The 57,671-nt window shown below is 46.9% G+C and carries 57 protein-coding genes (2 of these 57 only partly in view); 51 read left to right on the top strand and 6 right to left on the bottom strand.

Annotated elements, in window-relative coordinates:
• The 40 genes from ACXAD4_RS14425 to ACXAD4_RS14230 form a co-directional block, all read left to right on the top strand.
• Window positions 1-750: the 3' portion of a sensor histidine kinase gene (locus ACXAD4_RS14425; protein WP_475242347.1), read on the top strand. Its footprint begins 414 nt before the window's first position; 750 of the gene's 1,164 nt are visible here — the last part of the coding sequence; the start codon falls outside the window, past its left edge; the stop codon is at window positions 748-750.
• Entirely contained in the window at window positions 747-2,177 is a 1,431-nt protein-coding gene (locus ACXAD4_RS14420) for a sigma-54-dependent transcriptional regulator (RefSeq protein ID WP_475242346.1), read from the top strand. The genes ACXAD4_RS14425 and ACXAD4_RS14420 overlap by 4 nt, the downstream gene beginning before the upstream one ends.
• A gap of 109 nt (window positions 2,178-2,286) precedes the next feature.
• Window positions 2,287-2,598 (top strand): flagellar hook-basal body complex protein FliE, encoded by a 312-nt coding sequence (gene fliE, locus ACXAD4_RS14415; RefSeq protein ID WP_475242345.1) that lies wholly within the window; start codon window positions 2,287-2,289, stop codon window positions 2,596-2,598.
• Window positions 2,599-2,612: 14 nt separating this feature from the next.
• Complete coding sequence (fliF, locus tag ACXAD4_RS14410) at window positions 2,613-4,364, top strand: flagellar basal-body MS-ring/collar protein FliF (protein WP_475242344.1); 1,752 nt, start codon at window positions 2,613-2,615, stop codon at window positions 4,362-4,364.
• Window positions 4,357-5,397: a flagellar motor switch protein FliG gene (gene fliG, locus ACXAD4_RS14405; RefSeq protein WP_475242343.1), complete on the top strand. Its 1,041-nt coding sequence runs from the start codon at window positions 4,357-4,359 to the stop codon at window positions 5,395-5,397. Before fliF ends, fliG begins: the two co-directional genes overlap by 8 nt.
• 71 nt (window positions 5,398-5,468) lie before the next feature.
• The gene (gene fliH / locus ACXAD4_RS14400) at window positions 5,469-6,314 is read left to right on the top strand and encodes a flagellar assembly protein FliH (RefSeq protein WP_475242341.1); all 846 of its coding nucleotides are present in this window, start codon (window positions 5,469-5,471) and stop codon (window positions 6,312-6,314) included.
• Window positions 6,314-7,636 carry a flagellar protein export ATPase FliI gene (fliI, locus tag ACXAD4_RS14395; RefSeq protein WP_475242340.1) on the top strand — a complete coding sequence of 441 codons (1,323 nt, stop codon included), beginning with the start codon at window positions 6,314-6,316 and terminating at the stop codon, window positions 7,634-7,636. The genes fliH and fliI overlap by 1 nt, the downstream gene beginning before the upstream one ends.
• Window positions 7,637-7,667: 31 nt before the next feature.
• Window positions 7,668-8,117 carry a flagellar export protein FliJ gene (gene fliJ / locus ACXAD4_RS14390; protein WP_317523945.1) on the top strand — a complete coding sequence of 150 codons (450 nt, stop codon included), beginning with the start codon at window positions 7,668-7,670 and terminating at the stop codon, window positions 8,115-8,117.
• Between the two features lie 72 nt (window positions 8,118-8,189).
• Window positions 8,190-9,851: a flagellar hook-length control protein FliK gene (locus tag ACXAD4_RS14385; protein WP_475242339.1), complete on the top strand. Its 1,662-nt coding sequence runs from the start codon at window positions 8,190-8,192 to the stop codon at window positions 9,849-9,851.
• Between the two features lie 72 nt (window positions 9,852-9,923).
• Window positions 9,924-10,421 carry a flagellar basal body-associated protein FliL gene (fliL, locus tag ACXAD4_RS14380; protein ID WP_475242338.1) on the top strand — a complete coding sequence of 166 codons (498 nt, stop codon included), beginning with the start codon at window positions 9,924-9,926 and terminating at the stop codon, window positions 10,419-10,421.
• Between the two features lie 7 nt (window positions 10,422-10,428).
• On the top strand, window positions 10,429-11,481 hold the full coding sequence (gene fliM, locus ACXAD4_RS14375) for a flagellar motor switch protein FliM (RefSeq protein WP_475242337.1): 1,053 nt from the start codon (window positions 10,429-10,431) through the stop codon (window positions 11,479-11,481).
• A 26-nt stretch (window positions 11,482-11,507) separates the two neighbouring features.
• Window positions 11,508-11,900 carry a flagellar motor switch protein FliN gene (fliN, locus tag ACXAD4_RS14370; RefSeq protein WP_107299325.1) on the top strand — a complete coding sequence of 131 codons (393 nt, stop codon included), beginning with the start codon at window positions 11,508-11,510 and terminating at the stop codon, window positions 11,898-11,900.
• Entirely contained in the window at window positions 11,900-12,238 is a 339-nt protein-coding gene (gene fliO / locus ACXAD4_RS14365; protein WP_317523942.1) for a flagellar biosynthetic protein FliO, read from the top strand. The genes fliN and fliO overlap by 1 nt, the downstream gene beginning before the upstream one ends.
• Window positions 12,225-13,079: a flagellar type III secretion system pore protein FliP gene (gene fliP / locus ACXAD4_RS14360; RefSeq protein WP_317523940.1), complete on the top strand. Its 855-nt coding sequence runs from the start codon at window positions 12,225-12,227 to the stop codon at window positions 13,077-13,079. Before fliO ends, fliP begins: the two co-directional genes overlap by 14 nt.
• On the top strand, window positions 13,076-13,345 hold the full coding sequence (gene fliQ / locus ACXAD4_RS14355) for a flagellar biosynthesis protein FliQ (protein WP_475242335.1): 270 nt from the start codon (window positions 13,076-13,078) through the stop codon (window positions 13,343-13,345). Before fliP ends, fliQ begins: the two co-directional genes overlap by 4 nt.
• Window positions 13,345-14,127, top strand: coding sequence for a flagellar biosynthetic protein FliR (gene fliR, locus ACXAD4_RS14350; RefSeq protein WP_475242334.1), 783 nt, complete (start codon window positions 13,345-13,347; stop codon window positions 14,125-14,127). Before fliQ ends, fliR begins: the two co-directional genes overlap by 1 nt.
• Window positions 14,128-14,136: 9 nt before the next feature.
• Window positions 14,137-15,267 (top strand): flagellar biosynthesis protein FlhB, encoded by a 1,131-nt coding sequence (gene flhB / locus ACXAD4_RS14345; protein ID WP_475242333.1) that lies wholly within the window; start codon window positions 14,137-14,139, stop codon window positions 15,265-15,267.
• Window positions 15,268-15,583: 316 nt separating this feature from the next.
• Entirely contained in the window at window positions 15,584-17,683 is a 2,100-nt protein-coding gene (gene flhA, locus ACXAD4_RS14340; protein WP_475242332.1) for a flagellar biosynthesis protein FlhA, read from the top strand.
• A gap of 81 nt (window positions 17,684-17,764) precedes the next feature.
• Window positions 17,765-19,480, top strand: a complete 1,716-nt coding sequence (gene flhF / locus ACXAD4_RS14335) for a flagellar biosynthesis protein FlhF (RefSeq protein WP_475242331.1) — start codon at window positions 17,765-17,767, stop codon at window positions 19,478-19,480.
• Window positions 19,473-20,363 (top strand): MinD/ParA family protein, encoded by an 891-nt coding sequence (locus ACXAD4_RS14330; protein ID WP_475242329.1) that lies wholly within the window; start codon window positions 19,473-19,475, stop codon window positions 20,361-20,363. The genes flhF and ACXAD4_RS14330 overlap by 8 nt, the downstream gene beginning before the upstream one ends.
• Entirely contained in the window at window positions 20,356-21,078 is a 723-nt protein-coding gene (locus tag ACXAD4_RS14325) for an RNA polymerase sigma factor FliA (RefSeq protein WP_475242328.1), read from the top strand. The genes ACXAD4_RS14330 and ACXAD4_RS14325 overlap by 8 nt, the downstream gene beginning before the upstream one ends.
• A gap of 53 nt (window positions 21,079-21,131) precedes the next feature.
• Window positions 21,132-21,503: a chemotaxis response regulator CheY gene (gene cheY / locus ACXAD4_RS14320; protein ID WP_039467413.1), complete on the top strand. Its 372-nt coding sequence runs from the start codon at window positions 21,132-21,134 to the stop codon at window positions 21,501-21,503.
• Between the two features lie 34 nt (window positions 21,504-21,537).
• Complete coding sequence (locus ACXAD4_RS14315) at window positions 21,538-22,257, top strand: protein phosphatase CheZ (RefSeq protein ID WP_475242327.1); 720 nt, start codon at window positions 21,538-21,540, stop codon at window positions 22,255-22,257.
• Window positions 22,258-22,266: 9 nt separating this feature from the next.
• Window positions 22,267-24,633 (top strand): chemotaxis protein CheA, encoded by a 2,367-nt coding sequence (locus ACXAD4_RS14310; RefSeq protein ID WP_475242325.1) that lies wholly within the window; start codon window positions 22,267-22,269, stop codon window positions 24,631-24,633.
• Window positions 24,634-24,782: 149 nt separating this feature from the next.
• Window positions 24,783-25,982: a protein-glutamate methylesterase/protein-glutamine glutaminase gene (locus ACXAD4_RS14305; RefSeq protein ID WP_475242324.1), complete on the top strand. Its 1,200-nt coding sequence runs from the start codon at window positions 24,783-24,785 to the stop codon at window positions 25,980-25,982.
• Window positions 25,983-25,992: 10 nt separating this feature from the next.
• Complete coding sequence (locus ACXAD4_RS14300; protein ID WP_475242323.1) at window positions 25,993-26,772, top strand: ParA family protein; 780 nt, start codon at window positions 25,993-25,995, stop codon at window positions 26,770-26,772.
• A complete protein-coding gene (locus ACXAD4_RS14295) occupies window positions 26,762-27,985 on the top strand; it encodes a chemotaxis protein CheW (RefSeq protein WP_475242321.1) in 1,224 nt (407 codons plus the stop codon). Before ACXAD4_RS14300 ends, ACXAD4_RS14295 begins: the two co-directional genes overlap by 11 nt.
• A 62-nt stretch (window positions 27,986-28,047) precedes the next feature.
• Entirely contained in the window at window positions 28,048-28,542 is a 495-nt protein-coding gene (locus ACXAD4_RS14290; protein WP_039467430.1) for a chemotaxis protein CheW, read from the top strand.
• Entirely contained in the window at window positions 28,542-28,970 is a 429-nt protein-coding gene (locus ACXAD4_RS14285) for a DUF2802 domain-containing protein (protein WP_317523925.1), read from the top strand. The genes ACXAD4_RS14290 and ACXAD4_RS14285 overlap by 1 nt, the downstream gene beginning before the upstream one ends.
• A 265-nt stretch (window positions 28,971-29,235) precedes the next feature.
• Window positions 29,236-29,646 (top strand): hypothetical protein, encoded by a 411-nt coding sequence (locus tag ACXAD4_RS14280; RefSeq protein WP_475242319.1) that lies wholly within the window; start codon window positions 29,236-29,238, stop codon window positions 29,644-29,646.
• 539 nt (window positions 29,647-30,185) lie between these two features.
• Window positions 30,186-30,836 carry a cytochrome c biogenesis heme-transporting ATPase CcmA gene (ccmA, locus tag ACXAD4_RS14275; protein ID WP_475242318.1) on the top strand — a complete coding sequence of 217 codons (651 nt, stop codon included), beginning with the start codon at window positions 30,186-30,188 and terminating at the stop codon, window positions 30,834-30,836.
• Window positions 30,837-30,842: 6 nt separating this feature from the next.
• On the top strand, window positions 30,843-31,508 hold the full coding sequence (ccmB, locus tag ACXAD4_RS14270) for a heme exporter protein CcmB (protein WP_475242316.1): 666 nt from the start codon (window positions 30,843-30,845) through the stop codon (window positions 31,506-31,508).
• 326 nt (window positions 31,509-31,834) lie between these two features.
• On the top strand, window positions 31,835-32,566 hold the full coding sequence (locus tag ACXAD4_RS14265; protein WP_107299345.1) for a heme ABC transporter permease: 732 nt from the start codon (window positions 31,835-31,837) through the stop codon (window positions 32,564-32,566).
• A gap of 7 nt (window positions 32,567-32,573) precedes the next feature.
• Entirely contained in the window at window positions 32,574-32,780 is a 207-nt protein-coding gene (ccmD, locus tag ACXAD4_RS14260) for a heme exporter protein CcmD (protein WP_475242314.1), read from the top strand.
• Complete coding sequence (gene ccmE, locus ACXAD4_RS14255; protein WP_475242313.1) at window positions 32,777-33,262, top strand: cytochrome c maturation protein CcmE; 486 nt, start codon at window positions 32,777-32,779, stop codon at window positions 33,260-33,262. Before ccmD ends, ccmE begins: the two co-directional genes overlap by 4 nt.
• Window positions 33,262-35,262: a heme lyase CcmF/NrfE family subunit gene (locus tag ACXAD4_RS14250; protein ID WP_475242312.1), complete on the top strand. Its 2,001-nt coding sequence runs from the start codon at window positions 33,262-33,264 to the stop codon at window positions 35,260-35,262. Before ccmE ends, ACXAD4_RS14250 begins: the two co-directional genes overlap by 1 nt.
• Window positions 35,262-35,816, top strand: a complete 555-nt coding sequence (locus ACXAD4_RS14245) for a DsbE family thiol:disulfide interchange protein (protein ID WP_107299349.1) — start codon at window positions 35,262-35,264, stop codon at window positions 35,814-35,816. Before ACXAD4_RS14250 ends, ACXAD4_RS14245 begins: the two co-directional genes overlap by 1 nt.
• A gap of 57 nt (window positions 35,817-35,873) precedes the next feature.
• Window positions 35,874-36,377, top strand: coding sequence for a cytochrome c-type biogenesis protein (locus ACXAD4_RS14240; protein WP_475242797.1), 504 nt, complete (start codon window positions 35,874-35,876; stop codon window positions 36,375-36,377).
• Window positions 36,377-37,588 (top strand): c-type cytochrome biogenesis protein CcmI, encoded by a 1,212-nt coding sequence (gene ccmI, locus ACXAD4_RS14235; RefSeq protein ID WP_475242311.1) that lies wholly within the window; start codon window positions 36,377-36,379, stop codon window positions 37,586-37,588. Before ACXAD4_RS14240 ends, ccmI begins: the two co-directional genes overlap by 1 nt.
• A 357-nt stretch (window positions 37,589-37,945) precedes the next feature.
• Complete coding sequence (locus ACXAD4_RS14230; RefSeq protein WP_475242309.1) at window positions 37,946-38,947, top strand: MlaA family lipoprotein; 1,002 nt, start codon at window positions 37,946-37,948, stop codon at window positions 38,945-38,947.
• Window positions 38,948-39,224: 277 nt separating this feature from the next.
• On the opposite strand, the gene ACXAD4_RS14225 is transcribed toward ACXAD4_RS14230, so the two are convergent.
• Window positions 39,225-41,120: a polysaccharide biosynthesis protein gene (locus ACXAD4_RS14225; RefSeq protein ID WP_475242307.1), complete on the bottom strand. Its 1,896-nt coding sequence runs from the start codon at window positions 41,118-41,120 to the stop codon at window positions 39,225-39,227.
• Between the two features lie 130 nt (window positions 41,121-41,250).
• Between ACXAD4_RS14225 and ACXAD4_RS14220 the strand changes: the two genes are divergently transcribed.
• Genes ACXAD4_RS14220 through ACXAD4_RS14205 form a run of 4 tightly spaced genes read left to right on the top strand, consistent with a single transcriptional unit; the run spans window position 41,251 to window position 43,614 of the window.
• On the top strand, window positions 41,251-42,189 hold the full coding sequence (locus ACXAD4_RS14220) for a UDP-glucose 4-epimerase family protein (protein ID WP_475242306.1): 939 nt from the start codon (window positions 41,251-41,253) through the stop codon (window positions 42,187-42,189).
• Window position 42,190: 1 nt separating this feature from the next.
• Window positions 42,191-42,763, top strand: a complete 573-nt coding sequence (locus tag ACXAD4_RS14215; RefSeq protein WP_475242304.1) for a sugar transferase — start codon at window positions 42,191-42,193, stop codon at window positions 42,761-42,763.
• A gap of 6 nt (window positions 42,764-42,769) precedes the next feature.
• Complete coding sequence (locus ACXAD4_RS14210) at window positions 42,770-43,339, top strand: elongation factor P hydroxylase (RefSeq protein ID WP_475242303.1); 570 nt, start codon at window positions 42,770-42,772, stop codon at window positions 43,337-43,339.
• A gap of 8 nt (window positions 43,340-43,347) precedes the next feature.
• On the top strand, window positions 43,348-43,614 hold the full coding sequence (locus tag ACXAD4_RS14205; protein WP_475242302.1) for a YfcL family protein: 267 nt from the start codon (window positions 43,348-43,350) through the stop codon (window positions 43,612-43,614).
• A gap of 67 nt (window positions 43,615-43,681) precedes the next feature.
• On the opposite strand, the gene ACXAD4_RS14200 is transcribed toward ACXAD4_RS14205, so the two are convergent.
• The 5 genes from ACXAD4_RS14200 to ACXAD4_RS14180 all read right to left on the bottom strand — a co-directional run bounded on the left by ACXAD4_RS14200 (window position 43,682) and on the right by ACXAD4_RS14180 (window position 48,940).
• Window positions 43,682-43,897, bottom strand: coding sequence for a hypothetical protein (locus tag ACXAD4_RS14200; protein WP_475242300.1), 216 nt, complete (start codon window positions 43,895-43,897; stop codon window positions 43,682-43,684).
• Window positions 43,898-44,652: 755 nt separating this feature from the next.
• Window positions 44,653-46,884 carry a YjbH domain-containing protein gene (locus tag ACXAD4_RS14195; RefSeq protein ID WP_475242299.1) on the bottom strand — a complete coding sequence of 744 codons (2,232 nt, stop codon included), beginning with the start codon at window positions 46,882-46,884 and terminating at the stop codon, window positions 44,653-44,655.
• The gene (locus ACXAD4_RS14190) at window positions 46,884-47,741 is read right to left on the bottom strand and encodes a capsule biosynthesis GfcC family protein (protein ID WP_475242297.1); all 858 of its coding nucleotides are present in this window, start codon (window positions 47,739-47,741) and stop codon (window positions 46,884-46,886) included. Before ACXAD4_RS14190 ends, ACXAD4_RS14195 begins: the two co-directional genes overlap by 1 nt.
• Window positions 47,742-47,751: 10 nt before the next feature.
• Window positions 47,752-48,489, bottom strand: coding sequence for a YjbF family lipoprotein (locus ACXAD4_RS14185; protein ID WP_475242295.1), 738 nt, complete (start codon window positions 48,487-48,489; stop codon window positions 47,752-47,754).
• 142 nt (window positions 48,490-48,631) lie between these two features.
• Complete coding sequence (locus ACXAD4_RS14180; RefSeq protein ID WP_475242293.1) at window positions 48,632-48,940, bottom strand: hypothetical protein; 309 nt, start codon at window positions 48,938-48,940, stop codon at window positions 48,632-48,634.
• A 766-nt stretch (window positions 48,941-49,706) separates the two neighbouring features.
• Here ACXAD4_RS14180 and ACXAD4_RS14175 point away from each other — a divergent pair.
• The 7 genes in view from ACXAD4_RS14175 to ACXAD4_RS14145 are tightly spaced (at most 60 nt apart) and all read left to right on the top strand, a layout consistent with a single transcriptional unit that may run on beyond the window.
• On the top strand, window positions 49,707-50,867 hold the full coding sequence (locus ACXAD4_RS14175) for a polysaccharide export protein (RefSeq protein WP_475242292.1): 1,161 nt from the start codon (window positions 49,707-49,709) through the stop codon (window positions 50,865-50,867).
• 49 nt (window positions 50,868-50,916) lie between these two features.
• Window positions 50,917-53,070, top strand: coding sequence for a polysaccharide biosynthesis tyrosine autokinase (locus tag ACXAD4_RS14170; RefSeq protein WP_475242291.1), 2,154 nt, complete (start codon window positions 50,917-50,919; stop codon window positions 53,068-53,070).
• Between the two features lie 60 nt (window positions 53,071-53,130).
• The gene (locus ACXAD4_RS14165; RefSeq protein ID WP_475242289.1) at window positions 53,131-54,354 is read left to right on the top strand and encodes a polysaccharide biosynthesis protein; all 1,224 of its coding nucleotides are present in this window, start codon (window positions 53,131-53,133) and stop codon (window positions 54,352-54,354) included.
• Window positions 54,347-55,561 (top strand): EpsG family protein, encoded by a 1,215-nt coding sequence (locus tag ACXAD4_RS14160; RefSeq protein WP_475242288.1) that lies wholly within the window; start codon window positions 54,347-54,349, stop codon window positions 55,559-55,561. Before ACXAD4_RS14165 ends, ACXAD4_RS14160 begins: the two co-directional genes overlap by 8 nt.
• 12 nt (window positions 55,562-55,573) lie before the next feature.
• A complete protein-coding gene (locus tag ACXAD4_RS14155; RefSeq protein ID WP_475242286.1) occupies window positions 55,574-56,530 on the top strand; it encodes a GT-D fold domain-containing protein in 957 nt (318 codons plus the stop codon).
• Between the two features lie 4 nt (window positions 56,531-56,534).
• Window positions 56,535-57,446: a hypothetical protein gene (locus tag ACXAD4_RS14150; protein WP_475242285.1), complete on the top strand. Its 912-nt coding sequence runs from the start codon at window positions 56,535-56,537 to the stop codon at window positions 57,444-57,446.
• Between the two features lie 11 nt (window positions 57,447-57,457).
• Window positions 57,458-57,671 carry the 5' end (the start) of a glycosyltransferase family 4 protein gene (locus ACXAD4_RS14145; protein ID WP_475242284.1) on the top strand. 905 nt of this gene lie beyond the right edge of the window, so the window shows 214 of its 1,119 coding nt (coding positions 1-214); it begins with the start codon at window positions 57,458-57,460; the stop codon falls past the right edge of the window.

Here is a 57,671-nt window from a genome sequence, read left to right as displayed (position 1 = left end):
GCTCACCAGGTAAGAACGCCGCTATCCAGTGCCATGCTGTATGCCTCAAACTTGGCTGCACCTAATTTGACGGCGCCGATGCGAGAGAGATTTCAGGGAAAGCTCGTTGATCGCCTGCATGACTTGGAAAAGCAGGTCAACGATATGCTGCTATTCGCCAAAGGCGGGGATAACAAGGTGGTAGAGTGCTTTACCCTCGAAACCTTGCTCAATGAGTTGGATAGCATGGTGGAAGCGCAGGTGATCAATAACAATGTCGATTTCAGTATCGACTGTGATGATGAGTCCCTGACTTTATTGGGTAATGCCAATGCACTGGCCAGTGCGATCAGTAATTTGATCACCAATGCCATCCAGATGGCAGGCAAGCAATGCCGGGTTGCGGTACAGGTTGTAGCCCAAGGAGGATGGATACATCTCGCCGTCTTGGATAACGGTCCGGGTATTGCGCCAGAGATGCAGAAGAAAATTTTAGAACCCTTTTTTACCACTCGCCAGCAGGGCACTGGCCTTGGACTGGCTGTGGTACAGATGGTGGCCAATGCGCACAAAGGCCGCTTGAGCTTGGAATCTGAGCTAGGCAAGGGAGCGTGCTTTACCTTGTCATTACCACAAGCCGATGAGCAGGACGCGAGTGAGCAAAGAAAGCAGATATCCAAAGCACCTTTAGATCAATCACAACAACTATCACAACAACAATTACAAGAACAAAACGGACAACACATTGATCCGACAGGAGTGACCCTATGAACCAAAGCCGAGTATTAGTTGTCGAGGATGATGAAGGCTTGCGAGAAGCCTTGGTAGACACATTGGCTTTGGCCGGTTACCACTCTCTGGAAGCTGACAGTGCCGAGCAGGCTTTGTTGGTGCTAAAAGCCAATTCCGTAGATATTGTTGTATCGGATGTGCAAATGGCGGGTATGGATGGCCTTGGCTTGCTCCGCAGCATTAAGCACAACTGGCCCAAATTACCTGTATTGCTGATGACCGCTTACGCCAATATTGAAGATGCCGTCTCGGCGATGAAAGAAGGCGCGATTGATTACATGGCTAAGCCGTTTGCCCCGGAAGTACTGCTCAATATGGTCAGTCGCTATGCACCGGTAAAAAGCGAAAGCGGGCAAACTATTGCGGCTGATGAAAAATCACTTAAGTTATTGGCACTGGCTGAAAAAGTCGCCAAAACCGATGCCAGCGTGATGGTACTTGGTCCGAGTGGTTCGGGTAAGGAAGTGATGTCACGGTACATTCATCAGAACTCTAACCGCAACGAAGGGCCATTTGTTGCCATTAACTGTGCGGCTATTCCGGATAACATGCTAGAAGCGACCTTGTTTGGTTATGAGAAAGGGGCGTTTACCGGAGCGATCCAGGCATGTCCGGGCAAGTTCGAGCAAGCTCAGGGCGGAACGATACTGCTTGATGAAATCAGCGAGATGGATCTTAACTTGCAGGCCAAGCTACTGCGGGTATTGCAAGAGCGGGAAGTTGAGCGTTTGGGCAGCCGCAAGAGCATCAAGCTGGATGTTCGCGTGCTGGCAACCAGTAACCGCGATCTCAAAGAATATGTCGCGCAGGGTAACTTTCGTGAGGATTTGTATTATCGCCTCAATGTTTTTCCATTGATGTGGCCGGCTTTATCTGATCGTCCGGGAGATATCGAGCCTCTAGCTCAATATCTGATGGAGCGACACTGTACCAAGCAAGGACAACCGGTGCCTGAATTTTCAATGGCAGCAGTTGCTAAGCTCAAGCAGTACAGCTGGCCGGGGAATGTGCGAGAGCTGGATAATGTTATCCAGCGGACATTGATTCTGTGTCAGGGGCAAACTGTTGCCGAGTCGGACATTCTGCTAGAAGGGCTTGATTGGTTACATGCTGATGGCTTGCAGACCCTGCTTGCGCCGATGGCACATTCTGGGTCAAATGATAATTCCGCGGTTGTACCTGATGTGGCGACAGAGCAGCAAAATGCCGAGAGACAAAATTCTGCGATGCCAGCAGATGGGTTAGGAAATGAGCTGCGGGAACAAGAGTTTTCGATTATTCTAGACACCATTCGTGCCTGTGATGGCAAACGCAAGGATGTTGCGGAAAAATTAGGGATCAGTCCAAGGACATTGCGTTATAAGTTGGCAAAAATGCGTGATGCTGGGATAGACATCCCAGTTTGATCACCGCATTGAAGGATGATTTCCTTCATACTTAACATAATCATATTAATAAAGAAATTAGGCTGACAACTAGTTGGATTGACAAGTTTCTGACGGGTAGGAGAGATAAATGAAAGTAAATGGACTTCAAGCCGAAATGCAGGCCATGCAATTGGAAGCCTCCAGCGCTTCTCGCCCGGCAACAGGACAACAGGTCAGCGCAGATTTCGGTGCCATGCTGGGTGATGCCATTAAAGGCGTTAATCAGCTCCAGTCACAATCCAGTGAGTTAGCCACTCGCTTCGACCAAGGGGATCGCAGCGTATCCCTGTCTGATGTCATGATCGCCCGCAACAAGTCGAGTGTTGCTTTCGAAGCGACGGTACAAGTGCGCAATAAAATGGTTGAAGCGTACAAAGAACTCATGAATATGCCGGTTTAATAGGAAAGTAGTGCGTGTCGGAACCATCAACTAACAATGAGCTCGCCGTTGCTGGCAATTCACCGTCAACAGCGGTAATGGCAGATAGCGAACTGGAGCTTCAGAACCCGGATGCAGGAGAAAAGAGTGCCTCGCGTGTTGATAGCATGCTGGGTAATCTTGATGTCCTGCGCCAGGTCGTTCTGGTTCTGTCGGTGGCTATCTGTGTCGCTTTGATTGTCCTTGTTGTCTCTTGGATTAAAGAGCCAGAAATGCGACCGCTGGGCACTTATGAAACCGCAGAGCTGATCCCCATCCTCGATCATTTCGATCAGAAGAAAATCAATTATACCCTTGATGGGAATACTATTCGGGTACCGGCGGATAACTTCTCTGCCATCAAGCTGGAGTTGACCCGTGCCGGATTGAACCAGACCGCGGCAGTAGGCGACGATATCCTGTTGCAGGATATGGGCTTTGGCGTGTCGCAGCGTCTTGAGCAAGAGCGCTTGAAGCTCAGCCGTGAACGTCAGTTAGCCCGTGCGATTGAGCAGATCCGACAGGTTCGCCAAGCACAGGTATTGCTGGCGATGCCAAAACAAAGTGTGTTTGTCCGCCATAACCAGGAAGCGTCCGCCACTGTCTTTTTGACTCTATCGACTGGTGGTTCATTGGGCCAGCAAGAAGTTGACTCTATCGTCGATATGGTGGCTACCGCGGTACCGGGACTTAAACCGACCCGTGTTACGGTAACGGATCAGCATGGCCGCTTGCTCAGTTCGGGCACGGCCGATCCTCAGGCAACCGCACGTCGTAAAGAATACGAGCTGGAACGCAAGCAAGAGCAAGCGCTTCGCGAGAAAATTGACGCCATCCTGATCCCTGTATTGGGGCTGGGTAACTATACCGCTCAGGTTGATGTCTCAATGGACTTCAGCGCCGTGGAAGAGACCCGCAAGCAATATGACCCGGCCTCCCAGTCAACCCGCAGTGAATATACGCTGGAAGACATCAACAACGGCAGCATGGTCGCAGGTATTCCGGGGGCGTTGAGTAATCAGCCGCCGGCAGACAGCGCGATTCCTCAGGAAGTCAAAGAATTACAATCTGGTGGCAGTGCAGGCAATAACTCGGTGCACCGAGAGGCGACCCGTAACTATGAGCTGGATACCACCATCAGGCACCGCCGCGCCCAAACTGGTACGGTTGATCGCCAGACGGTTTCCGTGGCTATTGATTACAAGCAGGTGGCGAATCCTGAAACCGGTGAAGTCACTCGTGTTGCCCTAAGTGAAGCTGAACTGGCTAAAATTGCCCGCTTGCTCAAAGGCGGCGTTGGCTTCTCTGAAATGCGCGGCGATATGCTGGAAGTGATTTCCGTGCCATTTGCTGTTCCTGAAGAGCAAATGATGGCAGATCTGCCTATTTGGGATCACCCGAATTTCAATACTTGGGTACGTTGGTTGGCTGCGGCATTGGTGATTATTGTCATTATGGTCGTTATGGTTCGTCCAGCGATGCGCAAGTTGCTGTATCCAAATCAGGCTGCAGATGGTACGCCATTGGATGAAAATGGTTTGCCGGTACCGGCTGGTGGTCAAGATTCCATTGATCTAATTGGTAGCGAGCTTGATGGCGTTGAAACGCTGGAGCTAAGCAGCAGCAACTTGGATCTACCAAACTTGCACAAAGATGAAGATCTACTGAAAGCGGTTCGTGCACTGGTTGCTAACGAGCCGGATCTTGCTGCGCAGGTTGTTAAGAGTTGGGTAACTGAAGATGGCTAATGAAGTAGCAACCACAGACAACAAGAAATTTGATATCACGACCCTGACTGGGGCAGACAAAGCTGCGATTTTGCTACTTAGCCTCAATGAGCAGGATGCGGCAAGTATCATTCGTCATCTTGAACCCAAGCAGGTTCAGCGTGTGGGTGGCGTGATGGCGCAAATGGCCGATCTGAACCAAGAAAAAGTATCAGCGGTTCATCGCCATTTTCTGGAAGATATCCAGAAATACACCAGCATCGGTATGGGCAGCGAAGACTTTGTTCGAAATACCCTGATTGCGGCTTTGGGTGAAGATAAGGCCAATAACCTGGTTGATCAGATCTTGATGGGCAGCGGCTCTCGTGGTCTTGATTCACTGAAATGGATGGATCCCCGTCAGGTGGCGAGCATTATTCTTAATGAACACCCGCAGATCCAAACCATTGTTTTGTCATACCTTGAGCCTGAGCAATCAGCAGAGATCCTGGCACAGTTCCCTGAACGGGTTCGCTTGGATCTGATGATGCGTATTGCCAACCTCGAGGAAGTCCAGCCGGCAGCCCTTCATGAGCTAAACGATATCATGGAGAAACAGTTTGCCGGTCAGGCCGGTGCACAGGCTGCGAAAATTGGTGGCCTGAAGGCAGCTGCCGAAATCATGAACTACCTCGACAACAATGTTGAGGGTGCGCTGATGGATCAAATTCGTGATAACGACGAAGACATGGCAACCCAGATTGAAGATCTGATGTTTGTCTTCGATAACCTGGCTGAAGTGGACGATCGCGGCATCCAGACCTTGCTGCGTGATGTACCGCAAGATCTGTTGCAGAAAGCCCTGAAAGGGGCTGATGATGTGTTGCGCGAGAAAATCTTGCGCAATATGTCCAAGCGTGCTGCCGAAATGCTGCAGGATGATCTTGAGGCTATGGGGCCAATCCGTGTGGCTGACGTGGAATCAGCCCAGAAAGAGATCCTATCGATTGCCCGTCGCTTGTCTGATGCGGGTGAGTTGATGTTGACCGGAGGCGGTGCGGATGAATTCCTGTAATCGTGCAAAGACATTTCGCATTGTAACGCCTACTAGCCTGGTAACGGCAAATAGTCAGGTAAAGGCTAATTATGTCTACTGATCGCCCAATGGATCGCCGCCGCGGCTTTTTGCGTGTGTCTGAACATCAGGCGCAAGAGCTTGAGCGCTGGGCTTATCCGGACTACTCCCCAGAGCATGAGAGTATAACAGAAAATGCCCTCAATTATGATCCTGAGTGGCAAGTCGAGCCACTCGACGAAGAGCCGGAATTACCACCGCTTACTGCCGCCGATCTTGATGATATCCGCCACTCTGCCTACGAAGAAGGGATTGCTGAAGGCCGTACTGCCGGTCACAGCGAAGGCTTCGAGCAAGGTATGCAGCAGGGTATGGAACAAGGTCTGCAGCAAGGGCTTGAACAAGGTTTGGCTCAAGGTTTGGAGCAGGGGCTGGAACAAGGAAAGGGGCAAATTGACGAGCAAGTCGGCCACCTCACGCAATTGATTGAAAAATTGGCCACACCGTTGCAGCAGGTCGATGACGCTGTTGAGCAGCAGTTGGTGTTTTTGGCCACGAGCTTGGCCCGAGAGTTGATCCAGGTTGAGCTCAAGACTAACCCTCAAGTGATTTTGCAAACGTTGCGAGAAGGTATCGCGGCGTTGCCGATGGCCGGACAGCAAACGACTATTCAGCTGCATCCGGAAGATTTAGATCTTATCAAGCAGGCTTACGGCGAAGAGAACTTGGCCGAACGCCGGTGGACTTTGCAGGCCGAGCCAGCCATGAATCGCGGTGATTTGTTCGTTGAATCAGGCAATTCGACTGTTGACTACCAGATGGAAACTCGCCTACGCCATTTGCTCGAGCAGTTTGTTGGCCTTAACAGCCAGTCTCAGCCTCAACCGTCATCTCAACAAGAGTCCGGAGAGGCGTAATGGCCAATCTGGCTCAACGTTTATCCCGTTACCAAACCTCTAATACTGCCTGCCGACCGGTGGCCTCTGGCCGTCTGGTGCGTGTGGTTGGGCTGACATTGGAAGCGATTGGTTGCCGTGCACCGGTTGGTAGCTTGTGCAAAGTCGAGACCCTAACGGGGGATATGGAAGCTGAAGTCGTTGGCTTCTCAGGAGAAACCCTATTTTTGATGCCCAGTGAACAATTGACCGGGGTAATGCCAGGAGCAAGAGTAACGCCCATTACCGAAGCTGGCGGGATCCCGGTTGGTATGGAGCTGCTTGGCCGCGTAATAGACGGTGTGGGTAACCCGCTTGATGGTCTCGGTGATATCTTCACTGCCGATCGAGCGGCGTTCAATGCCGAGCCGATCAATCCGCTAGCCAGAAAACCAATTAAAGAGCCGCTGGATGTGGGTTTGAAGGCAGTCAATGGGTTGTTGACTGTCGGTAAAGGACAGCGTATCGGCTTGTTTGCCGGCTCAGGTGTCGGTAAATCCGTGACCTTGGGTATGATGACGCGGGGCACGACGGCACAGGTTGTCGTGGTCGGGCTCATTGGTGAGCGTGGCCGAGAAGTGAAAGAATTCATTGATGAGATCCTTGGTAGCGAAGGACGCCAGCGTGCTGTGGTGGTTGCTGCGCCTGCAGATGCTTCACCTTTGATGCGCTTGAAAGGATGCCAAACCGCATTAACGATAGCGGAGTACTTCCGTGACCAAGGGCTGGATGTCTTGCTGTTAATGGACTCATTAACCCGCTTTGCCCAAGCACAGCGTGAAATCGCCCTGTCTGTTGGTGAGCCGCCAGCGACCAAAGGCTACCCGCCTTCGGTATTTGCTAAGTTACCCGCCTTGGTGGAACGTGCCGGTAATGGTGGTGAACATCAAGGCTCCATTACCGCCTTCTTTACCGTGCTGACGGAAGGGGATGATCTGCAAGATCCGATTGCCGATGCATCGAGGGCCATTTTGGATGGCCACATTGTCTTATCGCGAGAGCTGGCTGATGCCGGTCACTATCCAGCGATTGATGTCGAACGCTCGGTTAGCCGAGTGATGCCAGCCATTGTCAGCGAAGAGCATATGATGATGTCCAAAGCTGTTAGGCAGGTATTGTCTATTTGCCGCAAGAACCAGGATTTGGTGTCTATCGGCGCCTATAAGCCTGGTACCGATCAGGCCATCGATCAGTCGTTTGCCTTGAAACCACGACTCGATGGCTACATGCAGCAGTCGATGAAAGAAGCCGTCCCATACGAGATGTGTGTCAACATGCTGCGTGCTGTTCTTAGCGGGCAATAGCTAAGCGGATAATAATTTTCAGGAGTAAGTCATGGCAGCCGATAGTGCATTGGAGCTGATTTTGAATCAGACCGCTGACGCGGAGCATAAGGCGTCGCTGGCACTCAACCAAGCCCGTATTGAACGTGAAAACTATCTGCAGCAATTACAACAGATCGAGCAGTACCGCTTGGATTACTGTCGCCAGTTGTCTGAACGGGGTCAGCAAGGGCTAACAGCCAGTGCTTACAATCATCTGCAGAAGTTTTTGAATCAGCTTGATGAAACCTTGGTAAAGCAAAAGAGTGCGGGTGCGCATTTTGATCAGCAAGTTGAGCAATGCAGCCAGCATTGGCAGGAAATGCGAAAACAACGACGCTCGATTGAGTGGTTGATCGAGAAGAAGCAAACGGAGCGACAGCGCCTGCTGGATAAGCAAGAGCAGAAAATGATGGATGAGTTTGCCACGATGCAATATGCCCGTCGCCAAATGAGCCGCTAATAGAACGAAACCACTTGGCGTAATTTTTGCATTTCATTCGTTATAGGCCATAGTCAAAGCGCGATCATCATTATGTTTTTATCTCAATTTCTATCAGCGGATACTGCGTCGGCGTCGGCGTCGGCGTCTTCAGCGCCAGCGTCAAAGACATCATCTGTTGCTGAAAGTCAGGCGAAGGATGGCACGTCATCGGCTTCTTCCAAGGGATTTACCGACACGCTAAAAGATGCGTTTGAAACCGGTTCTACTGGTGCTTCGGACAACATTGAATCCACTCAGGAAGGGAAGAATAAGCTTGATGGAGAAACGAAAGACGGCTCTTCCAAGCTAACAGACTCAAAAGCTACCGATGAGCAGGCCGTCAATAAAGTTGCCCAGGGTACTGAAAATATTGAGCTACTTCAGGAAGGCAGTAGTGATGAGGTTACCCAGTCAACCACTTCTGAGAACAAAACAAAAGGTCAAACTGCTGAGGTTGATGCTACCGAGTCAGGTGATGATACGAATGTAAATGTTGTTGCCCAGCAAGCTGGCTCTGCTTTGGTTTCTCCTGATAATGCCAAGAGCTCGATGAGTGAGGGGGAAGAATTACTCCAGCGCCTATCGGCATCACATAATCAGCTCGCAGGTCATTCAGCTTCTGGGCCAGGAAAAGGAGTAGATGGCAAATTGTTGCCGCCTGATGCAATGGCTGCAGGTTCTGATACTAAAGCGCAGTTATCCGATCCCATAGCTAAAGAGGGAGTCGCAACCAAAGAAGGCGCTGCTGGCAAAGAAGCTCTTGGTAAAGAGCTTCAAGGTAAAGGCGGCTCAAGTAAAGATGCTTTGGCTAAAGAGCTATTGGCAAAAGAGCTTTTGGTTAAAGACCCGGCGGCAAAAGTTGACTCCCAGGGTAAAGTGGCATTAGCTGGCATGACGTTGTCAGGCGCAGATCTTGCCGAGCTGAAAAATGGCCAAGGGGCATCGCCGCTATCACAGGCTTTGTCCGCGGATGGTACGCTTTCGTCATCAGCCAAAAGTGATGTTGCCGCACTAATGGGACTATCCGTCTCCGCGAGTTCGCCAAAAGGTACATTGATGACCAAAGGCAGTGCTGGTGCACTTGCAGCGGCGTCTATGGCCGGTACAACGGACGGTGCAATGAGTTCGGGGGCCGATGATGGGCTAGGAACCGGCGTTGGAGAAGCGCAAGGGTTACATGCTGCTCATCGAACGGCTGCAGCTGGCATGATAGTCGGTGAAGGTGAAAAGCCGGCTAATGCCCAGCCTCCATTGCTTCTGACCAAAGAGCAGGCGGGCGACCAGCTTGCTGACAGGGTGCAGATGATGATGTCGAAGAACCTCAAGCATGTGGATATCCGCCTTGACCCGCCGGAGCTTGGTAAGCTGCAGATCAAATTGTCGATGAACAACGATCAGGCCTCGGTGCAAATTACCGTCGCCAACCAACAGTCAAGAGACTTGGTAGAACAGGCGATGCCACGTCTGCGCGAACTATTACACCTGCAGGGGCTACAGTTGGCCCAGAGCAGCGTGCAGCAAGATAGCAGCCGCCAGTTTGCGGGTGGTTCACAGCAGCAAATGAATGGTCAGGCGGGCTCTCAATCCCAGCATGGAGAGCAGGGCCGTGGTCAGGGAACATCCCATGAGCACGCAAATGGTACAGCGGCGCAATCACACTCGGCGGATTTGTGGATGACAGCACCAAAAGACGGTGTTGATTATTATGCCTAGCGGTTCAGTCTGTTAAACTGGCCAAGTATTTATGCACAAAAACAATAAAGAACGATAAAGGACGATTTGAATATGGCAGATGAAGCGCAACCCGGCGGTAAGAAAAAACTCATTATTATTGCCGTGCTGGCTGTTGTTCTGCTTGGTGGTGGTGGCGCAGCGGCATGGTTTTTCTTGAATGACTCATCGCCTGAACCAGAAATTGCGCAGTCTGGCGGTGCTGGCTCCCAAGCGGCACCGGCAGTTGTGGAATCGGCGTATTACGTTATTCTTCCTCAGCCATTTATTTTCAATGTGACGGGGGATGCCCGTGACCGGCTGGTACAGGTAAAAGTACAGTTGATGGTTCGGGGAGATAGCAATGAAGCGATCGCCCAACAGCATATTCCGCTGATAGAAAGTACACTGCTGCAGACCTTTGGTGCTGCAACGGTCGAGCAATTGAGAACCCCGACAGGGCGATTGGAGCTACGCGGCCAGTCGTTGGCGGCGGTCCAAGATGCGCTATTGAAGGTATCCGGTCGACAAGCGGTTGAACGGGTGCTGTTTACTGGTTTTGTAATGCAATAGGTTTTATGTGAGTGACTTATTAACCCAGGACGAAATTGATGCGCTACTTCATGGCGTTGATGATGTCGATGATGATGATGACGGTGGCCAGAGTGAAACGGGTGTCATTGCTTTTGATTTTTCATCACAAGACAGGATAGTCCGTGGGCGGATGCCCACACTGGAGCTGATTAACGAGCGCTTTGCCCGCCATATGCGGATCAGCTTGTTTAATATGTTGCGAAAAACCGCCGAGGTGTCCATCAATGGGGTACAGATGCTCAAGTTTGGTGAGTATCAGAATACCTTGTATGTCCCGACCAGTTTGAACATGGTGCGATTCCGTCCGCTCAAAGGCACGGCGCTGATCACCATGGAAGCAAGGTTGGTATTCATCTTGGTGGAGAACTTCTTCGGTGGTGATGGCCGTTTCCACGCCAAGATCGAAGGGCGTGAGTTCACCCCGACCGAGCGTCGCATTGTTCAGATGCTGCTCAAGCTGGTGTTTGAGGACTACCGTGAAGCCTGGTCTCCAGTGATGGGTGTTGAGTTTGAATACCTTGATTCGGAAGTGAACCCGACCATGGCCAATATCGTTAGCCCGACAGAAGTGATTGTGGTTAGCTCATTCCATATCGAGGTCGATGGCGGCGGTGGTGACTTCCATGTGGTGATGCCTTATTCCATGGTGGAGCCTATCCGTGAATTGCTTGATGCCGGTGTCCAGAGTGACAAGATGGATACCGATGTTCGCTGGAGCAAGGCCCTGCGCGATGAAATTATGGATGTTCCGGTAAACATGCGGGCGAAATTGCTTGATGTAGACCTGACTCTGCGTGATCTGATGGAGCTCCAACCGGGTGATGTGATCCCGATTGATATGCCTGAAGCGGCAACGGTGTTTGTTGAAGATCTGCCGACTTACCGCGCAAAAATGGGTAAGGCGGGAGAGAGCATCGCACTCAAGATCACTGAAAAATTAAAACGTCCGGATATGGTGAAGAGCGACTTGGCTTTTCTCGATCGCGATGAATTAGGCTCGGCACTGTTGAACCTCCACAGTGACGATACAGACAATTAAGGACGAGATCCGAATAGGTATAAAACATGTCTAATAATGACCAACAAATTGCCGACGATTGGGCGGCGGCACTTGCAGAGCAGGCCAGTGACGAAGGGGCGCAGCCAGCGCCGTTGGAAGAGCTGACCGATGAGTCGGCACCGATTGGTGATGATGAGCGCCGCAAGCTCGATACCATTCTTGATATCCCGGTAACGATTTCGATGGAAGTCGGCCGTACCCAGATCAGCATTCGCAACCTGCTGCAGCTTAACCAGGGCTCTGTGGTTGAGCTCGATCGCGTGGCTGGTGAATCACTGGATGTGATGGTCAACGGCACCCTGATTGCTCACGGTGAAGTCGTGGTGGTCAATGACAAATTCGGTATCCGTTTGACTGATGTGATCAGCCAGACTGAGCGCATCAAGAAGTTACGTTAATGATGGCGCCAGAACTAAACCTCGCCACCACCTTGGCCTCACTGCTTCTTGTTATTGCCGTGATTGTCTTGCTGGCATGGCTGATGAAAAGAATGAAGTTACCGGGCCTGCAAGGTGGCGACAGTGCGATTCGTATCTTGCGCCAGCTACCTGTCGGTCAGAGGGAGCGCATTGTGTTACTCCAGGTCGGCGAAGAGCAGATGTTGGTTGGGGTGACACAACACAATATTTCATTGCTCGGAAAACTCGATTCACCCATCGTTGCAGAGCAGGGCCAGGATGGCGGGGAGTTTGCCAGCCAGCTGGGTAGGCTGTTGAGAAAAGATGCTAAGAACTAATTTCATTGCCGCCTTATTGGCGGCTTTTTCGCTTTTGCTGGTTTTACCTGCAGCAGCTGAAACAGAAGATGGTAGCGCTGGTGCGATAGCTGCGCCGGGCGTGACGCTGAGCGAGATGCAAAACGAATCAGGCTCAACCCAGATGTCGCTGACCCAGGCTGGTGGCAGTGGAATTCCGGCTTTTTCGGTTACCGTCAATCCAGATGGCAGCGAGGACTATTCGGTCACTTTGCAGATCCTTGCCCTAATGACCGCATTGGGCTTCTTGCCTGCGATCGTTATCTTGATGACCTCCTTCACCCGTATCGTAGTGGTGATGTCGATATTGCGCCAGGCTATGGGCCTGCAACAGACACCGTCGAATCAGGTGATCATCGGTATTGCCATGTTCCTGACCTTTTTCGTGATGTCGCCGGTGCTCGACAAAATTAATACCGAGGCCGTCCAGCCTTACATCAACGAGCAAATGACCGCAGCACAAGCGTTGGAAGCGGCACAAGATCCACTTCGCCAGTTCATGCTCAAGCAAACAAGGGTCAAGGACTTGGAGACATTTGTTGAGATGTCAGGCTCAACAGCAACTGATCCGCAGGAAGTGCCGATGACGGTACTGATCCCGGCCTTTGTGACGTCCGAGTTGAAAACCGCCTTCCAGATAGGCTTTATGTTGTTCTTGCCGTTTTTGGTCATTGACCTGGTGGTGGCATCGGTGTTGATGGCGATGGGTATGATGATGCTATCGCCGATGATTGTGTCGCTGCCGTTCAAGTTGATGTTGTTTGTGTTGGTCGATGGTTGGAATTTGATCCTTTCGACCTTGGCGGGGAGTTTTGGTACGTGACGCCGGAGTTTTTTGTCGAAATCTTCCAAGATGCACTGTATATGGTACTGATCATGGTCAGTGCCATCGTTGTACCGGGCCTGCTGATCGGTCTGGTGGTAGCGGTTTTCCAGGCGGCAACCTCGATTAACGAACAGACCTTAAGCTTCTTGCCGAGGTTGATTGTCACCTTGCTGGCGCTGATGTTTTTCGGCCACATGATGACCCAGATGCTGATGGACTATTTCCACCAGATGATTGACTACATCCCTCGGTTGCTGCACTGATGAACTATCCAGCGCCTCTGTTGTTGGATTGGTTGGCAACGGTTTTCTGGCCGTTGACCCGCATTTCATCGATGTTGATGGTGATGACCTTTTTTGGTGCCCGTTATGTCGCGCCTAAAATCAGGCTCTATGTGTCACTGCTGTTCACTTTTGCCCTGTTACCCGTACTGCCGGTAGCCCCGGTCGATATCCCATTGCTGTCACTACAAGGCTTTATTACCACCGGCCAGCAGGTGGTGATTGGTGTCGCTATGGGAACGGTAACCACTTTTGTTACCCAGACGTTTATTTTATTGGGGCAAATCCTTGGTATGCAGTCGAGCTTGGGCTTTGCGTCCATGGTGGACCCATCCAATGGTCAAAACACGCCGGTGTTGGGCCAGTTCTATATGTTCCTGGTGGTAATGATTTTCCTCGCCAGCGATGGGCATTTGATGATGCTGAAACTAGTCGCGATGAGTTTTCATACTTTGCCGGTTGGTGAGTCGATGCTTGAGGCTAGCGATTACTATCAAATGGCACTGTGGTTTGGCCATATGTTCAAGTTTGCCTTGAGTATGGCGATTGCAGGTGTGGTTGCTTTGCTGGTAGTCAATATGTCATTTGGGGTGATGACCCGGGCAGCGCCTCAGCTTAATATTTTTGCGCTCGGCTTTTCTTTTGCTCTACTACTTGGCTTTGTGATCAGCTGGTTCTTGATTGGTGGGATCTTGCCGCATTACGAAGCAATTTGGCAGGTGGGTGTCGAGCAGGTGTGTAGTTTAATTCGGTTGGATTGCTAAGGATTATCTATGGCAGAGTCTGACGGACAAGAAAGAACCGAAGAGGCCACGCCCCGAAGGCGGGAGCAGGCCCGCGAAAAAGGACAGGTTCCCCGATCGAGGGAGCTGGCATCGATTGCTGTACTGGTCGCAGGGGCTGTCGGCTTCATGTGGTTTGGTGAAGCGATCGGCCGTGGCTTGGGCGAGGTGATGACTCGGCTGTTCAGCCTGACCCGTGAAGAAGTGTTTGACCTATCAAAGCTGTTTGCGTTGATTATGTCAGCGGTTGGTAACGTGTTGTTTCCACTGTTCACTTTTCTACTGTTTGTCTATGTTGCTGCCTTTATAGGGGCCACTGGCCTTGGTGGGATCCGCTTTTCGTCACAGGCTGCTGCACCAAAATTGTCCAAGATGAACCCGCTCAATGGTTTCAAGCGAATGGTGGGCAAGCAAAGCTTGGTAGAGTTGGTTAAATCCATCCTCAAGGTATTGCTGGTTGTCGGTGTAGCGTTTTTCTTGCTCAAGGCGAGTCTGACGGATTTTTACCAGCTCAGCCGCGAGATGTATCCGCAAAATATTGTCCATGCGCTGGATATCCTGCTCAACTTTATCTTGCTGATCAGTTGTTCTTTGCTGGTAGTGGTGGCGATCGATATCCCTTTTCAGATTTGGCAGCACAACGAACAGCTCAAGATGACCAAGCAGGAAGTGAAAGATGAATTCAAGGATTCGGAAGGTAAGCCTGAAGTGAAGGGGCGCATCCGGATGCTTCAGCGCGAGATGGCACAGCGCCGGATGATGGCGGATGTGCCGCAGGCCGATGTAGTGATCACCAACCCCGAGCACTTCTCGGTCGCGCTGCGCTACGATTCCAAAATAGATACGGCCCCGGTAGTTGTTGCTAAGGGGACGGATTTTCTGGCATTGAAAATTCGTGAAATTGCCAATGAACATGAGATAGAGATTGTCCCGGCGCCGCCACTGGCGAGGGCCTTGTATCATACAACAGAGCTCGAACAGCAGATCCCTGATGGGTTATTTGCTGCTGTGGCACAGGTGCTGGCTTATATCTATCAGCTCAAACAGTTCCAGAAAGGGCGGGGTCGCCGTCCGTCGTTATCGAAGGAAGCCTCTGATATTCCAAACGAGTTCCGCTACTAATCTCATTACCATAGACATATCCAGCGATTCATTTCGTTGGATATGATGACCTACCTCAAGCTTTTACAAAGCATGTCAAGAAAATGACACTTAAATAAGGCATGATAATTGCTTTATAATCGCTGTAAACTTGATTAATGATTGTTGTCGGTCGCTTTTTGTTTACCGGTGATAACGATACAATAACGGCAAAATAATGCCGAAAATCTTATAACACCCCTCGCAGATCCCACTCAATACAGTGTCGCATCCTGATGGTTAGCGTTCTATTGAAGGTGCCTTGGTTTAGCGGGAATGGAACCATTACAGACATTGCATGAAGCTTTCTTTACCTTTCGCCGATAAGTTTAATCCTGCCCGTTTGCAGTCGATGCCTGCAATAGGTGCGCCTGTAATGGTGCTGGCCACTTTGGCGATGGTGATCTTGCCAATGCCACCGTTGCTGTTGGACATGGCCTTCTCGTTCAATATTGCACTTGCACTGGTGGTGCTGCTGGTGACGGTATATACCCGTCGTCCGCTAGATTTTGCCGCTTTCCCGACGGTATTGCTGATCGCCACCTTGCTGCGATTGGCCCTAAATGTTGCCTCGACCCGTGTTGTTTTACTCTATGGTCATGAAGGCCCGGATGCTGCTGGTCAGGTGATTGATGCCTTTGGCTCGGTGGTGATTGGCGGTAACTATGCCGTTGGTCTGGTGGTGTTCCTGATCTTGATGATTATCAACTTCATGGTTGTAACTAAAGGTGCAGGGCGTATCTCCGAGGTAAGTGCCCGCTTTACCTTGGACGCCTTGCCAGGTAAGCAGATGGCGATTGATGCTGATTTGAATGCTGGTTTGATTGATCAGGATCAGGCCCGTACTCGCCGCTTTGAAGTGACCAAGGAAGCCGACTTTTACGGCTCGATGGATGGTGCATCCAAGTTTGTAAAAGGTGATGCCATCGCCGGTATTCTTATTCTTTGTATCAACATCATCGGTGGCTTGGTGATTGGCATGGGCCAGCACGGTCTAGGCTTTGGTGAAGCCATCGAAATCTACAGCCTGCTAACCATTGGTGATGGTTTGGTTGCCCAAATTCCTTCATTGTTGCTGTCTATCGGTGCCGCCATGATGGTGACGCGTCAAAATACTGACGAAGATATGGGCCAGCAGATGATATTCCAGATGTTCAACAACCCGCAGGCGTTGATCATCACTGGCGGTATTTTATTTGTGATGGGTATTGTGCCTGGTATGCCACACATCCCATTCCTGTTGCTGGCTCTGCTTATTGGTGCAGTGGCCTACTGGCGTATCAAGGCCCAGCGTGAAGCTGCAGAGGCGAAAGAGCAGGAAGCCTCGACGGATGTAGTGGTGCCGCAACTACCAAAAGAATTGTCTTGGGACGACGTTAAACCTATCGATGTCATCGGTTTGGAAGTGGGTTACCGCTTGATCCCTATGGTCGACAAAGACCAAGGTGGTGAACTGCTTGAGCGTGTGAAGGGCGTGCGGAAGAAATTGTCTCAGGACTTTGGCTTCCTGATCCCAGCGGTACATATCCGCGATAACCTCGAGCTACCGCCGAATACCTACCGCATCAGCTTGATGGGCGTCGCTTGCGGCGAGGCCAATATTCATCCTAACCGTGAGTTAGCAATAAACCCTGGCCAGGTCTTTGGTAATGTCGACGGTGAGCGTACGGTCGATCCTGCCTTTGGCCTTGAAGCGGTATGGATCAACGACTCCCAGCGAGAACATGCCCAAGCGCTTGGCTATACCGTAGTTGATTCAGCTACAGTACTGGCCACTCACCTGAGCCAAATTCTGACTAACCGTGCCGCCCAGTTGATCGGCTACGAGGAAGTTCAGAACCTCCTCGACTTGCTGGGCAAATCTGCCCCTCGTTTGGTTGAAGGCTTGGTGCCGGATCAGCTTACTCTTGGCGTTATCGTTAAGGTACTGCAGAACCTGCTTAACGAAGCCATTCCTATTCGGGATATTCGCACCATTGTTCAGACATTGGCGGAATATTCGACCAAGAGTCAAGATCCTGACATCCTGACAGCAGCTGTAAGGGTGAGCTTGAAACGACTAATTTGTCAGGAAATCAATGGTATAGAGCCTGAGTTGCCAGTAATTACCTTGGTGCCAGAACTGGAGCAGATCTTGCATCAAACTATGCAATCTTCCGGTGGTGAGTCGACCGGGATTGAGCCGGGTCTGGCTGAGCGCCTGCAGCGTTCATTGGTGGATGCCACTCAGCAGCAAGAGCTTAAGGGCGAGCCTGCTGTCTTGTTGACGTCGGGTGTATTGAGATTGACGCTCGCGAAATTTGTTAAGAACACCATTCCTTCATTACGCGTGTTGTCTTATCAGGAAGTCCCTGATGAGAAACAGATCCGTATTGTTAATGCAGTAGGAAATTCGTAATGGCGGTTACGGCGATGACGATGATGAAGGCAGTCTTTGGGCTGTCATCACCTCACGGCCTGATATAACGGGAAGGTCACATTGAAAATTAAACGTTTTTTTGCCAAGGACATGCGAGCTGCGCTGACCCAAGTTAAGGAAGAACTGGGTGCGGATGCGGTTATCATGTCGAATAAAAAAGTCACCGGTGGGGTGGAGATTGTTGCCGCGCTCGACAGCGAGGAGCCGCGTGCTCAATTGTCGCCTGCGGCGAGCAAGACACGCGAAGAGCTCGCCGGACAGTTTGACAGTGCTAAGCGGCAGCTGGCGGACGATAAAGTCCAGCTCCAATCTTCTTCAAGCCGTTTTGCCAAAGTGTTGAATAACTTCACCGGTCACCCTGACGATAGCGAAATGGGGGGAGGCCAAGGTAACGAAGCTGATTCACTGTCGGCTTTGTTGCAACGTCAATCGAAGCACTATGGTGACGAGCCGCGTTATAGCCGTCATGAAGAGTCTCAGCCGTCAAATAACCGTGCTGCCAATCATGCAACTACCCGGGGCTATGGTGACCGAAGCTCGCTGGGAGGCGGTCGTTCACAGGAACCACACCGTCGCCAGCAAGAGTCGTATTTCAATGATGCATCGCGCCAGCAAAGCGAACGTCAGCCAAATGGCCGCCAGCCTGGCAGACACCAACTCGATATTGGTGATTATCGTCGTCCATCAGTGCCTCAGGCTGAGCCTCTGCAAGTTTCCCGTTCTGCAGATGGCCGTCATGATTCTCACCGCTCTGAGTCACGGTTCGGTTTGCCTCAACAGCCTAAAAATCGCTTGGATCCAAGTCGCTACGACCCAAAGGCGCGCAGTCACAGTGCCGATGAAATTGACGCTATGCGCAATGAAATGGCCTCTATCCGCCGATTGCTTGAGCACCAAGTCTCTGGCTTGATGTGGCAGGAAATGGAACGCCGTGAACCGATGCGGGCGATGATGATCAAGCGATTGAAGAAAATGGGGTTGTCAGACGAGTTGGCCGATCAGCTCGCGTGCTATATCCCTGAAGATGTGCCGGCGAATGAAGCATGGCCGGCATTGCTCAATCTTCTTTCCGATCAAATTATTACGACCAAAGACAGTATTTTGGAAACCGGCGGCGTTGTTGCGTTGCTGGGGCCGACCGGTGTGGGTAAAACCACAACGATTGCAAAGCTGGCGGCACGAGCAGCCATGGAGTTTGGTCCGGACCAAATTGCCATGGTCACCACTGATACCTTCCGTATTGGTGCCCATGAGCAACTGGCCACTTATGGTCGAATTATGGGCTGTCCGGTAAGAGTGGCTAAAGATGCCGAGGAATTGGCCGATATATTACACCAGTTGCGTCATCGCCGTCTGATCCTGCTTGATACCGCGGGGATGGGACAGCGTGATATCAGGCTATCCGAGCAGCTCGATACCCTGATGCAAAACAGCGGCTCGCAAATCCGCAGTTACCTAGTGTTGCCATCTACCGCGCAGCGCCGGGTGTTGCATGAAACCATTGAGCACTTCCGCCGTATTCCGCTTTCGGGCTGTGTACTGACCAAGCTGGATGAGTCATTGAGCTTGGGTGAGGTGATCAGTGTGTCGATTCAGCACGCACTGCCGATTGCCTATCTGGCAGATGGCCAGCGGGTACCGGAAGACATTAAGGTCGCCACGGGTAACTACTTGGTTGCTCGGGCAAATGAATTACTTGAACAAGAGTTAAGTCAGCAAACCCACTTCTGGAGTAGCGAAAGCTCTGAGAGCCAGGGGGCAGACTTTTATGACTGAGAACGCCATGTACGATCAAGCTAGCGGTTTACGCCGTATGACACAGCTAACTTCAACCAAAGTGATTACCGTAACAGGCGGTAAGGGAGGGGTAGGTAAAACCAACGTCACCCTTAACATGGCGATTTCTATGGCCCGCCAGGGTAAACGGGTGATGGTACTGGATGCCGACCTCGGACTGGCGAATGTCGATGTTATGCTGGGCCTGCGAGCAGGGCGTAACTTGTCGCATGTATTGTCTGGTATGTGCGAGCTCAAAGACATTATCGTCGAAGGCCCGTACGGCGTGAAGATTGTGCCGGCCTCGTCGGGCACCCAGAATATGGCGGAGCTGACGACCGCTCAGCATATGGGGCTGATCAGGGCTTTCAGTACCCTCGAGGAAGATATTGATGTTCTGCTGGTCGACACGGCGGCAGGGATCTCGGATATGGTACTGAGCTTTTCTCGTGCCGCCCAAGATGTCGTTGTCGTGGTGTGTGACGAGCCAACGTCAATTACCGATGCCTACGCGCTGATCAAAATCCTCAGCCGGGAATATGATGTGCAGCGCTTCAAGATTGTCGCCAATATGGTACGTAGTTACCGCGAAGGGCGAGAGCTGTTCATCAAGCTTACCCGCGTGACCGAGCGCTTCCTTGATGCCAACCTTGAGCTAGTCGCTTGTATCCCGCTTGACGACCGCGTTCGCCAATCGGTGAAACGCCAGAAGCTAGTGGTCGAAGCCTTCCCGCGTAGCCCGGCTGCACTTGCCTTGGGAGCGCTGGCCAACAAAGCCGCAATGTGGCCGGTGCCGCAGAGCCCGGGTGGTCACTTGGAATTCTTCGTTGAAAGGTTGTTGGTGAACAACCGTCGTCCGCGGGAGGTGCCGGTCGGTGAATAAGGCATTAACCTATGGGCGCTACCAGCAAAGCCCACAGGCATTTATTGAACGGTACTCATCACTGGTAAAGCGTATTGCCCATCATCTTATGGGCCGCCTACCGCCGAGCGTGATGTTGGAAGATCTGATCCAGGCAGGCATGATCGGCCTGCTTGAGGCACAGCAGAATTACGATCCGACCAAAGGGGCGAGTTTCGAAACCTTTGCCGGTATCCGTATTCGTGGAGCCATGCTGGATGATATCCGCCGCGGGGATTGGGTTCCCCGCTCTGTTTACAAAAACAACCGACGTATTTCAGAGGCAATTTCTGCCCTTGAAGGTACCCTCGGCCGCGATCCGAACGATCAGGAAATTGCGGCATATCTCGAAATGACGTTAGAACAGTACCACCAGGCCTTAAATGATGTTAATTGTGGTCGTTTAGTGGGTATGGATGACCTAGGTGTCTCGGAAGATGCTGTCGCCAATGAAGAATCGGTTGAAGAAAATCTTCCCTTTCAGGGGGTTGTGGATGATAATTTTCGCAAATCCTTGGCTGAAGCGATAAAAACGCTGCCGGAAAGAGAAGCATTAGTTTTGTCCCTGTACTACGACGAGGAGCTAAACCTCAAAGAGATAGGGGCGGTTATCGGGGTGAGTGAATCCCGAGTTTGCCAGATTCACAGTCAGGCGATGCAACGTTTACGGTCCAAGTTGACTGCGTGGACTTCGTAATAATCACACTATAAGACACTGATAATTCAGTGGGGGCAACTTTGAATAAAAACATGAAAATCCTCATTGTTGATGACTTTTCAACAATGCGCCGAATCGTAAAGAATTTGCTGCGTGACCTGGGCTTCAACAATACCCAGGAGGCGGATGATGGATTGACTGCGCTACCTATGCTTAAAAAGGGCGGTTTTGATTTCGTCGTTACAGATTGGAACATGCCAGGCATGCAGGGGATTGATCTGCTTAAGCATATCCGTGCCGATGCCGAACTTAAGCACCTGCCAGTGCTGATGATTACTGCGGAAGCCAAGCGCGAGCAGATCATCGAAGCTGCCCAGGCCGGTGTTAATGGCTACATTGTGAAGCCATTTACTGCAGCAACGCTGAAAGAGAAACTTGATAAAATCTTCGAGCGTATGCAGTAAGACACTTATCGGGCATCAAAGGACAATAATAACAATGATTACACTCGAACAGGCAAAACAGCTTGTCAGTCTGCTTGAATCCGGCGATCAGGATGGAGCAAATACACTATTTACCCGACTGGTGTCAGATAGTCGTGATCCCGTCTATGAAGAAGTGGGCAAACTTACCCGCCAACTTCACGATTCGCTGGCCAATTTTCGCCTTGATCCCCGTATTACCGATTTAGCAAAAACGGAAATTCCTGATGCTCGCGACCGGTTGTCTTATGTCATAGACAAAACCGAATCCGCCGCCAATAAAACCATGGACGCTGTAGATAGTATCCAGCCGCTGGCAGAGCAACTCGGGGATACCTTACAGCAGGTTTATCCAAGATGGCAGCGTTTGATGGGGGGACAGATCGCACTTAATGAATTTAAGTCGCTCTGCCACGATATCAACGGGTTGCTCACTCAGGTCGAGAGTGATAGCAATGTACTGCGCACCCAGTTAACTGAAATTCTCATGGCTCAGGACTTCCAGGATCTGACCGGTCAGATTATCCGCCGGGTGATCGAACTGGTGCATGAGGTTGAAGACCAATTGGTGGAAATTCTCAAAGCGTTTGGCATGGAACAAGAAGACCGAACCGATGCGCTGCGTGAAGAGCGGACCCTTTCTCCGGAAGGACCGATCGTCAACAGCGACACGCGTGAGGATGTCATGTCCAATCAGGATGATGTCGACGACCTGCTGTCGAGCCTAGGATTTTAAGGGAACAATATGAGCTTTGATTTAGACGAAGATATCCTACAGGACTTTTTGATTGAAGCAGGAGAGATCCTCGAGCTGCTCTCCGAACAATTGGTTGAGTTGGAACGTAGTCCGGAAGACTCGGATCTGCTCAATGCGATTTTTCGTGGCTTTCACACCGTAAAAGGCGGGGCGGGTTTCCTTTCCCTGACAGAGCTGGTGGACGCGTGTCACGGCGCCGAGAATATCTTTGATTTGCTAAGAACCGGCAAACGTACGGTCACACCTGAACTGATGGATGTGATCCTAGAAGCGCTGGACACCATCAATGTCATGTTTGGCCAAGTGCAGGACCGTGAACCGGTTGAACCTGCTGAGCCTGCATTGCTTGAAGCGTTGCACCGTTTCAGCCAGCCGCCGACAGAGCAAGAGTTGGCAGCGGTAAATACGCCACCATTGAGCGATCCGGAAACCGTGGTTGAAGTCGCGATTGAAACTGCGATGGCCGCGCCGAGCATTGAGCCTGTTCCTGACTTTGGCAAACAGCCTGAGCCTGACATTAAGCCTGTTTTAGACACTTCGACTGACTCAGCCATTGCGGGTGATTCTGTTGACGATATTACCCAGGATGAATTTGACCGTCTGTTAGATGAGCTGCACGGTAAAGGGCGTGGACCTTCAGCGGAATCTGAACAAGAGTCTGCTTCCCTTTCCCCTGTTGCCGAGACCGATATCGTTAATCAAATTCAGTCTGAAAGCGGTGATATCACTGATGATGAGTTTGAGCGTCTGCTGGATGAGCTACACGGTGCGGGCAAAGGCCCGGGTAACAGTGAGTACACCTCTCCGGTAGCCAGCGAATCACAAGCCCAAGAGCCTGCAGTGAGCGCACCAGTAACACCGCCTCCAGCGGCAGACAGTGGTAATGACGACTTGATGACCGATGATGAGTTTGAGCGTTTGCTCGATGAGCTTCATGGTGTCGGCAAAGGGCCATCCGATGATGAGTTGGATATGGCCACCAAGTCAGTGGCTGATATGCTGCAAGAGTCCCAGCCTACATCGCAAGCTGTGGCCCAAGCCGCGGTTCAAGCTTCAGTTCAAGCACAACCTGAACCTGTTCACGTTAAACAAGAAGCGGCACCAGCCCCAATGCCTAAACCGGCAGCAGCTCCTCAGCCAGCGGCTGAGAGAAAGGCAAAGCCTGCAGCGAAGGAAAAGAGCAAAGTCGCAGAAGCTACCGTACGTGTTGATACCTCAACACTAGACACCATCATGAACATGGTCGGCGAGCTGGTACTGGTACGAAATCGCTTGGTAAGTCTTGGCCTCAATACCAACGATGAAGAGATGTCCAAAGCGGTTGCCAACTTGGATGTTGTCACAGCAGATCTGCAGGGCGCGGTGATGAAAACCCGCATGCAGCCAATCAAGAAAGTGTTTGGTCGATTCCCTCGAGTGGTACGCGACTTGGCACGCAACCTCAACAAAGAAATTGTGTTGGAGATGCGCGGCGAAGAAACCGATCTGGACAAGAACTTGGTTGAGGCATTGGCCGATCCATTGATCCACTTGGTGCGCAACTCGGTTGACCACGGGATTGAAATGCCGGATGCCCGCGAGAAAGTCGGCAAGCCGCGTGTCGGTACCGTACTGCTGTCTGCCTCCCAAGAAGGTGACCATATTCTGTTGACCATCGAGGATGATGGTGGCGGTATGGATCCGGATAAACTGCGTGGCATTGCGGTTGAACGTGGTGTTATGGATGCCGATGCGGCGTCTCGCCTGACTGATAGCGAATGCTATAACCTGATTTTTGCCCCAGGTTTCTCGACCAAGAAAGAGATCTCTGATATCTCCGGCCGTGGTGTCGGTATGGATGTGGTGAAAACCGGGATCAGCCAGCTCAACGGTTCAATCTCTATTGACTCGGCGCTGGGCAAAGGCACGCGTATTGATATCAAGGTTCCACTAACACTGGCAATTTTGCCGACCCTGATGGTGGGTGTGGCTGAACAGCCGTTTGCCCTACCGCTGGCAAGTGTTAATGAGATCTTCCATCTGGATCTGCGTAAGACCAATACGGTTGACGGTCAGCTGACCATTATCGTACGCGATAAAGCCATTCCGCTGTTCTATCTACAAGATTGGTTATCAGGTGTGGGTGTGCCGCAGCGTGAACGCGACCATGGCCATGTAGTGATTGTTCAGATCGGCCACCAGAGAATTGGTTTTGTGGTCGATACCCTGATAGGCCAAGAAGAAGTGGTGATTAAGCCATTAGATGAACTGCTTCAGGGAACGCCGGGCATGGCTGGCGCGACAATTACCAGTGATGGTCATATTGCGCTGATCCTTGATGTGCCTAACCTGCTCAAGCATTATGCTGGTCGCTAATTAAAAACAACAAAGACCTCAATGGCTTCCCTTTGAACCGGGAAGCCTTTGTTGTCAGAAAGCAATAGCTTTAAGACCGAAATAAAACCATAACTCATAAAAAGCCTGTCTGAAGGCGCAAGGTTTGTCATCAATAGGATAGAAATAACATGGCAGTAAAAGTATTGGTGGTGGATGATTCAAGCTTTTTCCGCCGGCGCGTGAGCGAAATTCTCAATGCTGACCCAAGACTGGAAGTGGTTGGCAATGCGGTCAATGGTAAGGAAGCGGTCGATATGGCTTCCCGCTTGAATCCTGATGTCATCACCATGGATATTGAAATGCCGGTGATGGACGGTATTACGGCTGTCCGCGAAATCATGCAGGCTAATCCCACGCCAATTTTGATGTTCTCTTCACTGACTCATGAAGGGGCAAAGGCCACACTGGATGCCCTAGATGCCGGGGCTTTGGACTTCCTGCCGAAAAAATTCGAAGACATTGCGCGTAACCGTGATGAAGCGGTAAGTCTGCTACAAAAACGTGTGACAGAACTTGCCCGTAAACGGGTATTTATGCGTCGCCCGGCTCGTACCGCAACGCCACTCCGTGATGCGTCGCGAGATAACTCCTCTGAGCCTGTGCGTCCATTGTCGGCGGTAAGAAGCGCAGTGGGAAGTCAGAGCTTATCATCATCCAACATGAAATCAGCCAATCCAGTTTCGGCGCTGCGTCAGCCTGCTGCGAGGCCGACAGCGGCAAAACCTGCTGCTCGCTTCAAGCCATCGGGGAAGAAGTACCAGCTGATGGCAATTGGTACCTCGACGGGTGGCCCGGTAGCACTGCAAAAGATATTAACGGCATTGCCAGCCAACTTCCCGCTGCCGATTGTATTGATCCAGCATATGCCTGCGACATTTACCGCGGCATTCGCTGCCCGCTTGAATAATCTTTGTAAGATTGGCGTCAAAGAGGCACAGGACGGTGATGTTCTGAAACCGGGGATAGCCTATCTTGCGCCCGGTGGTATGCAGATGATGCTGGATGGTCGCCCGGGCTCGGTGCGCTTGCGCATTATCGATGGGGGTGATCGGATGAATTACAAGCCTTGTGTTGATGTGACCTTCGGCTCAGCGGCTAAGGTGTACCATGACAAGGTGCTGTCGATGGTACTGACCGGTATGGGTGCCGATGGCCGTGAAGGAGCGCGAATGCTGAAAAATAGCGGTGCGACCATTTGGGCACAGGACGAAGACAGCTGTGTGGTTTACGGCATGCCCCAGGCTGTGGCCAAGGCAGGGATTTCTTCAGAAGATCTGCCATTGGAAAGAATTGCTGAGCGTATCTCGGTTGAGCTGGGGCTAGCGTAGGGAGTTTGCCTTGATAGTCTGGAGTATTGCCAACCAGAAAGGTGGCGTCGGTAAGACCACAACCACGGTATCTTTAGCCGGGCTGCTGAGTGAACGTAATAAACGGGTTCTGCTCGTCGATACTGATCCCCATGCGTCGCTGACCACCTATCTTAACTTTGACGCCGATGGAGTCTCAGCCAGCTTGTTTGATCTGTTCCAGTTACCCGAGATTAACCGCGATACGGTGAAACCGGTGATCTTGCGTACCCAGTTCAACAACATTGATATCATTCCTGCCCATATGTCGCTGGCAACGCTGGATAGGGTAATGGGTAACCGTGGTGGCATGGGGTTGATCCTCAAAAAAGCCCTGCAGTGCCTAGCCGAAGATTATGATTATGTGCTGATTGACTGTCCGCCGATCCTCGGGGTAATGATGGTCAATGCACTGGCGGCCAGTGATCGTATCCTGATCCCGGTCCAGACAGAGTTTCTGGCGATGAAAGGCCTTGAGCGCATGATGCGTACGCTACAGATCATGCAAAAGTCCCGTCGTTCACCATTTAAAGTTACCATCGTACCGACGATGTACGACAAACGGACACGGGCATCGTTGCAGACCTTGCAGGAGCTGAAGTTACGCTTCCCGGATCAAGTCTGGGCGTCAGCCGTGCCGATTGATACTAAATTCCGTGATGCCAGTATCAAACACATGCCGCCTTCACTCTACTCCCGGAGTAGCCGTGGGGTTTTTGCGTATAAAACGTTATTGAATTATTTGGGGCGTCTGCAACAGGATGAGCGATAATACCCGTTTGTCCAGCACTCAGGCGCTGGAAGACTATTTTGTTGATTTACTGCTAGAGCCAGAGCTAGAGCCAAAACAAGAGCCTGAAACGAAGAGCGAACCTAGCACAGAAACGGTAACGAGCAACGAAGCCAATTCCGAGCTGTCTGCACAAGCGACACAAGCATCTGTTGTTGAGTCTGGCGTAGTCGATTCTGGCGCATTAGATCTGGGTGAAGAAACGCCCAGGCCAGATTGCCAACTATCTCAAGATGCTGGGCTGCTGAGCGCACCTGAAGCTGAAGTGAATGCTTCTCAAACTGAATCAAGCGAAACGCCACAACAGACAGAGTTCGTGCAACGGGCAGAAACAGCCATGCCGGCCGCCAAGCCGTTTGATTTTGCCAGCATGGATGATGACGCTCGCAACAATGAGCGCAGCATGTCATCGCCAGTGCTGGATAACGTCCAGCGTTTGCTGAATCAGGTTAATAAGGTCAGCCAGGAGAAACCTTTGGTTTCCGCTCAAGAGCCGTCATCGACTATCGATGCTGAGCTGGCAGATGATTGGCAGCAGGTGATGGCTCACGAGCAGACAAGTACTTCGGAAGATGTTCCCGAAGTTAAACAACATATAGAAGAGATCGCTGAGCCTCAGCCTGTTCAAGAGCAAAGTCAGCAATCAGATTTGGAACAAGGCCAAGCAGTCAGCCAGACGCCTGAGACCAAAGCTTCAGAGAATCTACCCCCTGATAATTGGTCACAGCAAATCCATCAGGGTGATGAGTTCCAAGCCCTGTTCTTTGAAGTCAATGGTGTGACCTTCGCGGTGCCGCTGACCGAACTGGGTGGTATCCATCAACTGGGTGACGTTAACCGCCTGCTCGGGCGCCCGCCATGGTATCTCGGTCTGATGAGCAGCCGCGAGCACCAGCTAGATGTGGTCGATACAGCGTGCTGGGCGATGCCGGACAAGCTCGATGGCGAAGAGTACCGTGAACAATACAAGTATGTAGTGGTGCTGGGCGAAAGTTCATGGGGCTTGGCGTGTAATACCTTGCTGGGAACCGAAACCTTATCCGAGCACAGTGTCCGTTGGCGTGAGAAAGCAGGTAAGCGCCCTTGGCTGGCGGGCATGGTAAAAGAAAAAATGTGTGCGCTAATTCATGTTAGTGAGCTGATTTCCATGCTCAAAGCAGGATTAGATGTTAATACCAAACTTAGGCAATCATGAAAGGCTGCGGTATCATCCGGTAGCTAACTGAATGCAGCAAAATAGATCAAAGAGGAAACAGCATGTCACAGGTGAGTGTCGCTGAAATACAAAAAGAAGACAGTAATGATCAAGTCCTGCAGTGGGTGACTTTCCAGCTGGAAGATGAAACCTACGGTATTAACGTGATGCAGGTTCGTGAAGTGTTGCGTTATTCCGAAATCGCACCCGTACCGGGCGCACCTGACTACGTACTGGGTATCATCAACCTGCGTGGTAACGTTGTGACCGTTATCGATACCCGTTCACGTTTTGGCTTGATGCCGGGCGAGATCTCCGACAACACCCGCATCGTGATCATCGAAGCTGAAAAGCAGGTGATTGGTATTCTGGTAGACAGCGTGGCTGAAGTGGTTTACCTACGCAGCTCAGAAATCGACAGCACTCCAAGCGTCGGTACCGAAGAGAGCGCCAAGTTTATTCAGGGTGTTAGCAACCGTGATGGTCAGCTGTTGATCTTGGTTGATCTGAATAAGCTACTATCAGATGAAGAATGGGACGAGATGGCGTACCTATAATGCTAGAGATGTTGTTGCAATGGTTACCGCTGGCCTTGTCGTTGTTGGCGATTGTGGTCGCATGGTTGATGGTAAGACGTGAGCGTGTTGCCCGTCAGGCCCTTGAGACCAAATTTGCAGCGACAGAGCTGGTATTGAAAAATGCCCGTCAGCAGCAGGAAAGTTTGGTTAAACAGTTTAACGAGTTGCGAGCGGGCACCATGGGAATGAGCCAAAAATTGGCGGATATGGCTCGACACTTAGAAGAGTTGTCTGATCGCCAAGGCGAGTTGGCCATGCAGGATCCCGATAGCCGTCTGTACAGCCGTGCCAGCAAAATGGTCGAACTCGGAGCTGACGTCAACGAGCTGATGCGTGAGTGCGATTTGCCAAAAGCCGAGGCCGAGTTATTGCTGCGACTCCAGCAAATGCATCATTCAAGACGCTGACAACAAGGTAAGGTTAACAGCGATAGGCTGAAAAAATTTCTGAAAGATTCGAAGGTATCCAATTTTTGGGTACCTTTTTTTGTGCGCCTAGTTTTATTTACCTAGAAAGCTTTATGTAGATAGGTATAACTATAAACCTTGTCAAACCGCGGACAGTGGCCTGACTCACCGCTGACAGAATGGAGAAGAGAAGGTTATACAGTGACCTCTGTTAATAAATAACCAATAAAATCATAAAATTACATGTATTATTGAGGTGTCGCTAATGAGAGTCATGCTAACTTTTATTGTCATCGCGCTGACATTTACCCAACCAGCGTTTGCAAAGGGCTGGGAGCATTTGGCAGAACGACGGGTTACTTATAAAGAGGATACTGATAGGGTCAACATTAATTGGTTTAATCGGGATATCCGTCAGATCCGTCTAAAGTCTAAACAAGGCATAATCAATATGGACTCTATTACCTTGCACTTTCGAGATGGAAGTAAACAGGTCACAGATGATTTAGGTATCCTGCTCAAAGGAAAAACCAGCCGTGCAATTAATGTCCCTCGTCATCAGTCTCGAAATTTAAAACGAGTGACGTTCAAATATAAGAGTGTTGGCAATCGTAATACTGATCTGGCCGGTATCACCAAGCGGGGTATCGTTGAAATCCAAGCCAAAAGGCGATGAAAGTTATCCAATTAAGTTAGAAGTTTAATTAGAAGCTAAGTTAGAAGCCAAACGAAGCACAGTGGTTAAATCACTTAAGCACTGTGCGTTCAAATCCACATCACAACTCTTTCCAGAAATTAGTATCTTTGCTTTTCTGCTTTTCTGCTTTTCTGCTTTTCTGCTTTTCTGCTTTTCTGCTTTTCTGCTTTTCCCAGGACCCAGGACCCAGGACCCAGGACCCAGGATCTGTTTTTAATTCAACTTGTAAACATTCTTTTCATTCCATTCACATCTATCAATAAATGCATTTGTCTTAAAAAATAGCAAGTTGCGATGAAAGTGTGCGGTCCGTTACACCTTTTGCTATTTTTAAAACTTCTTGTGGCACTTTTTTATTGTGTACTTGTCCATTTTGGCTATGGGTAGATTTTGGAAACTGAGTGCTTGGGTTAGGCGCAGTATGGAAGTCACAATTACAGCCTCTGCTCTCTAACAACAGGGTAGGCCGCTGTGGTACTATGCGAGTCAAATTGTGACACCTAGGATGCATCATTTTTATGTTGTCTGTTGAAGAGTTAAGTTGTACCCGAGACGAAAGGGTATTGTTTGAAAACCTGCATTTCACGGTTTCGTCGGGAGAACTGGTTCAGATCGAAGGCCACAATGGTGCCGGTAAAACCACTTTGTTACGTATTCTGGCTGGGCTTGGCCGTGCAGATGATGGCCGTGTTTGCTGGCTTGATGAGGATATCGAATCAGCACGGGAAGATTACCACCAGGAGCTTTTGTTCCTCGGTCACCAGACAGGGGTCAAACGTGAGCTGACGGCTTATGAAAACTTGGCTTACTTTCAATCGATGCATCTGTGCAACGAAGAAACCGATTTAGACGGAGAGCCTCAGGTCTCTGGCGACGATAGCCTTTGGCAGGCATTGGCCCAAGTGGGTTTGGCAGGACGCGAAGATGTACCAGCCGGACAGCTCTCGGCAGGTCAGCAGCGCCGGGTTGCGCTGGCAAGACTATGGCTGAGTAACCATAAGCTGTGGATTTTGGATGAACCCCTGACCGCGATAGATAAACAAGGCGTCAAGGTGTTGGAAGGTTTGTTTCTGGCTCATGCCAAGCGAGGTGGAATTGTGGTATTGACCACTCACCAAGATATGTTCACAGACAGTGATCAGCTACGAAAAATCAAGTTGGGGCAGTAATAGACGATGAGTGCGATTTTTCATGTGATCCGCCGTGAACTTCTGATAGCCTTCCGCCGCCAGGCTGAGGTCTTTAATCCGTTGTGGTTTTTCATTATTGTCATCACCCTTTTTCCACTCGGTGTCGGTCCTGAGCCAAACTTGCTGGCGCGTATTGCACCGGGCATTGTCTGGGTCGCTGCGTTGTTGGCAGCTTTGCTTTCTATGGAGCGTTTGTTCCGTGACGATTTTGTCGATGGCTCACTAGAGCAAATGTTGCTGATGCCAACGCCATTGCCAATTCTGGCCTTTGCCAAAATGCTGGCGCACTGGATGCTGACAGGCTTGCCGCTGCTTCTGATTAGCCCATTACTGGCCATCCTGCTCTCTTTGGAGTGGGAAACGTGGAAGGCAGTCGTTCTGACCCTACTTATCGGGACACCGACGTTAAGCTTTCTGGGGGCGATTGGGGTTGCCCTGACAGTGGGATTGCGAAAAGGTGGTGTTTTATTGAGCCTGCTCATATTGCCGTTGTATATTCCTGTGCTTATATTCGCGACCTCCGCAATAGATGCGGCCAGTTTAGGAATGCCTTATAACGGTCAAATGGCACTGATGGGCGCAATGTTGGTGGCGTCTGCGACACTTTCTCCGTTCGCTGTCGCAGCTTCACTACGCATAAGTGTGCAATAACTGATTACAATTAACTTAGATTTGTGCTGTCTCATGAGATTGGATCTCATGAGACAATTTTGAGCAAGAACAAGGAAGCGGACGATAGCCAATCTATTACCTCTTTAGGAGTATTTAGGTTGGCGTGGCATTCTGGATGATGGGGAGATAGAAAGCCCTTTTAGACCATGTGCTTAGTCAAAAACGATAAACAACACCTTAGGCGGGGTCAGGACTGGCATTTGAGCCAAGTGTTGTTTAGATACGTAATACCAAAGTGAGTAATAGCAGGCAGAAGATTGCTCATTTTGGGAGAATTATTCTTATTAAATGAGTAGAGCAGAATTATGTGGAAGTGGTTACATCCCTACGCGAAAGCTGAGAACTGCTACCGTTTGTGCGGTACCTTGTTGCCTTGGTTTTCCATTATCGCTTTGTTATCCATCCTGATCGGCACGGTATGGGGATTGATGTTTGCCCCGACTGATTATCAGCAGGGTGACAGTTTCCGTATCATCTACCTGCACGTTCCTGCGGCCATCTGGTCGATGGGTGCCTATATGTCGATGGCGATTGCTGCCTTTATCGGTTTGGTATGGCAGATCCGCCTGTCGGATATGGCTGCCCTTGCCATGGCACCTATCGGCGCGGTCTTTACGGTTATCGCGCTGTTGACCGGTGCTATCTGGGGCAAGCCGATGTGGGGCGCATGGTGGGTTTGGGATGCCCGATTGACCTCTGAACTGATCCTACTGTTCCTCTACCTGGGTGTGATCGCGCTTTATAACGCCTTCGACGATCAAAAAACCGCAGGTAAAGCGGCCGGTATCCTGGCGATTGTCGGTGTGATTAACCTTCCTATTATTCACTTCTCGGTAGAGTGGTGGAATACCCTGCACCAGGGCGCTACGATCACTAAATTTGCCAAGCCATCAATCGCGACCACCATGTTGTGGCCACTGCTGTTGAACATTATCGGCTTTGCCTGTTTCTTTGGTGCGCTGACCATGGTGCGTCTGCGTAACGAAATTATTGCCCGTGAAAGCCACCGCCCTTGGGTGCGTGCCCTGATGAAGTGAGGCCATTATGCATTTTGACTCTTTTAGTGACTTCTTGGCGATGGGCGGCTATGCCCCTTACGTATGGAGTGCCTACGGTATTTCCTTTGGCGCCCTGCTGTGGCTGATGATTTCAAGCCTGAATACCAAACGCCGCCTAGCGGCCGAGATCAAGAATAAGATTGCGCGTGAGAAGCGCATTAAAGATGCGGAAAAGCTGGAGAACACATTATGAACCCGAGACGTAAAAAGCGCCTGACGTTGGTATTGGCGTTGGTAGTTGGCCTCGGTGCAACCATCGGGTTGCTGCTGTATGCACTGAACCAGAATATGGATTTGTTCTATACCCCGACCGAGTTGGTTCAGGGTAAGAAAGACGGTACTAAGCCTGAAGTCGGCCAGCGTCTGCGTATTGGCGGCATGGTGGTTGAAGGTTCGGTTGTACGTGATCCCCAGTCTTTGCAGGTAACCTTCGACGTGGCTGATATTGGCCCGGCGGTAACCATCAAATACGACGGCATCCTGCCAGATCTGTTCCGCGAAGGGCAGGGTATTGTTGCTCAGGGTGTTTTGGTTGATGCCAATACTATCCAGGCCCACGAAGTATTAGCGAAGCACGATGAAGAGTACATGCCACCGGAAGTGGCAGAAGCGATGAAGAAAACACACGCGCCGCTTCAGTACACCGATGAACAATTGCAGGGTAGTGCTCAATAATGATTGCAGAAATAGGCAACTTTAGCCTGATTGTTGCACTGGGATTATCCATCCTAGTCAGCATTTATCCGCTGTACGGTGCATCCGTCGGCAACCAGGCGCTGATGCGCATGGCCCGTCCGCTAACTTATGGTATTTTCGGCATGATCCTAGTGTCGTTTATCATCCTTAGCTGGTCATTTTACATTAACGATTTTACGGTTGTTTATGTCGCCAGTAACTCGAACTCTATGCTGCCGTGGTACTACCGCCTGTCAGCTGTTTGGGGTGGCCACGAAGGCTCGCTACTGCTTTGGGTACTGATCCAGGCGGGTTGGGCTGTTGCGGTTGCGGTATTTAGCCGCGGTATGCCGCTAGAATCACTGGCACGCGTTCTTTCTGTGATGGGTATGATTGCGATTGGCTTCTTGCTGTTTATCATCGCAACGTCAAACCCGTTCCTGCGCACACTGCCTTTCTTCCCTGTTGATGGCCGTGACTTGAACCCATTACTGCAAGACCCTGGGCTAATCATTCACCCACCGCTGCTTTACATGGGCTACGTAGGCTTCTCGGTTGCGTTTGCATTTGCGATTGCGTCACTGATGACAGGCCGTTTGGATACTGCTTGGGCACGCTGGTCTCGTCCTTGGACAATCGCGGCATGGGCATTCCTGACGCTGGGTATCGCACTTGGTTCTTGGTGGGCTTACTACGAGCTTGGCTGGGGTGGCTGGTGGTTCTGGGATCCAGTAGAAAACGCCTCTTTCATGCCTTGGCTTGCCGGTACGGCACTGATGCACTCATTAGCCGTAACTGAAAAACGCGGTACGTTTAAAGCATGGACTGTACTGCTGGCTATCTCGGCGTTTTCACTGAGCTTGCTGGGTACCTTCTTGGTTCGCTCGGGCGTTTTGGTCTCGGTACACGCCTTTGCCTCTGATCCGGCGCGAGGCATGTTCATTCTTGGTTTCCTTGTAGTGGTTATCGGTGGCTCGTTGTTGCTTTACGCGCTACGCGGCGCTCAGATCCGCTCTCGTGGTAACTACAGCCTGTTCTCCCGTGAGAATTTGCTACTAGCGAACAACCTATTATTGGTTGCCGCGCTGTTGGTTGTTTTGATTGGTACCTTGCTGCCGCTTGTTCACAAGCAAATCGGCTTGGGTTCAGTCTCTATCGGTGTGCCGTTCTTCAACACCTTGTTTACTTGGTTGATGATCCCGTTTGCCTTTATTCTGGGTATCGGTCCACTGGTGCGCTGGAAACGCGACAAGCTGTCTAGTATCAGCAAGCAGATGACTATCTCTGCCATTGTGACTATTCCGTTTGCGTTCCTATCAGTATGGCTATTTACCGAAATCCTTGAGCCAATGGCGGTTCTGGGTATGGCGATGGCGGTATGGATCATCGTAATGCACGGTTTTGAACTCTACGAGCGCGCGACGCACCGTCATAGCTTGTGGGTAGGCCTTGGCAAGCTAGGTCGCAGTCACTGGGCGATGGTACTTGGCCATATGGGCTTAGCTGTGTCTGTCATTGGTATTGCTCTGGTTTCGAACTACGATATCGAGCGCGATGTTCGTATGGCACCGGGTGAAACCGTGCAGGTTCAGGGTTATGACTTCCACTTCGCGGGTCTTCGTGATGCGGATGGCCCTAACTACGACGGCTACATTGCTGATTTCAACATTACCCGTGATGGTAAGCGTGTCACAACACTGCATGCCGAGAAGCGTTTCTACACGGTGGCTGGCTCGATGATGACAGAAGCGGCTATCGACAGCGGTGTTACTCGTGACCTATATGTAGCAATGGGCGAGAAGCTAGGTGATGGCGCTTGGGCGGTACGTATCTACTTCAAGCCGTTTGTTAACTGGATTTGGTTCGGTGCTGCATTGATGGCACTGGGTGGGGCATTTGCGATCAGCGACAAGCGCTACCGTTTCCGCAAGAAAGCTGAAAAGGGACTGCCTACAGAGCAGGCTGGCAAGGTCGCTAAGCAGGAGGCGAAGGCAAACTAATGAACAAGAAGTTACTTTTTATCCCTCTGGTTCTTTTTTTGGGGCTGGTGGTGATGTTCATGATCCAGTTAAGCCGCAATGCTGACGGCGACGATCCAACCAAGTTGGAATCAGTGCTGGTAGGCAAGCCGGTGCCAGAGTTCAAACTCGAAGACTTGGTCGAAGCAGGCAAGCTTTACGAGCAAGATATCTTCAAGGGCGAGCCGCTACTGCTTAACGTTTGGGCGACATGGTGTCCGACTTGTTATGCCGAGCATACTTACCTGAACCAACTGGCGAGCGAAGGCGTGAAAATTATCGGTCTTAACTACAAGGACGAGCGCCTGAAGGCAGTTCGCTGGTTGAACGAGTTGGGTAACCCTTACCTACACAGCTTGTTTGATGGCAACGGCATGTTGGGAATGGATCTGGGTGTCTATGGTGCACCTGAGACTTTCCTTATCGATGCTAACGGCATTATCCGCTACCGTCATGTTGGTGATGTGAACGACCGTAACTGGAACGACACATTAAAACCAATGTACGAAGCCTTGATTGAGGAGGCGCAGGGGTAAATGACTATTTCTCGTCGAATGGCCCAGTTGTTTACGGGCCCAGTATTCGCGTTGGCGATGATGCTTGGTGGTACGGCGTTGCTTGCAACATCAACATCCGTCTTGGCTTTTACTGATGTGTATGACTTCGAGTCGGCGCAGCAGGAAAAAGACTTCCAAGAGCTGACAGCAACGCTGCGCTGCCCAAAATGTCAGAACAACAATATCGCTGACTCCAATGCGGCTTTGGCGTTAGATATGCGTCAAAAGACTTATGAGCTGCTTCAGGAAGGTAAGAGCAAGCAGGATGTTGTGGATTACATGATTGCCCGTTACGGTAACTTTGTGACTTACAACCCACCAGTTATGGCCTCAACCTTAATCCTTTGGTTAGGTCCATTGTTCTTCATTGTTGTCGGTTTCACGGTACTTGTCATGCGTTCACGCAAAGGCAATGAAAAGGTGACCGATACAACCTTGGAAGTTGATGAGCAAGCGCGTTTGAAAGCGCTAATGTCTGAAATGGGGTCTGAATCTGAAGAGTCCGCACAGCAGACTAACCAAGACGGTAAGGTGAAATAATGACAATGTTTTGGGTAATCTCCGCCCTCTTGGTACTGATCGCGATGGCTGTTTTTGTCGTGCCAATGTACAAAGGCAAAGAGCAAGATGAAGTCGCCAGCCGTGATGAGCTGAACAAAGCCTTCTTTAAAGATCGTATGGACGAGCTAAAAGAAGAAAGCAGTGAAGGTTTGGTTGAGAACAAAGATGAGCTGGTTGTTGAACTACAGCAGTCGCTGCTTGACGATGTGCCGGCCAATGCTGAACAAACCAAAACTAAAGTAAGCACGACTATGCTTATCCCAGGTTTGATCCTGTTGGTAGGTGTTAGCTTTGGTATGTACATGAAAGTCGGGAGTTTGGACAAGGTTCAGGCGTGGAACGACACGGTTGCTCGCTTGCCAGAGCTATCTCAGCGTTTGATGGATGAATCCAATCCATTGAGCGATCAGGAGATGGAAGATCTGACGCTTGCACTTCGTACCCGTCTGCACAGCAATCCAAACGATGCCACTGGTTGGCTTCTACTTGGCCGAATTGGTATGGCTAACCGTGATGCGGAAACAGCACAAGATGCGATGAACCGTGCATACCGTCTTGACCCGACCAATCCTGAAGTGATGCTGAGCTACGGCCAGACATTGATGATGATTGGCGATCCGGCACAAAGCGAGCGAGCCCGTGTACTACTTCGCAGTGTACTACGTGTTGATCACACCAATATTCGAGCATTGTCGCTGTTGGCTTTCGATGCGTTTGAAAGCAGTGATTTCCAGCAGGCGATTAACTACTGGAACATGATGAAGCAGCTAATCGGTTCGGATGACCCGCGTGCCGAAATGCTTGATCGCAGTATTGCTCGTGCTCAAACCCAGCTTGATCGTGGTAAGAACACCGCAACATCGGTGTCGGTTACTGTTGATCTAGATTCAAGTGTTAAACTGCCAGAGCAGGGCTTAGTGTTTGTCTCTGTCCATTCTGCTGATGGTGCTCCGATGCCAGTGGCTGCACGCCGTGTACCATTGTCGGCATTCCCATTCACCATTACGCTGGATGACAACGATAGCATGATCCCTGAGCGTCCAATGACCTCATTGCAGGATATGATCATCAAAGCCCGTATCGACACCGATGGGAACGTGATGACACGCAATGGCGACTGGTACGGTCAAAGTGAGGTTATCTCACTAGGCGGCTCGACCAACGTAGTGATAAATACAAAATATCAATAAAATCTTCCACTTGAGGTGGTAGAGATAAAAAAGGCCAGATACTATAAGTATCTGGCCTTTTGTTTTTGGGCTGTATACCCAAGTGACTTCAACTTGATGAGATCCCGAAGGGCGAGTTTACTTGAATGCTAAGCGGTGTTAGCTATTTTTGATTTAGAGCCACTAGATCTACAAATCGCTGCCTTGCTTATCATCCAAGTAATTCTCGCTGAACTCAGCACCTTGAAGTTACTTGGGTATAAGGATATGTGTCAGTTGATACACAATTTTGACTGATGTCTGAGCGCTTAGCATAAAAGTGCTAGATGTTTGCGGGCGCTGATATTACCATTTAGCGCGGTTTCAGCCGGATATGCCATGGATAGAACATTGAAAAAACACCTACTTGCTATCGCCATTTCATTGACACTGACAGCGTGCGCACAATCGCCGGAAGAGCAAACACAGTCAGATATCACTAACCTTGAACAATCATCACCTCTTGAGCAAAAAGACACTGTAGATCTAGATGTTACAGTTTCGGGTACAGATTCAGGCTCGGGTACAGGTTCAGGTGTGGTTACGGATGAAGTAGCGTCTGAAGCCAACGGTTTTGATGAGTTCGGCGATTACGATGAAGAGTACGACGAAGATCTCGCTGCAGTGCTTGAAGAAGTCGAGCAAGGCGAAGGGGAGTATGGGGTACCCGGTGTTTACGATCCTTTCGAAGGCTTTAACCGCGCGATGTGGAGCTTGAATTACGACTACTTTGACCCGTATTTAGCACGTCCAGTTTCCTTGGCCTACGTCGACTACACTCCGTCTTTCATCCGCACCGGTATCAAGAACTTCCTGGCTAACCTTGATGAACCGGCTAGCATGGTGAACAGTGCATTGATGCTAAACGGTGAAGAGGCCGTACGCCACTTTAACCGCTTCTGGATCAACTCCACCTTTGGTTTGCTCGGCTTAATCGATATCGCCTCTGCGGCTGATATTCGTAAGCCCGTCGACAAACAGTTCGGCGATACCATGGGCAAATACGGCGTAGCCAACGGCCCGTATTTCATGTTTCCAGTTTACGGTCCTCTGACACTACGTGAAGGCGCGGGTGATATTGTCGACGGATTGTACCTGCCATTGAGTGCTTTGAACTTCTGGCAGAGTTTTGGTAAATGGGTATTCGAAGGCATGGAAGACAGGGCGGCACTGGTCAACCAGGAAGCTATCCTACGGGATTCACCTGATGCGTACATCTTTACCCGTGATGCCTACATCCAGAACAAGAATTTCCGTGCAACCGGCGGCAATGTTGAGACTTTAGAGCAGGCAGATGAAGCGTATCTGGATGATTTCCTCGACGAGATAGATGCGGAGTGAGTGCCTTTGTGTTAACTGTAGCATGATCACTTAGTCAGTAATCATGAATAGAATAACGCCACTAGCTTGTCGGCCAGTGGCGTTAGGATACGTTGTTTTTTTCTTGAGCACTGCTATCGGGTACTGCAATATCTTCGCTCTTTTGGAAGAACTAACTTTCCCTTTATCCTTCAGCATGTTCATTGCCTATAAACATTCCAGTGTTGAATGAAAGGCAAGCATTCGTACCTTCACAATTATGGACGACACTGTGAGTTGTTTAGAATCTGCAACTCTATTATGAGTCTTTAGCGTGTTCCGTTTTTTTGTATTGGTAATCAGTAATGTTTTGTTGAGATAAAAGAGTTTGAATACCCTTATAGTCATATTCATGACAGAGAGTATCTAGCTTCTTTAAGATAAAATCCATGGTATTCCAAGGGAGCATCCGTTCTTTGGCCGTCATGATTTTATTGTGTTGAGTGCCTTCAACATTTTCACCAATCAAAAGCTCTTCGTATAATTTTTCACCCGGTCTAAGCCCTGTAAAAATGATCTCGATATCGCCTTCATCGGAAACCGCTTGATCTTTAGTCTTCTCTGTCATCCCCATGAGGTGCAGCATTCTTTTTGCTAAGTCCAAAATCTTAACAGGCTCACCCATATTGAGGACAAAAACTTGCCCATTATGTCCCATAGTTCCAGCCTGTATAACTAATTGAGCAGCCTCTGGAATTAACATAAAGTAACGAGTGATTTCAGGGTGAGTAACGGTGACAGGCCCCCCATTTTTAATTTGCTCCCTAAATAAAGGGACAACAGAGCCAGATGAACCTAGTACATTACCAAATCTCACCATCGTGAAATTGGTTCCAGACTGTTCATTAGCGAGGGCTTGCAAAACAAGTTCAGCAAGGCGCTTACTTGCTCCCATTATATTGGTAGGCCTAACTGCTTTATCTGTTGAGATTAATGTAAAATTATTCACTTTTTCAGCTATGGCTGCTTCAGCAATAGCAAGTGTACCAAATACGTTGTTTCTTATACCTTCGACAACATTGGACTCTACAAGCGGTACGTGCTTGTACGCTGCAGCGTGGTATATTGTCTCTGTTTTGTATATGTGTAAGATGTTCTGTACTCGGTTTTTGTTTTGAACAGAGCCTAATACAGGGATTATTTTTGTATTAAAATTCAGGTGTTTAATTGTTGTGAGTAGCTCTCTTTCAATTTGATATAGATTGTATTCAGTGAGCTCAAAAAGCACTAATGTTTCTGGATTTAATTTGATTATTTGGCGACAAAGTTCAGAGCCAATAGAGCCACCAGCACCAGTGACCATTACACTTTTACCTGTAATGTTCTTTGACATTAACTCTGCATCAGGCTCTACTCTCGCACGGCCTAATAAATCACTGATATCTAAATCCTGTATTTCGCTAAGGGTTGCTTTGCCTGCAGCAATGTCTTCTACAGATGGCACCGATTGGACAGCAATTGGTAGCTCTGAGAGTCTGTTAACTAGGCGAAGTCGTTGGCCTTTTCCGATATTGTTGATAGCTAGAAGCAACTTTACTGGTTGATAGAGAGACTGAAGCTCTTTAAACTCGGAGCTATGGTGCACTTTTAAACCAAAGATAATCTGTCCGACTTTTGAGTAGTCGTCATCAAGGATAATAACTGGATGGTATTCGTCACCACTAATTAGCGCATAAGCAAGCTCACGGCCTGTTGAGCCTGCACCGTAAATAAAGACATTGGGCTTTTTCCGTTTATAGTAGTGATAATAAATCGTGCGGATCATGATCCTAGGCCCGCCCAGCATAAGAATTGCAATACCGCTATAAATCATTGGTACGCTTCGAGGCACAAATGATTGGAAAAAGAATCCACTGAGCGCCAAAGTGACTGCAGAGAGAATAATAGCCAGCATGATATGACCGAGAGCTGGCAACATCATGTAACGTAACACAGCCCTGTACATACCAAGGCGGATAAAGCTATAAATTGTGACGACTAAAGTCACTGCAAAACTCATAGCTTCCTTGTATGTGATTACAAACATCCAATCACTAAGGCGCAGACTCATTGCTATATATAACGATAGTACTATTGCTACTATGTCATAAGTCATTGTAACTATTCTTTTATTCTTTCTTTGAGTCGAGAGTAGTGCTCTTATTGGCTTTAGCATAGATCGGGGCTTCGGTTAAAATTACTTCAATAGAAAGGTTTTTGTCGTGGATGTTATGTGCTTCTAAAGTGTGTGAAGCTAAGCATATAATACTCTTTTTTTTTCCAAATAGCGTTAAAGAGATTGAGATTTGAGAGCATTTGTTACTGGTGGAACTGGTTTTGTTGGGCGAAAACTAGTCGATAGCTTAAATTTGATGAGTGGATACGAAGTGATCCGTGCAGTCAGGAGTGCTCAATATAAAAATGATGTCTTGTTTGATTTAGGCTCACCCTCTGAAATGCTTGGCGTATTGAATGATTGCGAGGCTGTTATTCACTGTGCAGGTCGTGCACATGTAATGAATGAACATGCTGTTGATCCTCTCGCTGAATACAGGAAGGTAAACACGGAAGGCACACTGAATCTTGCGAGACAAGCTGCTCTAGCTAGCGTGAAGCGCTTTATCTTTATTAGCAGTATTAAAGTCAACGGTGAGTCGACAGCGCCGGGCCAGCCTTTCACCGCAGAAGTGAAACAGCCACCTCAAGATCCTTATGCAATCAGTAAGTATGAAGCCGAGCAGGAGCTGCGAGCGCTTGCTGAGCATACATCTATGGAGGTTGTGATCATCCGTCCTCCTTTAGTTTACGGTCCTGGGGTAAAAGCTAACTTTGCCTCATTGGTTAACATAGTGGGTAAAGGGCTTCCCTTACCGTTAGGTGCCATTCATAACCGTCGTAGTTTGGTGTATGTAGGGAATCTGGTTGACTTAATCATCAATTGTCTCAGTAACCCGAAGGCAGCAAATAAAACATTCTTGGCCTCTGATGACGATGACTTATCGACGACAGATTTACTGCAAGGCCTCGCACTTGCAATGGAGAAGCCAAGCCGCTTACTGCCACTTCCCTCGTCATGGTTAATGACTATGACGAAATTGTTGGGCAAGCCTGCCATTGGTGAGCGTTTGTGTGGTAATCTTCAGCTCGATATTAGTGATACCAAATCTTGTTTGGGTTGGACACCGCCATACAGTGTGGCGGAGGGCCTGAAACTGACCGTAACAGAAGATAGCAGACAGAAGTAATATGCAGTCTCCATTAATCCGTTTTCTCGATCGTTTTTTTGCCTTGGGTGGGTTGATCTGCCTGTCACCGGTCTTTCTTGTTGTCTACATACTTGGCAAACGTGATATCGGCCAGCCTATTTTTCGCCAAGAGCGAGTGGGTAAAGATAAAAAGCCTTTTACCTTGGTGAAATTCCGTACCATGCCGGTTACAACGGTATCTGTTGCAACCCACCTAGTTGATGCCAGCTCTGTAACGAAGTTCGGTGCTTTCTTGCGTAAGACTAAATTGGATGAATTGCCGCAGTTGATCAATGTGGTAAAAGGGGAGATGAGCCTAGTTGGCCCACGCCCATGCCTGTTCAATCAAACTGAACTTATTGAAGCGCGCCAGCAACGTGGCGTGCTGGATGTTTTACCGGGGATCACTGGCTTGGCCCAGATCAACGGTGTAGACATGTCGACACCGGTAAAGCTGGCTGAGATGGATTGTGAAATGATCCAAACCTTCGACCTGAAGGCATACTTTGCCTATATTTTGCAAACCGCTATTGGCCGTGGGGCAGGGGATAGGGTGAAAGGTAGTAACTCCTGATTCTGTATGTACAAGATGATGCAACACAATAGCACACACAAGAACAACGATATTATTGCGATTTTTAATCGCTGTTTTCTCGAGACCTATAATACGAAATTGATCCTGGGCGGAGATGAGCCTATCTACTTGCCGGCTGATTCCGACAATCCGCATCATCGGGTGATCTTTGCCCGTGGCTACTTTGCTTCGGCGCTGCATGAAATCGCCCACTGGTGTATCGCGGGCCCCAAGCGTCGACTGCTTGAAGATTATGGTTACTGGTATGAACCGGATGGCCGGACAGAAGAAGTACAGGCCGAGTTTGAAAAAGTCGAAATCAAGCCACAAGCGTTGGAATGGATCCTGGCGGTGAGCTGCGGTTTTCGCTTTCAGGTTAGCTGTGATAACCTGAGCGGCGACTGTGAGCCTGATAGGGTTGGGTTTACCAATAAGGTGCGTGAGCAAGTGTTAAGCTACTTGGCACAGGGGATCCCAGATAGAGCAAGGCAACTGTCAGAAGCCCTGCGGACTTTTTATCAAATCCCGCCTTTACAGCCTGAACAGTTTCCGGCATTAAACAACCATAACGATTAGAGAAAGTGATGATCCAGCAATACGAAGATAAGTTGTTAACCCTGATTGATCAGATGGTGGAAACGGCCTCGGACGATGAACTGTTCGCGGGCGGTTACTTGCGCGGCCATATTTCGCTTTCTGCCGCGAACTGTGAGTTGGAAGGAGAGAGCAGCCTGGATGCGATGGATGCTAAAGTGGTATCAAGTATGGCTGACGCTCAGTCAGAGCTATCTCCGGCCGATCAAATTATCGTTAAAGCTATGTGGGAACAGCTGCAGCAGCAGGCAAGGTAACGGTTGTCGTAGAAAAGCAAAAAGCGCCGATTGGCGCTTTTTTTGTCCCTGTTAGCAGGTTAATCGACTAGTTATTAGTACTTAAGTACTTGCGTTTATAGTCAGATGAACGTGCAAACACGATGGTTGGCAATACCACGAACAGCAAGCCGGCCGCAAACACGAGGTTTTCGTTGGCTAGCAACTGATAGCAACTGACAATAAATACTGTCAGTACAGCCAATAGGTTTGTGTAATGCATCAATGGGTGGTTCACTGAAAAGTGAGCATAAGCCCTGAACATGCTCTTTTCCTCTTCTTTAATTCTTCTGTCGTAAAAGTTTTGTTGCTTTGATCGGCTAACTGTTGCTGTGAGAAAGACTCAAAGAGCCTTAAGCACATTTTTCCGTCAAAAAAATGTTTTTAATATTTTTGCTGTCAATCTATTGACAATCTTGTTATTTACTTATGATAGCCGATCTCACACAGTTAAGGGGCAGAGTAAAAAAAATATACGCTCAATGTCACAAAATTGAGACGACCAGAAACGAGCTAACCTTAAACTTTATGTGTTAAATTGAATATTGTGAAAGATAATTCAATAACTTATCGGATATCATGTTTACCTTGTTATGCCTAACTAAGTGTTCATTGCTGTACGTAAAGGATTGCTTTTAGAGGGCGTTTTTATGACTTTTTCTGATGTGTCTATCAATATAGCAAAGCCTTTACATGCTTACTGTCAGACAGTTGACGCTATTTCCTGTTCTGTCTCATTGGCCTTTTTACCCTGACTAAACCGTCTCATCTCGTAGCATAATGTATGAAACATGCAGTAATCCTGGCCTCAGGGATATCCAATTATTATGAAAAGAGCCCCAGCTATTTGCACAGCATAATTTCATGCGAGTCATTTTTCAGCCCTAAATAAAAGAAAACCTCACTCAAAAAGATGAGTGAGGTTTAATACTGTAATCAGGTTTACAATCCTTCAGGACCACAGGACCACAGGACCACAGGACCACAGGACCACAGGACCACAGGACCACAGGACCGCTCTTACTGCGGCTTCCTCCCATACCACGGCGACCTTGCATCGGTCACGCTGTAAAGCTCGTACTTGCGGTTCAGCATCTGGCCGCCATCACGAGTCAGCGGTAGCCACGAAATCGTCGCCCGGTTGGTGCTCGGTTTCACCGTCATCACATCAAATGGAATGGAGAGGTAGAAGCCCTTGTTGTAGCTGCCTTCACCAAATTCATCGGCAGATAGGTTAGTCTGGGCAACAAAGGCCCCGGCAACCACCCCACTGTCGAATTGTTTTGAGAAGTCGACCGTTATCCCGTAGTCTTCCGTCAGGTACTGACCGGCACTGACCTTGAACAGTGTATTCGGCAACCATTCCCACTGCGGCTGGTAGTACAGGGTGGCATGACCGGTTGGCGCGCCGGTCTGTACCCGGTAGTTACGGTTGGTGATAGGGTCGTACTGGACTTCTTCGTTAAAGAAGCCGAATTGGGAATCTGGATCGCGCTGGACGACATAGTTCAAATCGACACCCAAGGCCCAGTTGCTGTTTTGTGGGCGGTAAAGCACCTCACCACCGACGCCACCGAACATCATTTCCAGATAACCACCGTAGGCCTGTGCGTACCAGTTTTCACTAAGGCGATCCATCCAGGTCAGTTGGAGGTTATCCATCCGGACTGGATTGTCATTGATATATTGGCGCACCAATGTACGGACACGTTTCAGATCGGTACCATCAGGCGGCACGTCATAAAGGAACTTGTCGTAGTTATCATAGATGTTGAAGTACACTGAGCCACCTAGCTCAAAGTTATCACTCAGCCAGTAGTTTGCCCCAGCGGTAACCCCGATATTGAACAGGTAGAAGTTCTCTGAGCCACCGATAGACTGTTGCCATACCGGTGCAAAGTTGATATCCCAATCCTTATTGGATTTGGCATACAGCTGACCTTCGGGGTCAGTAGCTTCGCCAACGGTGGTCGCATCGCTTACTTTCGGGTCGAAGTATTCGACATTGGCCACTTTGGCAAATTGTTCAGGGTCGAATACCGTTTCGGTCATCGGTTGGCGGTTGGCGGTTTCGATGATCTTGTAGCTCTCAACGTCAAGGCTCTTATTCGCTAGGATAGTGCCTGCACGCTCGTGGGCTTCATCGCGGTCACGGTATTTGGTTTGCGGTGCTACTACGGTAATGGATTTGTCGTCAGCATACAGGCGAGGGTCTTCATAACCAGCTATTTGATGTAAATCCTGAGCAAGTTGTTCCCATTCTTGACCAGATAGTTCATCGACTGACTTCTTATCTTCACCCGAAGGTGGTTGATAGTCAGGAGCCGGGTTGTTATACCAGTTGGCCTTAAGATCATTAAAGTTTGTATGTAGATTAAAACCGAAGGTCCATGTGGTTCCGCGCTCATAACTCAAACGTAAGTCGCCCCAATTACCCAATCGGTAAAGTACGCCGTAGTTGAATTTACTTTTTTGGGACATATCAATGTCACCATATAATGATGGAAAGTCGCTCTCATAGTCATTTGCATCATATTCTACTTTAAAGCGTAATGGCTTATGGTGCGTTTGATATTCGAGACCACCAAATATTGCACTACAGCCAGTAAACCAGTTGCTATAATCTACTGAACCACCATTGTTTCTTGATTCTGTGTCTCTATTACAATTATAAGATGATTTATTACCACTTAAATTTGCGCTGTTACCAATGTAACCCCAACCTATACCTAACGTTATATCAAAAGGCCCATAATGCTTGCTAGCTGCAATGTACTCTCCATCAAAAAGGCCAGTACCGCCAATATCTCTAAATCCTATTGATGTCTCTGGAAGCCAGAAGCTTTCTTCAATCAAGCGGAATTTTAAATCAATGCCTTTATCTGTTAGCTTAGTGTCTCCACTGAAATCAGGATTAGGGCTATACAGTAAATCTTGTACTAAAGTATAACGAATAGTGGTTTCTAGCCAAGGCATTAACTGCAGCGAGACAGTGTAATGGTGGTATTCATCATTGAAAGTGCCAGAAACATTGATTTCGCCTTCACGAGCCACGCGACCAGAGGGCATTTGGATTAAGCCAACCCCACCAAAGTCGGTTTGTGAGGGAGTAAATTCGGGATAATTAAAGTCATCGGCCTCGGCATGGAGTACGGGTAATAGGGCGAGAGTAATTGCCGATAGCCGAATTCCCGACAATTTAAGACTTGTCAGAGCCTTGCCTGAAAAGGAGGAGTTTACAGCAGGTTTCATTACAGCGCCTTATTCCTTAGCAAGTTGATAATCTCATCATTGAGCGATTGATAGCCAGCAGGTAAGTTGTCAAAACCTAAATAGACAATAGCACCGGGGGCGATATCTTTGTGTTCTTTGTTCCAATAGGCAATAGGGTGCTCCTCGATAACACCGTCTGGTTGAATAACCGTCGCGATACTGTTGTCGCTATAAGATGTATTGCCAACTCGCTCTATGTATTGACTAGCACTGGTGCGTGTCACCCAAGGTTGCTCAGAATTGTATTGTACGGCACCTAGCACCCATACAGAGTCTGGCCGTGAGGGTAAGACAAGAGTCATAGGCCTTGAAAACTGTTGTGTTGAAATAATCGGGTTAGATGCCTTATTAATACGTACCAAGTCGTAATCAAGTGGTGTAAATAGGCGCTCACCAATCTCAAACTGAATTAGCTGAGTAGCCAATTGCTGATAAGTGTCTCGTTCAGCTGGTTCAACCAACTCTGACGCTTGCTCTAGTTGACGAATGATGTTGGCTTTATCTGAGTGAGGAAACTCTTTATAGATTCCGGCCCCTGTCCAGTAGACAGGCTGATTGCTCTTCTCTTCAGTCGTCGGTAACAAAGTAATGTTTGTGATAGTGTCAGCCAGAACTTGCTCAAGGCGCACTGCTTGATGGTAGTTGAGTTGCAGATGTCTAGCGTGCTGTCGGCTGTTAAATACCTCAATGGTAATATCTGATGTCAATGATGAATTGACTGTGCTGCTTTCATTTGCTGTGACTAGTGGAGCGAAAATTAAGGTTGAGTAAAACGTCAGCACGATAGGGAATATCGACGACATAACTTTGATTGTTTTTTTCAATAAATTAACCATTTTACTTCCTTTATGCAAATGGCTTCAAAATGGTAAGTTCAATGTATGGCAAGCTCGGAGCTGGCTTTTGACGAGTCTTAATCACTTTACCATTAACCGGTGATAGCCAGTACTCATTGTTGTAAGACATATTCAACTTTTCTATCGAGATTGTTTCAACAAAGTACAGCACATCGATAGGCTTTTCATTCACCATGATGACCTGCTTACCTTGAGCTTCAAATTGCGATAGGACCTTATAGCCGTAGTGATATCCAGGCTGCCAATCCAGGGTGTATTGCCAATTGGTTGGAGTACCTGATTTATGTAACCCTAATACAAGAGGATCAGTGAAATTACTTTCAATACTGATCACATTTCCCAGCGGTAGATTTAAGGTTTTTACCAAACGGCCAGCCTGTGTGACGAGCATTCCTTCGTCAGAAGAAAGCCACTTTAGAAGAGGAGGCTTAGGAGAGCTAGCTGTCTTTGCGTTGATGTTATGGCTGAAATGCGGGGATTCTTCAGCTAGTGCTAATACCATGAATGCTTGTGGACCGTCTTCTATTCGCGCATAGAGGCTGGCATAGGGTAGTTGATCAATATCTGTCGCATTAAGAGCTGCATCGTCTTCACCCAGAAAAGCTAAGCTCATGGTGTCGTTAACATCTTTAAAGTTCTGGCTGCAACCTGAAGTTAGGGACACAAAGGCGGTGAGAGAAATTAGGGCAAATGTAGACCATAAAGGTCTTATTTGGTTATAGTCCATGATTAAGTGTTACTCCCTAAAAAGTGTACTGACAGTAATCAAAATACAAAACGCTAAGCTGTGATTAAAGAAAATAACCGCACATATGTGCGGTTATGAGTGTAAGTCGACAGTAACCTTGAAAACGTCGGAGCGTTTTCTATTAACCTTGAGTTACAGAAAGTGACGTTGTTGTATTGTTGCTGCCACCAGAACTTGCTGCAGCAACCCCAGCAACTGCAACAGCTGAAGCTACCGCGACCGTTGTCGCTGTAATACCGCCAGCCGCCGCCGCCGTTGCACCAGCAGTACCGGCAGCAGCACCAGTTGATGCAGTAGTTGTCGCAGTTGTGGCTGCAGTTGTAGATGCACCTGTACCGCCAGTCGCACCAGCAGTTGCTCCCGTTTCAGTGGCAGCAAACGCAGTGCTGGCCATTGATAGTGCAGCAAGTAGCGCAAGTGTTTTTTTCATCCCATTTCCTTACTTGTAATCGAGAGTTTATAAAAAGGTTTCATAAAAAAACCTAAAACAAGCATTAGTTGCTCTCTATGCAATAATATGGTGATTAACGAAATTCCGCAATGCATCTAGATAATTGTCATAAAAGAGTTTTCTTTTTTCTTAAGTTCGGAAGTGTGAAAAAGAGAGATTCTTCCCAATAATCATTGATGGAGATACTGATAAGAACATCCAAAGGGTGATTTAGATGTGCTACATGCCATTCAAAAGTTTTATAATGTTTTTGAAAGGTTCTGAATTGGGTTTAAAACGTTAAAAAACAGAACTTTAAATAGGGTTCCTTATGGCTGCTTGAAATTAAGCTACAAAATTCATATTCCTATCAAAAGTGATTCGTTGTAAAATGGCTGACACTTTTTTATGGTTATCTATGTTTGTTGAGTAAGAGATAACAATCAAGCTGCTATCTATAGCTAGTGAGGGTAAAAAAGCTTCAAAATTGTTGATCTACGGTCATTGGGAACCATAACCTAAGGGCGGTAGCATGTCCAAATGCAAGCCAAACTGCTTGGAATGTCCTAATTTTTCAGTCGCTATTCTTCGGTTAATTTAAGGTTTTGCATTCGAACAATCAAAAGGGACAAGATCCCCCACGGTAGTTGTACATTTAACTGATACTTCTGTTTGTCGGATAACCTATGTTGGCAACTACTCACTCATCTTTACACTGACTTATCATATAGATAGGTTGTTGTTTTAATTTATACGTATAAACAATATGCATTTCACTAAGAAGCTCCTAATCAGCACCATGGCGACTGCTATGTTGGCGGGTTGTACAGTGCCTGGTTCACACTTAAGTGTCGATGACAAAGTTGTTGTCTCAGATGGTATTGAGCAAGACATGTCAAAACAAATCAATGTGTATCCACTTACTGCCAGTCAAGTAAATCAATTCAAATCCCCAAGAGTATACTCTCAGGTTAATATTGCGCTTGATGCAGAAATTGCACGGTATCAATACCGTATTGGTCCCGGAGATATTTTAAATATCACGATCTGGGATCATCCAGAGCTAACAATTCCTGCGGGCTCATATCGTAGTTCAGCAGAAGCCGGTAACTGGGTACATGCTAACGGTACAATTTTCTACCCTTACATTGGTACGGTGAAGGTTGAAGGCAAAACTGTTACTGAAGTCCGTGATGTTATTGCAAAGCGCTTAGCGGAATATATCGAAAGCCCACAAGTCGATGTCAATGTCGCTTCGTTCCGCTCGCAAAAAGCCTACATTACCGGTGAAGTAAACAAACCCGGTCAACAGCCTATTACTAATGTTCCAATGACTTTGTTAGATGCGATTAATGCTGCTGGTGGATTAGCGAGTGAAGCAGACTGGCGAAATGTAACATTAACGCGTAATGGTAAAGAAGAAAACTTATCACTTTATGGGCTCATGCAACGTGGGGACTTGACTCAAAACCGCTTACTACGCCCTGGTGATATCGTACACGTACCACGAAACGATAATCAAAAAGTATTTGTGATGGGTGAGGTCAACGATCCAAAATTGCTCAAAATTGATCGAGCAGGTATGAGTCTAACAGAAGCGCTAAGTAACGTGGGCGGCATCAATGAACTCTCTGCTGATGCTACAGGTGTGTTTGTCATCCGCAGTAATATTTCAAAAATCAACGTTGCTGGTAGTAATACTGATAGGCATCAAAATTCTGCCATCGCAGATGTTTATCAATTAAATATTAAAGATGCTTCTGCTCTGGTCATTGGTACTGAGTTCGATTTGCAGCCTTACGATATTGTCTATGTCACTGCAGCACCAATTAGTCGTTGGAATCGTGTAATGGCTCAGCTTCTACCTACAATTAATGGATTTAACAATTTAACCGAAGGTGCATTGCGCGTACGTAATTGGCCATAGGTTAGCAGTTCTATCGTAACTCCAAATTTTGAAGAGTGAATAAAAAGTCATGAGCATTCCTCATAATATACAAGCCAAACAAAGTTCTGAGCAACTAGATTTAGGTGAGCTGTTTGGTACTTTCATAGATAATCGCTGGAGTATTATCGCGATTACATTTTTATTTGCCATTGTAGGTGTAGCGTATGCTTTATTAGCAACACCTATCTACAAAGCAGATTCATTGATTCAGGTAGAAAAAAAATCTTCTGGAATGCCGGCCTTAGGTGAAATGGGAGAATTATTTGCAAGTGAATCCTCCTCTTCAACAGAAGTTGAAATAATTAAGTCGAGAATGATTTTAGGAGAAACAGTTGATAAGTTAAATTTAACAACTGTTGTGTTACCTAATTATGTTCCAATTGTTGGTAAAGGCTTTGCACGGATACAAGGTGATAAGAAAGAGTTAGCAATTTCTCGCTTTGAGGTGCCAAAAAATCTTACAAATACACCGTTTCAACTTAAAGTATTAAATAAACTTACTGGTGAATATGAGCTTATTGATGAAAATGAAAAATCAGTTCTAAAAGGACAGGTTGGAAAATTAGCTCAGCAAGGTGAAATAAAGGTATTTGTAGTTGACTTGTCAGCAAAAAATGGAGATGAGTTTACTTTATTCAAGCGTACTCAATTGGAAGCTATTCAATGGCTCCAAAAAAACCTAACCGTGAGTGAAAGAGGGAAGCAAACAGGTATCCTTCAATTAAGTCTTATTGGTGAAGATCCTAAAGAAATAGAAGTGATTTTGAATGATATTAGTAATAACTACTTTCTTCAAAATGTTGCTCGTAACTCTGCTGAAGCAGAAAATAGCTTACAATTTTTAAGTTCTCACTTACCTGATATAAAATCGCAACTTACCGCTTCTGAAGATAAACTGAATAAATATCGTCAGGAAAGTGAATCCATAGACTTGGGGCTTGAAGCAAAATCTACACTTGATGTAATGGTAACAATAGAAGCGCAATTAAATGAGTTAACATTTAAAGAAAGTGAAATATCACAACGTTTTACCAAAGAGCATCCTGCATATTTATCTCTTCTTGATAAACGATCAACTCTACTAGGTGAGCGCGAGCGTTTGAATCAGCAAATTCAAAAACTACCGAAAACACAGCGAGAAATACTTCGATTAACAAGAGATGTGGAAGTTAATCAACAAATATATGTACAACTATTAAATAAAGTTCAAGAGTTAAATATTATTAAGGCTAGTACTGTCGGTAATGTAAGAATTTTAGATAAAGCAGAAGCTCACAATCGAGCTGTTAAACCTGAAAAAACGTTTATTGTTGTGCTATCGACAATTATTGGCTTTATTTTATCTATTGGTGTTGCTTTCCTGAGAGCAACATTGCATCGTGGAGTTGAAACACCTGATGAAGTAGAGGCTATCGGCTTGCCTGTTTATGCTAGTATTCCAATGTCTGACTGGCAAGTTGAGTTAGAGAAAAAGCAAAAAAGTAAAATTAAATTGAGTGTTAATGATACTTTGCTTGCTGTATCCAACCCTGCAGATTTATCAATTGAAGCTTTGCGCAGTCTCCGTACGAGTTTACATTTCGCAATGATGGAGGCTAAGAATAATATACTAATGATTTCTGGTCCAAGTCCCGGTATTGGTAAGTCTTTTGTTTCGGCAAATATGGCAGCAGTTGTCGCGCAATCTGGTCGGAGTGTTTTGGTGATTGATGCCGATATGCGTAAAGGGCAGATGGAAAAACAAATGGCTGTGGACTCAAAACCAGGTTTATCTGATTATTTAAGTGGTCAGTCTGATGTTGAGAATTTAATTAAGCACCCTGGTGTTGAAGGTATGCAATTTATTGGTCGAGGTGATGTTCCGCCAAATCCATCGGAGCTATTAATGCATCCTCGCTTTAAAAAACTTATGGACTGGGCATCAGAAAATTATGATTTAGTTATAGTTGATACTCCGCCTATTTTAGCTGTTACTGATCCTGCTATTGTCGGTACTCATGCTGGTACTACACTACTTGTTGGTCGCTTTGGTCAAAATGCTGTAAAAGAGATAGAAATTACAAAACAACGGTTTGAACAAAATGGAATTACTGTAAAAGGTTTTATTCTCAATGCTGTTGTAAGAAAAGCAAGTAGTAACTATGGTGGAAATTACGGTTACTATAACTATTCTTATAAATAAATGAATATAACATGAGGTTTTTATTTTAAAAGCCTCATGTTTTCTATCAATAGTAATGTCATGTTGCAAATAAAATCATATAAAAGTCAAGTCGTTTACTCTATCTTAATTAAAGTTATATCTGTTATATCAACACTATTATTGACCAGATTGTTGATATCCAACCTTGGTGTTGAAGAGTACGGTATTTGGGCTACAATTTTTTCTATATTTACTATGGCTGGTTTTTTGAATTTCGGGGTAGGTCCAGTTATTCATAATATTGTTGCAAATAAAGAAAATGATTGGAGAAAAAATCTAACATCACAATTGATAGTAACTGCTATTGTTTCTATAGTGTCTTTTGTTATTATCAAGTTATTATCAAACAGTCTCCTAGGTGATAAATATTTAGCTAATGTAACATCAATTGTAATGTCTTTGATTATAATGCAGACATCATTACTTAGAATTTTTATTGCTGAAAGAAAGGCATATTATGCTGAATTGCTTCCTTGTATTATAAGTATTACATTTCTGTGTTTAATTTCTTCAAGGTTTATAGAGTTTACAAGTGCATCTATTGCAATAACTCATTACCTTTATATTTATGTATTAATATTGCTTTCATTACTAATCAAAATTTTACTGGGAAACTATATTGTAAGAGTTGATTTTGGGTTTCTATTAAAAAACTTAACTGAGGTTTTTAATAAAAACTTGGGTTTCTTCTTTGCTCAGATACTTTTGTTTGTTCTATATCAACTAGCACCAGTGATAATTTTTAAATTGTTATCTTCTACAGATGTTGCTGTGTATGATGTTTTTAATAAATTTTATTTACAGTTTATTGTATTAGCAGGAATTTTATATAGGCCTCTAATAACAGAGTTTTCTTCGGGTAGTCTCAGTGAAACAACTAAAATAATCGCAATAATCAATAAAAAGATTAAGCTGATATTACCCCTTCTTTTTGTTGTTTCATTTTGTCTACCATATATTATTCTTTTGATATTTGATCTTGATGTGTTTGATAAGTACGAAGTTGGCTTTTTAAGAGCGATTTCAGTTTCTTTGCAAATATTAATTATACCATATACATATTTTCTGAATGCGAAGTTGTATGTAAAAGGTCAAGTTTTGTCATTGCTAGTATCTTGTTTGATTTTCTTTTCGTTGATTGTAATAGCAATGAATATAAATATAGTAAGTATAAATATAGTAATCATAGCTAATATTATTTCAATATTGCCATATGGGATCTTCTGTTTTTATAGTACTAAAAGAGCATTAGTTAATGATTAATTCTTCACAGAATATTTTCTTTGTAGCTATGATGCTTGTGTGCTCGATCATAGCTTTAATATTGCCTGTTTATCTACCTGTCATATTAGTTTTTTTTCTTCTTATTAAGCCAGTGAACAACGAAAAAGCCTTATTTATTACAATCGCGTCTTTAATGATTGTCCTTTTGAGTTTGGTTGGGGCGTTAAGGGATCCATTAACAAGTACTGACTTGTTGGCTAACTATTATAATTTTGATTATATTGGAAAAAACACACTATTAACGATATATGATAATTATGGTAAGGACTATTTATACTTCACCATATTGAAAGTAATATCATTATTTACTTCTGATTTTTACTGGGTGAAGTTCTCCATCTGCTTTATCTTCTATACAAATATTTTTTTATCATTTTATAAACTGCTTTCAAGTAATCATATATCGAGAAGTGCATACTTAACAACAATTATAATTGTTTATCTTAATCCACTTTTTATCGACTTACTTTTACACGTAACAAGACAAATGCTAGCTTTATCTTTTTTGATGATAGCGTTAGTAAATTTAGTCACAAAGGACAAAACACCATTTATATCTTCGAGCTTAATGTTTAGCCTTCATCAGTCAACTATTGTATTTTTACCATTTATTTTCTTTAGAACTGAAATTTTCAAAGTCAGGTTTTGGTTTGTTTTCAGTGTAATTATAATTGGCTTTTACTTTAGTTTAAGTTCCAGTGTGGCTGATATTATTTCGAGTTTGTTCTCTGGGATAAAGATTACTGCGGTAGAGCACGCGGTTAATATTGCAAATAGTATGAAGGAAGAAGGTCAGGTACAGAAGTACTTTATATTTCTTTCCATTTTTATAATACTTCTGACATATTATGTCATTTCTCATTTGAATATATTGACATCATCAAAGTGGAACAGAGTTTTTTATCTTTTCCTGTTGTCTTTTTTTATTTATGCATCAACTGTTTCTATACCTGTTTTAGGCGGAAGATACGCATTTTATCAATATGCATTTTATATATTGATGATACCTATAATATTTGATTATTTTCTTAAATCTGAACTTAAATTATCATTATTTACTTCTTGCTTGGTTATTCTTGTAATGATTTTGTACACAAATTTGAAATTCAGCTCAAATTTGTGGATCAATATGCATGCTCCCGTTAATGTGACAACTTTAAGTTTTTTTGAATTACTGATTATATGAGTTGGTTTAGCTATGAATTTTAAGTACTTACTAAAAAGAGCCTTATCACCTAAGCAGCGTGATAATTTAAAAAAAATCCCAGGCTACTTTTTACTGAAAAAAGTTTTGTATGATCAAAGCAGTTCAAAATACCCTTCCAAAATAATAAGTCCTGGCGAGTCAAACTTAGTAATTACAAAATCAATAAATGATAACACAGGGATGCTAATATCACGATTAGGTAGTACCGAAATACCAATAATTAGTGCATATAATAAGAAGGAAAAATATAATCCACTACACAAAAAAGTTATGATAACTAACGGTGGTTTTTTTCCAATCTATAACAATCATAAAGATAAATTATCTTTAGACCGTTTTTCGGAATTATTCGAAGAGTCTATTGAACAAATAGATCTGTTGGGTGTAAGTATGATTCCTGGAGAGTCAGAAATCATAAGTAGATTGTGCCCATCAGCATCATTAACTAAATTATCATCTTTAGAGCCTTTTTTCTTTGATGAACCTTGGAGTTATCATTTGAAAGGCAAGAGGGTCTTAGTTATTCATCCTTTTGTGGATTCAATAAAAAAACAATACAAAGATAAAGAAAATATATTTAGTGAAAAAATATTACCTTCTTTTGATCTTATGACTATTGCAGCCGTTCAAAGCCTTGGTGGGAATTCAGAGTTTAGCTCATGGTTTGACGCATTAGATTCTATGAAGTCAGAAATAGATAAATATTCTTTTGATGTGGCTATTATTGGTGCTGGTTTATACGGGTTGCCATTAGCTAAGTATATTAAAGATAAAGGAAAGGTGGCTATTCATTTAGGTGGAGCAACTCAAATTATGTTTGGTGTAAAAGGGAAGCGGTGGGAAAATAATCCTAAATTTCATAATGTAATTAATGAAAATTGGATATCTCCGTCAGAAGAAGAAACTCCAAAATCGTCAAAAAATGTTGAAGATGCATGCTATTGGTAATTATATGAATGGATATGACGAAAATTTTTCACCAATCGTTATTTTTGGATTTAACAGACCAGACTTGATAAAACAGTTGCTGTTGTCTCTGCAAAATTGTGAGTTATCATCAAAATGTAATGTTTATGTTTTTATCGATGGGCCTCGAAATGAATTGGATATTGGACCCATAAATGAAACATTTAGAATAGCAAATTCTTTCGCAGATTCTTTTTTAAATTTCAATGTTGAAAAAAGTGATAACAATAAAGGCTTAGCGCGTTCTGTTATTACTGGAGTTTCATCAATTATTTCAAAGTATAAGAAAGTAATTGTTCTTGAAGATGATTTGGTTTTATCTAATGATTTCTTAATCTACATGAATGAGTCTTTAGACTACTACCAAAGTCATAAGAAGGTTGGCTCCATAAGTGGATTTTCTTTCGATCATGGAGCCGATTTTCATACAAAGAATTATTTTCATCCAAGGCCATGTTCTTGGGGCTGGGCTACTTGGGCTGATCGTTGGAATAATATTGATTGGGATTACCGCCCATCAAATATTTTCGAATCTACCCGACTAAGATTTTGGTCTCACTCTGTGGGTCATGATGTTTTCCGCATGTACAAAAATAGACTTTATGGAAAAAATAATAGTTGGGCAATATTGTGGACAATAGATCATATCAGAAATAATCAAATTTGCTCATATCCAAGAATTACTCGTGTTGATAACCAAGGCTTTGGTGATATAACTGCTACTCATTGTAAAAATGATAAGTTTTTGCCTGTTAATTTCAATCCCTGCGTCAGTGAAAGCTATTGTTTTAATAACGATGTCAAAGTTGACCAACAGTTAAGAAAACTTCTTAATTATTACTACAGCAATAGATATAAGATTAAAAATAAAATTCTAAGTTTTTTAAAAATTAAATAATGGGTTGATAAGTGAAAAATAAAGTTTTACTTGTGTTACATACAAGCCCACCTTCACACGGTGCTTCTGCTGTTGGTGATTTTATTAAAAGTAATAAAAAAATCAATAAATCTATAGATGCTAGATATGTATCAATATTATCTTCAAATGAAATTTCAGATATTGGTGGTTTTAGTCTAAAGAAGATATGGTATTTTCTATGTACGGCATTTAATATCATTGTGA

This window comes from Photobacterium sp. AWH4_225, assembly GCF_056158405.1.
Note: the sequence above shows the minus strand (reverse complement) of the source record. Positions and strands in the feature narration are given on the sequence as shown.

Coding starts and splice junctions, on each gene's coding strand:
- ACXAD4_RS14285 (WP_317523925.1), top strand. CDS start 28,542: ATGCTAGAGATGTTGTTGCAATGGTTACCGCTGGCCTTGTCGTTGTTG.
- ACXAD4_RS14195 (WP_475242299.1), bottom strand. CDS start 46,884: ATGAAACCTGCTGTAAACTCCTCCTTTTCAGGCAAGGCTCTGACAAGT.
- flhA (WP_475242332.1), top strand. CDS start 15,584: ATGAAGCTTTCTTTACCTTTCGCCGATAAGTTTAATCCTGCCCGTTTG.
- ccmE (WP_475242313.1), top strand. CDS start 32,777: ATGAACCCGAGACGTAAAAAGCGCCTGACGTTGGTATTGGCGTTGGTA.
- ACXAD4_RS14150 (WP_475242285.1), top strand. CDS start 56,535: ATGAATGGATATGACGAAAATTTTTCACCAATCGTTATTTTTGGATTT.
- fliO (WP_317523942.1), top strand. CDS start 11,900: ATGATGGCGCCAGAACTAAACCTCGCCACCACCTTGGCCTCACTGCTT.
- ACXAD4_RS14295 (WP_475242321.1), top strand. CDS start 26,762: ATGAGCGATAATACCCGTTTGTCCAGCACTCAGGCGCTGGAAGACTAT.
- fliE (WP_475242345.1), top strand. CDS start 2,287: ATGAAAGTAAATGGACTTCAAGCCGAAATGCAGGCCATGCAATTGGAA.
- ACXAD4_RS14280 (WP_475242319.1), top strand. CDS start 29,236: ATGAGAGTCATGCTAACTTTTATTGTCATCGCGCTGACATTTACCCAA.
- ccmA (WP_475242318.1), top strand. CDS start 30,186: ATGTTGTCTGTTGAAGAGTTAAGTTGTACCCGAGACGAAAGGGTATTG.
- fliJ (WP_317523945.1), top strand. CDS start 7,668: ATGGCAGCCGATAGTGCATTGGAGCTGATTTTGAATCAGACCGCTGAC.
- fliH (WP_475242341.1), top strand. CDS start 5,469: ATGTCTACTGATCGCCCAATGGATCGCCGCCGCGGCTTTTTGCGTGTG.
- ACXAD4_RS14265 (WP_107299345.1), top strand. CDS start 31,835: ATGTGGAAGTGGTTACATCCCTACGCGAAAGCTGAGAACTGCTACCGT.
- flhB (WP_475242333.1), top strand. CDS start 14,137: ATGGCAGAGTCTGACGGACAAGAAAGAACCGAAGAGGCCACGCCCCGA.
- ACXAD4_RS14200 (WP_475242300.1), bottom strand. CDS start 43,897: ATGTTCAGGGCTTATGCTCACTTTTCAGTGAACCACCCATTGATGCAT.
- ACXAD4_RS14215 (WP_475242304.1), top strand. CDS start 42,191: ATGCAGTCTCCATTAATCCGTTTTCTCGATCGTTTTTTTGCCTTGGGT.
- ACXAD4_RS14185 (WP_475242295.1), bottom strand. CDS start 48,489: ATGGACTATAACCAAATAAGACCTTTATGGTCTACATTTGCCCTAATT.
- ccmB (WP_475242316.1), top strand. CDS start 30,843: ATGAGTGCGATTTTTCATGTGATCCGCCGTGAACTTCTGATAGCCTTC.
- ACXAD4_RS14315 (WP_475242327.1), top strand. CDS start 21,538: ATGATTACACTCGAACAGGCAAAACAGCTTGTCAGTCTGCTTGAATCC.
- ACXAD4_RS14250 (WP_475242312.1), top strand. CDS start 33,262: ATGATTGCAGAAATAGGCAACTTTAGCCTGATTGTTGCACTGGGATTA.
- ACXAD4_RS14310 (WP_475242325.1), top strand. CDS start 22,267: ATGAGCTTTGATTTAGACGAAGATATCCTACAGGACTTTTTGATTGAA.
- ACXAD4_RS14420 (WP_475242346.1), top strand. CDS start 747: ATGAACCAAAGCCGAGTATTAGTTGTCGAGGATGATGAAGGCTTGCGA.
- cheY (WP_039467413.1), top strand. CDS start 21,132: ATGAAAATCCTCATTGTTGATGACTTTTCAACAATGCGCCGAATCGTA.
- ACXAD4_RS14155 (WP_475242286.1), top strand. CDS start 55,574: ATGAATTTTAAGTACTTACTAAAAAGAGCCTTATCACCTAAGCAGCGT.
- ACXAD4_RS14290 (WP_039467430.1), top strand. CDS start 28,048: ATGTCACAGGTGAGTGTCGCTGAAATACAAAAAGAAGACAGTAATGAT.
- ACXAD4_RS14210 (WP_475242303.1), top strand. CDS start 42,770: ATGTACAAGATGATGCAACACAATAGCACACACAAGAACAACGATATT.
- ACXAD4_RS14205 (WP_475242302.1), top strand. CDS start 43,348: ATGATCCAGCAATACGAAGATAAGTTGTTAACCCTGATTGATCAGATG.
- fliL (WP_475242338.1), top strand. CDS start 9,924: ATGGCAGATGAAGCGCAACCCGGCGGTAAGAAAAAACTCATTATTATT.
- ACXAD4_RS14160 (WP_475242288.1), top strand. CDS start 54,347: ATGATTAATTCTTCACAGAATATTTTCTTTGTAGCTATGATGCTTGTG.
- fliG (WP_475242343.1), top strand. CDS start 4,357: ATGGCTAATGAAGTAGCAACCACAGACAACAAGAAATTTGATATCACG.
- fliI (WP_475242340.1), top strand. CDS start 6,314: ATGGCCAATCTGGCTCAACGTTTATCCCGTTACCAAACCTCTAATACT.
- ACXAD4_RS14175 (WP_475242292.1), top strand. CDS start 49,707: ATGCATTTCACTAAGAAGCTCCTAATCAGCACCATGGCGACTGCTATG.
- ACXAD4_RS14240 (WP_475242797.1), top strand. CDS start 35,874: ATGATGCTTGGTGGTACGGCGTTGCTTGCAACATCAACATCCGTCTTG.
- fliP (WP_317523940.1), top strand. CDS start 12,225: ATGCTAAGAACTAATTTCATTGCCGCCTTATTGGCGGCTTTTTCGCTT.
- ACXAD4_RS14385 (WP_475242339.1), top strand. CDS start 8,190: ATGTTTTTATCTCAATTTCTATCAGCGGATACTGCGTCGGCGTCGGCG.
- ACXAD4_RS14170 (WP_475242291.1), top strand. CDS start 50,917: ATGAGCATTCCTCATAATATACAAGCCAAACAAAGTTCTGAGCAACTA.
- ccmI (WP_475242311.1), top strand. CDS start 36,377: ATGACAATGTTTTGGGTAATCTCCGCCCTCTTGGTACTGATCGCGATG.
- ACXAD4_RS14190 (WP_475242297.1), bottom strand. CDS start 47,741: ATGGTTAATTTATTGAAAAAAACAATCAAAGTTATGTCGTCGATATTC.
- ACXAD4_RS14330 (WP_475242329.1), top strand. CDS start 19,473: ATGACTGAGAACGCCATGTACGATCAAGCTAGCGGTTTACGCCGTATG.
- ACXAD4_RS14245 (WP_107299349.1), top strand. CDS start 35,262: ATGAACAAGAAGTTACTTTTTATCCCTCTGGTTCTTTTTTTGGGGCTG.
- fliR (WP_475242334.1), top strand. CDS start 13,345: ATGAACTATCCAGCGCCTCTGTTGTTGGATTGGTTGGCAACGGTTTTC.
- ACXAD4_RS14305 (WP_475242324.1), top strand. CDS start 24,783: ATGGCAGTAAAAGTATTGGTGGTGGATGATTCAAGCTTTTTCCGCCGG.
- ACXAD4_RS14180 (WP_475242293.1), bottom strand. CDS start 48,940: ATGAAAAAAACACTTGCGCTACTTGCTGCACTATCAATGGCCAGCACT.
- ACXAD4_RS14230 (WP_475242309.1), top strand. CDS start 37,946: ATGGATAGAACATTGAAAAAACACCTACTTGCTATCGCCATTTCATTG.
- ACXAD4_RS14225 (WP_475242307.1), bottom strand. CDS start 41,120: ATGCTAAAGCCAATAAGAGCACTACTCTCGACTCAAAGAAAGAATAAA.
- ccmD (WP_475242314.1), top strand. CDS start 32,574: ATGCATTTTGACTCTTTTAGTGACTTCTTGGCGATGGGCGGCTATGCC.
- fliN (WP_107299325.1), top strand. CDS start 11,508: ATGTCTAATAATGACCAACAAATTGCCGACGATTGGGCGGCGGCACTT.
- ACXAD4_RS14165 (WP_475242289.1), top strand. CDS start 53,131: ATGTTGCAAATAAAATCATATAAAAGTCAAGTCGTTTACTCTATCTTA.